This is a genomic window from Flavobacterium sp. 22659 (genome assembly GCF_052044235.1).
Taxonomy (GTDB): Bacteria; Bacteroidota; Bacteroidia; order Flavobacteriales; family Flavobacteriaceae; genus Flavobacterium; species Flavobacterium johnsoniae.
This window is the reverse complement of sequence record NZ_JBQEMU010000002.1, coordinates 317,302-374,972: the sequence shown is the minus strand read 5'-3', so window position 1 is coordinate 374,972 and position 57,671 is coordinate 317,302. Positions and strand designations below refer to the sequence as shown.

Below are 57,671 nucleotides of genomic sequence, written 5' to 3'. Positions count from 1 at the left end.
TTTTTATCTCCGTTTTTGTCTACACTTCTTTCCATGTTTCCGGTTGCAAAAACAATTTTTGGAGCAGGTACAACTACACGTTTTAAAGCCGCAGATATTTCTTTTTCCATCGGAACTTTAAACATATCATCATACATTCTTAAAAATGTTTTCTTTCCTTTGTATTCAATCGTTCTAACGACTCTGTTCTGCTCAGGTCTTAGATCAATAACTTTTTTAATTTCTTCGGGAGAATATAATTTTTTCAATTTTAAATCTTGCGTTTCAATCATTTTCTGCGCAAGTTGTTTATCATTCAAACCAGGGTTTTGAGCATACAAAGCTTCATTGTTTGAAGTGTCGTAGTAGTAAACATATTCCATTTCTATTTGTGGTAAAAAACGGGTATATTTTTCAAAACTGGCAATATCTGAATTTTGAGAATAGGGCATAGCCATATAATAGTTAATGTCTAACAAGTTAACATAAGTTGTTATTTTAACCGGACCGTCTATTTTTTTTACGATATTTAAACTGGTTTCTGTAAGTGTTCTGTCTTTTGTTCTGGTCATGTCATAATACATCGATAATGAAGCTCTTGATGTAATATAGCCAAGTGCAAGAATTGAACTTACTAAAGCTGTATATTTTAAAATTCTTTGAGAAACAGATTGTGCATCTCTTCCTGTTTGTAATTTATAAATGCTTAAACCAATAAAAAGACTGCTTACCAAAACGAAGTATAAGACATCTTTACTGATAATTAATCCTTCGAGCATTTCGTTAGCACGGCCGGCAATCGAAAGGAAATAGGTAATATCTTTTACATACTCTACATCCTGCCATAATTTTCCAATAAAATTTAATCCGGCCAAAACAACTAGTGTACTTATTGCAGCCACAACCTGATAAGAAGTAAGACAAGACATAAAAAGCCCGATCGCCGCGTAGGTGCATACTAGTAAATACAAGCCAATTAGTCCTGAAATGGCAAATTTTAAATCTAAATTATCAATAGAGAAATAAGCTATAACAACCTGTAAACCAAGTATACCAACAAATAATAAACAATAAGCTGCTATAGCTAGGTATTTCCCTAATACGATATCTTTTATTTTAATAGGTGAAGAAAGCAACAGTTTGATAGAGCCGCTGTTGATTTCACGGCTTACTAAACCCATTGTCAAGAGCGGGACATATAAATACAGGTAATTCTGCATTTCTGTATATAAGCCGCTGTAACCTGAAAATATAGTCTGAGTCAAGTTCCCCAGGCCTTCTCCAATTTTTTGTGCTTTTTCAAAACGTTCAATAGAGTTGAAAAATTTCCAGCTTGACTGGATCGAAAATATAACTAAAACAACCCACGCAACAGGCGAATAGAACATCGTGTTGAGTTCTGTTTTAGCAATTCTGTATATAGTTTTCATTTGTTTATTTTTTAAGAAATAATAGTGTTTTTAGAAGGCGCTTTTTTTGATAATTGGGCAAAAATCTCATCAAGAGAAACTTTTTCAAATTGAATCTCGCGTAATTTCCAGTTGTTGTAAACGCTTAGTGAAATGATTTTTTCAGCCACTTCCTGTGTTCCGGTAAAAGTGATCTGTATTTTTTTAGGTGAAAGAAATACGGCATTTGTTATTTCCGGAATATCGGTTAAGGCAGAAATAGCAGGCGGATTTTCAAAACTTGCCGTTAATTTATCTGCTTCGATATAATTATTGAAAGCGTCGAGTGTATCAGAAAAAACCATGTGTCCGTTTTCAATCATTCGGATATCCTGACAAGTTGCCTGAACTTCAGAAAGAATGTGTGAAGAAAATATCACGGCCTTATCTTTAGAGATTTTTTTTATTAAATTTCTAACTTCTAAAATCTGGTTAGGATCAAGTCCATTTGTAGGTTCATCTAAAACAACCAATTTTGGTTCGTGAATAATAGCCTGCGCAATTCCCACACGCTGGCGATATCCGCCGGAAAGATTGCGAATTAAACGATTGCTGAAATGCGAAATACCGCATTGTTCTTTGGCTTTTTCTACGGCGTTTTTTAAATCTTCTTTTTTTACAAGGCGCAATTGTGCGCAGTGAATCAAGTATTCATTTACTGTTAAATCTAAATGCAAAGGCGGTGTCTGCGGTAAAAAGCCAATAAGTTTTTTGGCTTCAACAGGATTTTCTTTCAGGTTAATTCCATCAATAAAAATGCTGCCTTTGGTTTGGTTTAAAACGCCGCAAAGAATATTCATTGTGGTCGATTTTCCGGCGCCGTTAGATCCTAAAAGACCTAAAATTCTATTTGTTTTAATTTCAAAACTAATATTTTGTATTGCCCAATCCTTACTGTATTGATGCGACAAGTCCTCAACTCTTACAATTGTTGTTTCCATAGTGTTTTTTAAAATCGCAAGAATGTATTTTTACTGAAAACACATTCTTGCATTACTTTTATAATTTAGTATCCTGAATTTTGGTTTAAGAAGGGATTAGAACGAATGGCAGGTTCTGGTATTGGGTATAAACTATCGGTAGTTTTCCAGATTTTATCAGATAAAACAGAGAGCGTTTCATCTAGTTTTCCAGTTCTTTTAAGATCCAGCCATCTATGGCCATTTTCGGCAAAAAATTCACGCTGTCTTTCAAGAGCAATTAAATCCAGAAGCTGGTTTGGATCTGTTAAAGTAGTATTGTCTAGTAAAGCTCTGTTTCTAATAGCATTAATGTCTTGCTGCGCTCCGGTAATGTCGTTTAATTTTACTCTGGCTTCAGCTCTTATTAAATACAATTCGGCCAGTCTAAATACAGTAGAACGTTCAATAGGCGATGATGTAAATCTGTTTTTATATTTAGTTGGAGCAATTCCTATAAATACACCCTGAGCATTTGTTATATTTCTGGTCCATTTTGTTTTTCTGTCATCACCGGTTTCAAAAAGTGCGTTTCCTTTTCTTAATAAAAAGGCTGCTGTATTAGCATCTATAAATACAGATGATCCTTCGTATGTATAGTTAACATTAAAATAAGGAATTTGCAGAATAGCTTCGTCATTATCTGAAATAAACGGACTATTTGTTGGCGATAAATCAGTAATTAATTCATAAGTTCCAGTCTGGCTTAATACAGCAGATGCATGAGCTGAGGCTTCACTCCATTTTCCTAAATAAAGATTTACTCTTGCCAGTAAGGTTTCGGCCGCCCATTTTGTTGCTCTGATTCTTTCTTCATCATAATTTTTATAATCTGTTGGAAGATCTTTTGAAGCTTCGGTTAAATCAGTAATAATTTGTGTATAAACAGCCTCTTGAGATGATTGTGGCAGCAAAGCAGAAACATCAATATTAGTAGTCAGTACCAAAGGCACATTTCCCCACAAATTAGTCAAATTAAAATGAGCATAAGCTCTTAGAAATTTAGCTTCGGCAATCCACTGTTTACTTTTAACTGCATTAAGCGTAGTACTTTTACTGACACCTTCTATAACATTGTTAGCGTTATAAATAGTTTTGTACAGTTCGCCCCACATTCCGTTAATAGAACTGTCCGTTTCCGGTATTTCATTAGTACCATAAATAGTTGGAATACCGTTTGTTCGTATTAATTCATCTGATGTCTGCCCAAGAATAGAATGTATCTGATTGTAATAAAATCCAGTCACCATGCTTTGGTAAATTCCGTTTACAGCAGCTTCGGCTGTAGGATCTGAAGCATAAACGGTATTCGATGACAACTGATTACTTGGAAGATCAACTTCAAGTGCAGCATCGCAGCTCGTAAATCCAATTAAAAGAAATAACGAAAATATAGAGATATATTTAGTAGAAATATTTTTCATGATGAGTAGAATTAAAATGTAAACTGAGTTCCAAAAGTTATTGTACGCAACGGAGGTAATGCTAAACCTTGTGTTTCCGGATCAAGTCCTTTGTATTTGGTAAACGTTACCAGATTTTGTCCCTGAATCGAAAGTCGAATTCCCTGCAAATATTTCTTAGTTGCTGTATCTAAAGGAATTTGGTATGAAGCACTTACATTTTTAAGTTTTATATAAGATGCATCGATTACAGAAGCATTTGATCCCATATAATTAAAGAAACTGTTTTGATAACCAGAGCTTAAAATATTTCCCTGAGCTAAATAATTGTTATACTCATCTACCTGAAAATTAGCTGTTGAATACGGATAACCTGGCTGTGCTCCGGTAGAAGTCATTAAAGTTGTTCCTTCTTGTTTTACAAACTGAAATAAAAAGTCAAGTGTGAAATCTTTATAACTTATTGTATTAGATATTCCTCCGTAGTATTTAGGATAAGTTGGTCCGGCATATTTTCTATCCCCTCTGCCAGTTTGGGCAAATCCGGTAGAGATTCTTCCGTCTCCGTTTAAATCTTCAAACTGAGCAATTCCAGCATCGTTTACACCGGTAAAATTGTACAAATATCTGCTGCTTAAAGGATTTCCAATTACATATTGCGAGTAATAGCTCGTAAACTCTATCCCCGGAAATGATACTAACTTATTTGAATTGGTTGAAATATTAAAGGAAGTAGACCAGTTAAAGTTTTTAGTACGAATATTAGTTGTTCCCAATGTAAACTCCCATCCTTTATTTTCAACTTCAGCTGGTAAATTTGCTGTATACGTTGTAAAACCTGCCTGAGCACTAAGTGTATAGTTTACTAACTGATTACTAGAAGTATTTTTATAATAAGCCGCAGTAAAAGAAATACGATCGTTAAGGAAACTTAAATCCAGAGCAGCTTCAAATTTCTTTGTTAGTCCCCATTTGATATTAGGATTTTGAATTCTGGCAGCTGTCATCGATGCATTTCCATTGCCGTAAGTACGAGTATCAAAAGTATCAGCGTATTGATAGTTGTCAATATCATCACTTCCTATTTCTCCATAACTAGAGCGAAGTTTTCCAAAACTTAACACCGGAATATTTTTCATGAAATTTTCCTGAGTAAATATCCACGCACCACCAACAGAACCAAAATTTCCAAAACGATTATTAGCTCCAAATTTAGACGAACCATCTCTTCTAAAATTGATATTTAAAATGTATTTATTGGCAATATTATAGTTTATCCTGCTAAAAAGAGAAATGTATTTATACTCTGTTGTACCATTGGTAGCAGTTACGTTTTCTGCGGTTGCCAGGTTTCCAATTAAATTATCAGAACTGTAACCATTTGAACTAACATAAGAAGGCATTTCTGATTTTCTATTCTGCCATGAACCTCCCACAAGAGCCGTAAAATTTCCTTTCCACAACTCAGTAGTATAATTTAATTGTGGTTCAACAGTAAAATTATTAGTGTTATTTGTTGAAACAGTATAAGATCTTTGAAAGTTCATTTCGCCGCCGCTGGCTTCAGTATAAACATGATTACTTGCAGATCCCGGCATGAATTGTTTGGTCTGCATTTGAGCTCTTCCGTATCCAAGATCTGTTTTAAAAGAAAAACCTTTTGCAATTTCATACTGTAGATTAAAACTTGTTATTAAGTTAAGCCCTTTGTCATCAACTCTTTTCTCTAAAGCAGCAAGCGGATTAATATCACTAAAGTAATCTGGAGACCAGTAATAACTGCCGTCTGCATTGTATAACGGACGGTTTGGAGCTGTTCCAACCGCATAAGTTGTAATATCGAAAAAAGGAAGTTTATTATTATCTGCAGCAAAAATTACAGAAGCTCCCACTTTTAATTTTTTATCTAATGTGCTGTGATTAATATTAAAATTAGTTGAGAATTTATCATAACTAAAATTTCCCGGTACAACAGTTGTTTCTTTGTGGTAAGCACCGCTTAAAAGAAAATTGGTTGTCTCATTTCCGCCTTTTAAAGAGGCTGAATAATTATTGAAATTTGCTGTGCCTCCTATTAATTTTTTCTGCCAATTTGTATATGCATTTGGATCCCAGTCTACAAGAGCAATACCGTTACTGTCATTTGATGCAGTATCGCCATTATTGTTTAATGCTGTTTGAAGCATATTTAAATATGCAGGCGTGTCTAATGTTTTGGTAAAATGTGCTACTTCAGAAACTCCAGAGTTGGTGGTTATGGTAAACTCTGTTTTCCCTGTTTTCCCTTTTTTAGTAGTAATAAGCACAACACCATTTGCTCCTCTGGAACCGTAAATTGCTGTTGCATCTGCATCTTTTAATATTTCAATGCTTTCTATATCATTTGGGTTGATAATATTTAGCGGACTTGTTGATTTTTGTGCTCCTCTAATAACATTTAGGTCCTGTACCTGCTGCTTGATATCATCTCCAATATACGGAACACCATCTAAGATATAAAGAGGAAGGTTACTGCCTTCAATAAAATTTCTTCCGCGAATACTAATGTTCATATCGCTTCCTGCATAGCCAGAAGTTTGCGTTACAAAAACTCCCGGCGCTCTTCCCTGCAGGGTTTGTAGAATATTAGTAACAGGTTGTTTTGCAATATCTTCTGAAGTAATTTTCACAACAGATCCTGTCGTAGTTCTTCTGGTAGTTGTACCATATCCAATAACTACGATTTCATCTAATTTAGCCAAATCGGGCTGCATTTTAATGGTAACAGTAGTTTGGTTTTCTACTGTAATCTGCTGTGTTTTATATCCTAAATAAGACAGCTTAAGGATGTGTTTTCCAGATGCCAGTTCTATATAAAACTGTCCGTCAAAATCTGAAATACCCTGTTTATTGCCTCCTACAACAGCAATAGATACACCAGGCAGCGGCTGACCGTTTTCGTCTATAACTTTTCCGTTAAGCATGTAGCTTGCTTCGCTGTCATTTGCTGTCTTTTCAGGAGTTTTTGCAATTTCTTTTTTGTAAATCACAACATTTTTATCTACTTGTTTATAGACTAAATTACTGCCTTGAAAAACAGTGTTTAAAATGTCGCTAACACTTCGGCGTCCTTTTTGTGTTGTTACTTTTGGAAAATCCTTTATGATTTGCGGCTGATAAGCGAACAGTAATCCCGTTCTATTTTCTATTGTTTTAAATAAAGTTTTAATATCCTGGTTATGAAGCTCAATGTCAACAGATATTGATTCTAAATTCTGACCGCTCATTTCGGTTGCAAAGACCATATGAGTACCACAGGTCAATAAGAAAATGTGGAATAAACTGATTCGCATGATCATAATTGTTTTTTTTGACAAACGGAAAAAAGAGGATTTCTTTTCCCTGTCAAACATGGTTGTTTTACAGCGTAATTTCATAAATTTGCATGTTTTTAATGGTTACTGGATTAATTATTAAGAATCTTGGCCATCTGGTGTAGGAGCTGGATGGCTTTTTTATTTTAGTTTTTGGTTAATTGTTTTTTTTAAGGTTAATATTCTATTTTTAAAAGCTTTCTAAGTAGGAGGTTAGATCGCTTTATATCTTCATTTATTTATTTATTTATTCACAGCCTTTGCCTTCAATAACAACTGCTCCGGCTTTGTTGTAACGATATTCAGTTTCAATAACACTGCATATTACTTTTAAAACATGATCAAGATCTTCTTCATTTAAGAAACTTGCCGTTATTCTGCATTTGTTAATTTTCTCATTTGAGATTAAAATCTGCACTTTATATTTTTGAGAAATTAATGAAACAGCTTCCTGCATATTAAGATCATCCAGAATCAGGTAATTGCTTTTCCATTCGGTTACAATGGCTGCGCTGATATTATTCTGTTCATAACTCAAAGTATTTTTGTCTACTTTAATCTGCTGATTTGGAGTAATTATGCCGTACACTTTCTCTGTGTCTCCAACCTGAACTTTACCTCTGGTAACCGTAACTTCAATGTTTTTAGAAGAATTTTTTGCATTGATGTTAAAAGCCGTACCTAAAACTCTGGTTTGTACTTTACCAGTATGTACGATAAAAGGTTTTTGTTCATTTCTTTTAATGTCAAAAAAAGCTTCTCCGGTAAGTGTAACTTCACGTGTTTTATTGTTAAAAGAATTTTGGTCGTATTTTAAACTGCTGTTTTCGTTTAAAAGAACCGTACTTCCATCCGGAAGGTGAACCAATTGTTTTCCGCTGAAATCAATCAAAGAGTTTTCGGCAATAATATTCTGTTCAACAACTGGAACCGGTAAAGTGTTTTTTTGCTGAAAAAGAAACTTGCTGCCAATAGCAATCAAAGCAATCATACTGGCTGCAGCGACGATAATGCGTACCATTTTTTTACGGCTTCGTTTTTGAGGTTCCAAAGTCACCACTTTTGGCTCGCTTACAGGTTTAGATAAAATATATTTCAGGATATAATCTCCCTGCTCTTTATCTAACACTTTAGAAGCATCATTATCTTTAAGCATCAAATGAATTTTTTCTTTTATAAAATCATCATGTGTGCCTTTTTCAATAATCTCCATTATTTTTTGCTGCTCGATTTCGGAGAGATTATTTTGCAGATAACTTTCAAATAATTCTTCAAATTTGTTTTGCTGCATTGTTTGTAAATTAAATTAGTACTTGTTTGTAAATGGTAAATTGGGGTCAGTTTTTTTTTTTTTTTTGAAGAACCCTGCAGTTTGTTGGGGTAAAACCAATTATTGCAATGATCTTTATTATAAAGACGATTGAAAAAGTGGGAGGGAGTAGTGGAAAGTAAAAAAAATGTAAAAAAAACGTAAAAAAATATCCAGACGCCTTTTTTTGAAAGAAAAAACTTTAGATTTTATATTTTAAAAAACAGAAGCAATGTCATGAACATATTCATGTAAGGGGAAATTTTGACACGTACAAACTTTAAAGCCTGAGACATATGTTTTTTTACGGTTTCTGTAGAAATGCCCAAATCTTCACCAATTTTTTGATGACTTAAGCCTTCCCATTTTGCCATTTTGTAGATTTTTTGCTGCTGCGGAGGAAGCTGCTCTACAATTTCATTTAAAAGAACAGCATACTGCTGTTCTTTTATTTCAGTATCAGTATCGTTTGCAGAAGCATTTTGGTATTTCATATCAGAGACTAAACTGGTGTCTCTTGCAATTTTTTTAAGTGTATCAAAAATATGATTGCGGGAAATAATAAAAAGATAATTTTCGAAATGGGTAATTTCAGCTAAATTTTTCTGATTCTGCCAGACTTTTAAAAAGACATCCTGTACAGCTTCTTCGGCTAAAATTTTTGATTTTGTTATTTTAAAGGCTGTACCAAAAACAACATTTTTATATTCATTATACAGCTTCGTAAAAGCCAGTTCACTTCCCTGAGACAACTCGTACAAGAGTCTGCTTTGATCGGAACTGAAATTTGATGACATGGCTTAGAATATTGTATTGCTTTTGACAATATTATTACTTTTTTGAATATATGTGTTATTTTAATGTAAAATAATTGAGAGAAATATGGTTTTGGTAATATTATGCAAGAAATATTTCATGATTTAAAAAAAAAGAATAAGCATTTTATAAATCAACGAAAAGTACTATTTTGTGTACAAAGAATTAGAAGCAGGGATATTCGAGATCGAATTTTATATAAAAAAGCCTTTAAAAAATCGATTTTTTAAAGGCTTTTCTAAACTCTTAAAAGGAAAATATTATTTAGCCGTTTTCACTTTATGACCATATAAACCAAACGATAAAATAATCACAAAACATAAAAGCGGAATAATATATCCAGCCTGAATATCGTCGTGTTTCATATCAATTAAAGTTCCCATTCCGTATGGAAGAATCGCTCCGCCCACAATTGACATTACCAGCCATGATGAACCCGTTTCAGTATTTGATTTTAAACCAACTAATCCTAAAGAAAAAATAGTTGGAAACATAATCGACATAAAAAATCCGATACCGCCTAAAGCATAAATAACTACAATTCCGGTTCCGTAAATCGCTAACAAACAAAGTATGATACTTGCAGCACAATAAATAGAAAGCAATGTGTAATCTTTTACAAACTTCAGGAAGAAAGTACCAATAAAACGTCCTGCCATAAACAAGAAGCCATAAATACCAAGATAATATCCAGCTGTTTTTTCGTCTAAATGTGCACCCTGCTGTGCAATTCTAATAAAAAAACTCGTAATGCAAACCTGTGCACCTACATAAAAGAACTGTGCCACAACTGCCCAGCTTAAATGACGAAACTTTAAAACAGAGAAAAATCCTGGTTTTACTTCGGCTTCAGTATGTTGTGGTTTCATCGAAGGTAAATGCATAAAGTAGAATATAATCGCAACTATAACCAATACACTTCCTAAAATGATATAAGGCATTTTTACAGCAGCAGCTTCGCCTAATAAATACGATGCTTTTTCAGCTTCAGGCATTGCTGCCATTTGCTCCGGAGTATGATTTTTTCCGGAAAGTATAAATAGAGAACCCACAATTGGAGCTACCATAGCTGCTAATCCGTTGAAAGAAGCCGCTAAATTCAGTCTTTTAGAAGAAGATTCAGCTGGGCCCAAAATTGCTGCATACGGATTGGCACTCGTTTCTAAAATCGTTAAGCCGCATCCAATTACAAATAAGGCGAATAGAAACAATTCATAGGTTCTGGTATTGGCTGCTGGAACGAATAAAAATGCTCCCGCTGCAAAAACTAATAATCCGGTAATAATACTGTTTTTATAACCAAATCGTTTAATGAGCATTCCCGCAGGAATCGCCATTATAAAATAGGCAAAAAACACCGAAGTATCAATTAATGTCGACTGGCGGTTGTTTAATTCACACGCCTTTTTTAAATGCGGAATTAAAATAGAATCCAGATTATGCGCCATTCCCCAAAGGAAAAATAAACTGGTAATTAAAATAAATGGCAGAAGATAGTTGGTTTTTCCGCCTTCGTTTGGCACTTCATGAAGATCGCCTGTTTGGTTTGTTACTTGCATTTGTTAGATAGTTTTTTTTAAAGGTTCTAAGGTTTTGAGGTACAAAGGCTTAAAGGTTTTTTCTGTAGAGACGTACTGTAGTGCGTCTTTTCTAAAGGTATTGAGAGGAAAACCTCTGTCCCTTTGCCACTTTGAACCTTTGTACCTCAAAAAGAATTATTTCTTTTTGACCAAAAGAAGATGGTCGCAGACCAAAACCACTTCACCTCTTTGGTTAATGATTTCTACATGTTCTGTTACTGTTCCCATTTCTGGATTTTTGGCTTCGCCTTTTTCAGAAATTGTAATTTCAGAATGGATTGTATCGCCAATATGAACCGGTTTTACAAAACGCATTTTGTCGTATCCTCTTGAAAATGCTTCAGGATTTATTTCTGATGCTGTCAAGCCGATACCAATGGCAAAAACCATAGTTCCGTGCGCAATACGCTGTCCGAATGGCTGTGTTTTGCACCATTCTTCATCCATGTGATGCGGGAAAAAATCTCCCGTATGTCCGGCATGAACCACAAAATCTGTTTCTGTAATGGTTCTGCCTAAAGTTACCCGCTTATCGTCAAGCTTATAATCTTCGAAAAATGTTGATTTGAAATACATATATTTTTTTAGTTTGAAAGTTGTAAAGTCGAAAGTCGAAAGTCGAAAGTCGAAAGTCGAAAGTCCAAAGTCGAAAGTCCAAAGTCGAAAGTCCAAAGTTGAAAGTCCAAAGTTGTAAAGTGTAATAAATTCAGAACTTTAAGACTTTCGACTTTTGACTTTTGACTTTAAGACTTAAATTAAAATTCCTCCGTTTGTGTTACTGATATAGCAGGCTTCAACGACCTTCATCGTATCTAAAACGTCCTGAACGCTTGCCAATAATTTAGAATCCGAGCCTTCTTTAAAACGCATTAAATTAGACATCGTTCCTATAAAAGCTTCTGGAAACCATGAACCTTCAAGGTTAACTTTTTTCCATTCGTATTGACCTTTTTCATCCTCAATTGCATATTCAAAAATGTCAGGAAGTCCGTCAGGATAATTCATTAATAATCCCATTTTTGCTTTAATAGCGCCTTTTGTGCCTTCCCATTTTATGTAGCTTTCTTCATGATTTGGTCCAAAATGATGATCGTGATTTGTATTGATCACCACATGTTTGTCTTCGCCATAATCTAAAATAATTGTAGAACGGCTCGATGACAATTTTTTAAGCGGATGTTTGGCTGTTTTTGCCATCACACTTTTAGGATTTCCCATAAACGAACGTATGCAATCGATATAGTGAACACTATGAAAAAGAATTTCCAATCTAGGATGTTCCTTAATCAGCGGAAACAATTCCCACGGCGTATTTACCGTTACTTTAAATTCAAAATCGTATAAATCACCAATCAATCCTTCGTTAATTAAATATCTCGCAGCGCTGACAAAAGGCGAAAAGCGAAGCTGAAAATTGATCGCTGCAACAAGGTTTTTTCTTTCGCAGACTTCTACAATTTCTCTGGCCTGAGCCAAATCATTTCCCATTGGTTTCTGGATCAAAACCGCAGCGCCATCTGGCAATTGCTCCAATATTTCGATATATTGATCCGGAAGAACCGTAATGTCGTAAACCGCATTTGAAGGCGCATTTTTTACGGCTTCTGCTACGTTTTCAAAAACATGTTCAATCTCAAAATTTTTAGCTAAATCATGTGCTTTTGCAATCGTTCTGTTTGTAATGCCAAAAACTGTAAAACCAGCCATTTTGTAAGCAGGCAGGTGCGCATCTTTTACAATACCGCTTGCGCCGATAATGATAATGGGCTGTTTGGTTTCGGGCAGTAAAGGTTTATATGGAATATTCATTTTTGTGCTATTTTAAGTTTATTGATCAGCTCTAATCAATTCGTTAGTTTTTCAATATTTTCCTGTGTTTGCTCTAAAAGTTTTTCCGACGAAATATCTGTTTCAATCGCTTTTAAAACCATTTGATCTATCAATTCTGCCACTTTTGGCCAAATTGGAGTTTGCGGCAAAGTCAAAGCGTTTTCATGCAGCATTTCCAGTTTATGATAATAGGGAATCGTTTTATTGATTTCGGCATCATTCCAGGTTGATTTTCTGCATCCAATTCCGCCTTCGGTTGTCAATAATTTATCGCTTTCGGCAGTTGTTGCAAATCGCAAAAAGTCAAAGGCGAGTGCTTTATTTTTACTTCCAATGCCAATGGTATAAAGCCAATACACATTTAATGAAGCCGTTTTGTGGTTTTCATCGTGCGGTAATTCAGTAATGTCAATTTTGCCTTTTACTTTCGACTCCTCAATTACTTCACACATAGAAGCAAATCCAAACCAGTTAATTGCCATTGCGGCCTGACCTTCGGCGAAAGCCATTCCAGCTTCAACAGAACCAAAATTCTTTGAACCGGGATGAACCGCATTTGTATTGTTAACGATTTTTCTATAATAATCTAAAGCTGCAGCTGCTTGATTATGATTGATTTTTATTTTGTTTTGATGATCTAAAAGAGAACTGCCGCGAGTCCATAACTGCAGACAAAAATCAAAAACCATATTATGACCGTCGGGATAATTGGCGAAAACACAGCCGAATAAATTACTTTCGGGCCTATTAAAAAATGAAGCAATTTGGGTGAATTGCTCCCAGTTTTTTGGAGGGAACAATTCGTAACCAAATTGTTTCTTGAAGTTTTCTTTTTCGGTTAAATCTTCAAATAAATCTTTTCTGTAAATAAGGCATTCCGGACCGTCGTGAAACGGAAGTCCGTAAATACTGCCGTTAATATGCTGCAGGTTTAACAGCGATTGATGCCAGCCTTCAGGATAATTCTGAGGCGGGTTTTGGTTAATAAAAGAAGTTAAATCCAGAACCGCTTTTTCATTTGCAGCATCAAAAATCCAATCGGTATTTAGGTGTGCGATATCCCATTTTCCGGTTTTTAAACCTTTATTGGTAATGGTTTCTTCATAAAGATCGTGCAATTCAAGCGGAACCATTTCAGCCTCAATCTGAATATTATTTTTCAGACAGAAGTTATCCCACAGCTTTTGCAGCGTGCTTTCAAAAGGAGAAAATTTTCTAACAGCGATTCTAAATTTTTCCATATCTATGCTATAAATTCTTTTATAATTCGCTCGTTATCCTGCCCTAATTTTGGAGAACCTTTAGTTGATGTAAAGTATTCACCGTCGATTTTTATAGGACATCTTGTTGTTTTATACGAATAGCCGTCGAGCATTTCGACTTGCTGTGTAAATTCTAAAACTTTAAAACCGTCTTCTTTGAAAAGCTGTTCATAGTTTAAAACTCCCGCACACCAAATGTCAGCAGGTTCTAAAATATCCAGCCAAAACTGGGTTTCCTGTGTCAATAGGTGAGAAGCCAGAATATTTTTGATTTCGTCTCTAAGCGTAAATTTATTTTCTGGGAATTGTAACAATTCATCGCATTTTAGCAATGAAGCTAAAACGGGAATTGATCCCATTGCCAGAGCCAGATAACCGTTTTTAGTTTCGTAAATTCCGTAAGGCGCACCCAAATAAGCATGTGCATTATTGGTTTTGGTACGAACAGGAAGTTCACCGCCGTCATTAAAGAAAGTCGTAATAGTTTCAAACTGAAAATCAAAAGCTGATTCGAGCATGCTTACCTGAACCGTTCCGCCTATATTTTGTGTTGCTTTTCGATATAAAGCCGCTAAAATTCCCTGCGCTAAATGTGCGCCCGCAAGCATATCAACAATTGACAATCCCATTGGTACTGGACCATCTTCTTGATTACCGCTCAGCCAGGTTAAAGCCGTTAAAGATTGTAATAACAAATCTTGTCCCGGTAAATCTTTAAGTTCAGGATGATTCCCGAAACCTGAAATCGAAGCGTAAACCACCGTAGGATTTATCGCTTTTACATCATCATAACTTAAACCAATGCGTTCCATAACGCCCGGTCTGAAATTGTGCATGACAACATCGGCTTTTGCCAGTAATTTTTTTAATTTTTGAAGCTCTTCCGGCTGTTTAAAATCTATGGCAAACGATTCTTTATTTCTGTTTATGGTATGAAAAACAGACGATTCGCCGTTCATGATTAAGTCAGAAGTATATAAGGTTCTGCAGATATCGCCAGTTCCCGGTTTTTCAATTTTTATAACGCGCGCGCCTAAATCGGCCAAGCGGAGACTCGCCGACGGACCCGAAAGAAACTGACTAAAATCTACTATTAAATAATCTTCTAAGGGTTTCATTTTTTTTGTTTAACCGTTTTTGTTGTTTATTCGTTTAATCGTTGTATTTGTTTAATCGTTAATTCGTTAATTCGTCGTTTTGTTCAACACGATTAAACGAATCAACTATTCAAAGATTCAACAGTTTACTGAATAAACTCTTTGTGTATTACTGCATTATCTTCGCCCACTTTTGGAGCTGCTTTTGTGCTGCTTAAAATTTTACCGTCAAGCTGAATGGGACTTCGGGTTGTAACCAAAGTTTCGCCGTCAGAATTTTTTACGGTTTGTTTTAAGTTCAATTCATTAACAAATGGCTGTTGGTCTAAAGTTTCATAATTGAGAACTTTTCCTGCCCAAATGCCTTGTTTTTGAAGCAATTCTAACCAATAATCTGCTTTTTGTTCTGCTAATTTATCGGCTAAAAGAATTCTGATTTCATCTCTTTTTTCAAACCAGAGATGTTTGGCAGCATATTGATTTAAATCAACTCCAAGCGTATTTCCTATAAAAAGTAAATCGCCCATTGCCAGTGAAATATAATCGTCTTGTGTTTTATAAACTCCGTAAGGCGCGCTTAAAAAAGCGTGTGCGCTTCCTTTAATATCGCCTCGTTCCGGCTGTTGTCCGCCATCATTTAAGAAAGAAGTAATTGCTTCAAACTGAACATCCAAAATAGATTCCAGTAAACTCACTTCAACCAAAACGCCTTTTCCGGTTTTGGCTCTTTTTAATAAAGCAGCTAAAATTCCCTGTACAAAATGATTGCCGCACATCAAATCGGCGACAGCCAGACCAAACGGAACGGGGCCCTGACTTTTTCGTCCGCTCAGCCAGCTTAAGCCAGAGAGTGACTGTAAAAGCAAATCTTGTCCCGGTTTTTTTGCCCAAGGGCCTTTATCGCCGTAACCTGTTATGGTTCCGTATATTATTTTTGGATTAATAGCATGTGTCGCAGTAAAATCTAAACCGATTTTTTCCATTACACCCGGTCTGAAATTATGCGTCATAATATCAGCCTTTTCGATTAGTTTCTTAATTAAAACCAAATCATCAGGATTTTTTAAATCGGCCGCAAAAGATTCTTTGTTTCTGTTAATTGTGTGAAACAAAAGACTGCTGTCATCCACAAAAAGATCTTTAATGCTTAATTGTCGGCAGGCTTCGCCTTTTACGGGACGCTCGATTTTAATAACTCTCGCGCCTAAATCGGCTAACTTTAATCCGGCAGAAGGACCCGCCAAAAACTGGCAGAACTCTAATACAATTAATCCTTCTAATGGTTTCATGAATTTTGAAGTTTTAAAGATTTAGCATAAAGTGCATTTAATGCATCTAAAACAAGTTCTTCGTCACCGCCATTCATTAGATAATCACGAACTACATCGCCCGCATGATCCTGAAAATACATGTGTCCGGAATATCTTGGTCGTAGAAAAGCTCTTTCTAAAGCTGGTAAAGTATTTTTAAAATAATTGTTGGTTATAGAATTGATTCGGTCATTTTTCCAGGCTTGTAAATGTCCCGGCTGACCTCCGTTATCAGCAAAAATATTCTGCTGTACTTGAGACGAACCTGTAAATTCAGCATAACGAATCGCTTCAGGAATATGTTTACTGAAAGATGAAACAGCCAATCCTGTTCCGCCAAGAGAACTTATCATAGGCGCATTATTCAGCTTAACCAAATCATAAAAATGAAGCAGGTTTTTGCTGTATCCGGCTCTTGAATAATTAGAATATCCGTAAGCAAAAGGGCAGTAGGCAATTTCATCTGTATTAACCATTGCTTCGTAAACGTGAATTGGATTTCGGTTAAAATTCTTCGGATCGATTAATTGAGCCAGTTCGCGAAACATCTGCAAAGCTTTTTTTCCTGTTTCTACAGAAATCACTTTTTCTTCAGACTGAAACGGAGCTTCGCTTAAACTGCAGCAAAACATATAAAAACTCATCAAAACATCAACAGGAATTCCTGCAAAGGCAACCAGTCCTTTTTTGGCTAAAGCCAATAAATCATCATAAGTTTGAGGAACTTCAAGCCCCTTTTTTTCTAAAATATCCAAACGTGCAGCAGCAACCGGAGTAGCAGCATCTATTGGCAGAGCCCATAATTTATTGCTAAAAACATAACTTCCGTATGATTTTCCTACTGTATTTATTTCCTGATCTTTAATATAGTCAGCCGGAAGATAATCAGATAAAGGAAGAATCGCTTTTGTGTGTGCGCCAAAACCTGTCCACGGGTGATCGATTACCAATAAATCGAATCTTTTTGCTAAGTCTTCGATAGAAGCGTCTGCAAATTCTTGTAAACTTCTTTTCTCCCAGGTAATTTCGATATCAGGATTTAATTCGGTAAAGCGTTGTGCCGTTGCAACCATTGGTAATAAACCTCTTGTATGATTCCACGTTATGCCTTTTAATACTGCCATTGGTATTGATTTATGTGTATGGAAAATAATAAATGTAAAAATTACAATTACAAAATTAGAAATAAGATTGAATTAGGCAAGAAAATGTAACTTTTTACATTGATTTTTTTGATAAAACTTTTAAACTAGGCTAGTTTTTTTACAAAGCGAATAAAAAATGTTATAAATTATTAAAGAATGATCATTTTATTATATTAGTATAAAAATAAAATGCAAATATTGTTTTAATCGATTACATTTGTAATTGTGCTTTTTACATTTATTATTCAAGAGAAAATGTTCGAAGCCTTAATTTGAATTCTATAATACTAAATACCATTTAAAATGTTTTCATTACAAAATAAAAAAGCAGTTATAACAGGAGGCGGAAGCGGGATTGGAAGAGCGATTGCGGTCTTGTTTGCAAAACAGGGAGCAGAAGTTCATATTATTGATTTATCTATTGAAAGTGCACAGGATGCTGTTGACGAAATTAAAAATGCAGGAGGAAACGTTTTTTCGTATGCCTGTAATGTTTCCAGTCAGGCTGATGTTAAGGCAACTTTCGAAAAAATTGGAAATATCAATATCTTAATCAATAACGCCGGAATAGCAAATGTTGGAAAAGTTGATACGACTTCTGAAGCTGATTTTGACCGCGTAATGGATGTAAACGTAAAAGGAGTTTACAACTGCTTGTTTGCAGCAATCCCACAATTCCGACTTTCGAATGGCGGTGTAATTTTAAACATGGCGTCAATTGCGGCATGGGTTGGAATCTCAGATCGTTTTGCGTATTCAACTGCAAAAGGCGCTGTTATGGCGATGACTTTGTCAGTAGCGAGAGATTATTTAAGTGAAAATATAAGATGTAATTCTATTTCTCCGGCAAGAGTTCACACGCCTTTTGTGGACGGATTTATTTCTAAAAATTACGCTGGAAAAGAAGAAGAAATGTTCGATAAACTTTCTAAATCACAGCCAATAGGCCGTATGGGAAAACCAGACGAAATTGCCGCTCTTGCTTTATACTTATGCAGTGAAGAAGCAGGATTCATTACCGGATGCGATTACCCAATCGACGGAGGATTTATTAAATTGAATAATTAAAGGTGCTAAGATACTAAGGTGCTAAGAAAAAGCTCAGCGACTTAGAATCTTAGCCACTTAGTACCTCTAAAAAAAAACTTAGAACCTTAGCCGCTCAGCACCTTAGAACCTAAAAAAATAATAATTAAAATATATAAGAAAATGAAATTAATACGTTTTGGAGAAATCGGAAAAGAAAAACCAGGAGTTTTAATTAATGAAAAAAGATATGATGTTTCTTCTATCGTTTCAGACTTTAACGAAAGCTTTTTTGAAGACAATGGTTTAGAAAAATTACAAAAAGCATTAGAAAGCAATCCTTCTTTACCAGAAGTTGATGCAAGTGTGCGTTTAGGATCGCCTGTTGCAAGACCTTCGAAAATAATCTGCATTGGATTAAATTATGTGGATCACTGTAAAGAAACAAATGCTCCAATCCCTACAGAACCAATTATTTTCTTTAAATCAACAACTTCTTTATGCGGACCGGATGATGATGTAATTATCCCAAAAAACAGTGTAAAAACCGACTGGGAAGTGGAACTGGCATTTGTAGTAGGCAAAAAAGCAAGTTATGTTGAAGAAGCAGAAGCTTTAGACTATGTTGCAGGTTATGCTTTATTGAATGATTACAGCGAAAGAGAATTTCAAATTGAGCGCGGCGGACAATGGGCAAAAGGAAAAGGATGCGATACATTTGCACCTCTTGGGCCATTTTTGGCTACGAAAGATGAAGTAAAAGATGTTGATAATTTATCGATGTGGTTAAGCGTAAACGGTAAAAAATACCAAGACAGTAATACTTTAAACCTTGTATTCAAAATTCCTTATTTAGTACATTATTTAAGTCAGTTTATGACTTTGCTTCCTGGCGATATCATTAGTACAGGAACGCCTCCGGGAGTTGGTTTAGGTATTAAACCAGATCCAATTTACTTAAAAGCAGGCGATGTTGTAGAACTTGGAATTGAAGGTTTGGGAACAAGCAAACAGACTGCAGTTGCGTATAAAAAGTAATTATTAAGTCGTTGGACATAATTTTTTAAACACATAGGAACATAGATTTTGTTTATCTAAAAAAGACGTTTCACTTGCATTAACAAACATAGCTATGTGTAAATGATGTATCATTTATTTTAGTTTTCTTGTTTAAAAAGGAAAAAATCTATGTTTCTAATGTGTTTAAAAAAAAACGAATTGTACCCTGCGAGTTAGTTTTAAAAAAATCAAAGATGAAATTTATTGTATGCGAAAAACCGCAGGAATTTAAATTAAAAGAAAAAGAAATTCCCGAACCAAAAGAAGGTGAGGTTCTTTTAAAAATAAAAAGAATTGGTATCTGCGGAACTGATATTCACGCTTTTGGCGGAACTCAGCCGTATTTTGAATATCCTCGAATTCTGGGTCACGAATTGGCAGCAGAATATGTAAAAGGAAATGCAGCAGGTTTTAAACCGGGCGATAAAGTAACTTTTATTCCGTATTTCAACTGCGGAAAGTGTGTTGCCTGCCGTAACGGATTAACAAACTGCTGTGTAAATATTAAGGTTTTTGGAGTTCATATTGACGGCGGAATGGCGGAATATGTTTCGATTCCGGAACAATATTTACTTCACGGTCAGGGATTAGATTATGATGAACTGGCATTGGTTGAACCATTGGCAATTGCAGCGCACGGAATACGAAGAGCGGCTGTTAAGTCAACTGATACGGTTTTGGTAATGGGAGCAGGGCCAATTGGAATTGGACTGATTCAGTTTGCTAAAATTGCAGGTGCAAAAGTGATCGTAATGGATATAAACGATTACAGATTAAATTTCTGTAAAACCGAATTGAATGCTGATGAAACCATCAATCCGTTAAACGATGATGTAGCCGCAAAACTGGCTGAATTAACAAACGGTGATATGGCAAATGTGGTAATTGATGCTACAGGAAACCAAAAAGTGATGAACAGTGCTTTCAATTATATTTCGCATGGCGGAAGATTTGTTCTAGTCGGGCTTCAAAAAGGTGAATTGAGTTTCAGTCATCCGGATTTCCATAAAAGAGAATCTACTTTAATGAGCAGTCGAAATGCCACTATTGAAGATTTTGAATATGTAATGAAATGTTTGAAAGAAGGTAAAATCGATCCTAAAAAATACATTACGCACAGAACAAGTTTCTCAGAAATGATTACTGATTTTGGACAATTAATTGATCCTAAAAACAATGTAATCAAAGCGTTAATTGAGATAGATTAAGAGTATATTGTAAAGTACTGTTTGTCATTTCGACGAAGGAGAAATCTTCGCAAGAAACTCTACAAAGATTGGCGAATTTCTAGATGGAGCTTCTCGCGGAGATCCTTCCTTCGTCAGGATGGCAAAAATGCTGCAAAAATTTTAAACACATAGAAACATAGATTTTTATTGTTTTTAAAAGAGAATAAAAAGAAACTAGTTTCTTAACACATAGCTATGTGTATTTATGCAAGTGAAACGTCTTTGAGCGATTTTAAAATCTATGTGTCTATGTGTTTAAAAAATCTAACTATTATTAAACTTTAATAACCACGAAAATGGATTTAAATTTAAAAAATAAAATTGTCGTTGTTTCCGGTTCAGCTGGAAAGGAAGGCAGTATTGGAGAAACAATTATTAATCGAATTGCAGACGAAGGTGCGATTCCGGTTTTGGTTGATAGAAATGCAAGAGGTTTCGCTTACGCGGAAGCTTTCCAAAAAAGAGGAATAGATTCTTTATTTGTGCAGACAGATGTAACTGATCCTGTAGAAATCGAAAATGCTGTAAAAACAATCGCGGCAAAATACGGAAGAATCGACGCTGTCATCAACAATGTTGGTGTAAACGACGGTGCAGGTTTGGATGCCTCTTACGAGGAATTTATGGATTCTTTAAAACTGAATGTAGTAAGTTACTTTTTGCTGGTTAAATACGCGCTTCCGTACTTAAAAGAGTCAAAAGGAAATATCTTAAATATTGGTTCAAAAGTGGCTTTAACAGGGCAGGGCGGAACTTCTGGTTATGCGGCAGCAAAAGGGGGCGTTTTAGGACTTACAAGAGAATGGGCGGTAGATTTAATCCAATTCGGAATTCGTTCTAATGCTATTATTATTGCTGAAAGTTATACTCCTGCATACGAAGACTGGATTAAAACTTTGGCAGATGGAGAAACCGTTCTAAAGAAAATCAACAAAAGTATTCCGTTTGAAGGCAGAATGACCAAAACAGAAGAAATTGCAGATACGGCTCTTTTTATTATTTCTGATCGTTCATCTCATACTACAGGACAATTTGTTTTTGTAGATGGCGGTTACGTGCATTTAGATCGTGCTTTAATCAACGATGTAAACTAATTCAGGATGAATAACCGAATTGATTCTCATCAGCATTTTTGGAAATTTGATCCCGTTAGAGACAGCTGGATTGATGAAAGTATGTCGAAAATTCAAAGAGATTTCCTTCCGGAAGATTTATTGCCTCTGCTTAAAGAAAACAAATTTTCGGGTTGTGTAGCAGTTCAGGCAAGTCAGTCTGAAGACGAAACCCATTTCCTTGCAGATCTGGCTTCAAAAAATGATTTTATAAAAGGAATCGTTGGCTGGGTTGATCTTCGAGCAGATAATATTTCAGATCGTTTACGTCATTTTTCTTCGAATAAAACCATTAAAGGATTCCGACACGTTGTACAAGGTGAAGCCGATGATTTTATGTTTAGAGAAGATTTCCGCAGCGGAATTTCGGCTTTAAAAGAGTTTGATTTTACGTATGATATTCTCATTTTTCATCGTCAGTTACCAGCTGCAATAAGTTTGGTAAAAGATTTTCCTAATCAAAAGTTTGTAATAGATCATATTGCAAAACCCGATATTAAATCAGGCAGTATAGATTCGTGGAAAAGCGGTATAGAAGAAATTGCAAAATACAATAATGTATGGTGTAAAGTCTCTGGAATGGTCACAGAAGCCGACTGGAAAAACTGGAAACCAGAAGATTTAAAACCGTATCTAGATGTAATTTTTGAAAATTTCCCAGCAGATAAAATGCTATACGGTTCAGATTGGCCGGTTCTCAATGTAGCTTCTGATTATAATGAGGTTGTAAAAACTCTAGAAGATTATATTTCGAAATTCTCTATCGAAGACCAGAATAAAATTTGGTTTGAAAATGCAAATTCATTTTATAGCTTAAAGTAGAATTTTATAGCCACAGATTAAAGGATTTTTACAGATTTTTTAAATCATTTTAATCCTTTAATCTGTGGCAAAATATATTTTACACGCAAACTTGTTAAATATAGGATAGAATTAAATTAGATGTCCTATGTCATTGCGAGGAACGAAGCAATCACATTTGCTATATCAAGCTTTGTCGAATATTTTAGTGAGATTGCTTCGTTCCTCGCAATGACAAAACTAATTCTTCAAAACATCATTTCCAGAATCCCATTTCTTCTGCCAGGCCGGATATTTTTTTAATGCTTTTTCCGGTTTATCCGTATACCATGCATAACCGCTTCTGCGCTCTCGGCTCACTTCTGCAAGAGAATACAAAAGTTCACTGTTTCTGTCTGAGAATAAAGGTTTATGAGTTCCTAATTCGTAATATCTCGTCCAGATTGGCGGTGCAGCAGTATCAGTTACCACACGAACATCATTAGTGATTTTTTTGTATTTAGATTCCATTTCAGGAGCCTGAAAACTTTCGACTCTGGTATTGTAAATTTTAGAATCCTGAAACCATTTTACAGCACCTTGCACCGAAGCAATAATTTTTTCATTCGGATTATCAATTGCCATTAAAAACAGCACAACATCAACACTTTCTGCATTACAGATACTTGGCGGTTCAAATTTTCGTGCCCACGCTGGTAAAAGTGTAATTTCATCATGCTGCTGACACCAGGCGGTTAATTTTCCGTCTTCTTTAATCTGCATTTTTAAAATACAGTCAATGCCTTTTTCATAAGACGCCGTTACTTTTTTTCGGGTTTTAGCATCTATAAATTCAAAATCAGGATCATTGTTTACAATCTTTTTCAAAAGATTCATGATACCCATATAAGCGCCGTCATTAAATGTAATATGTCGGCTGTAGCCTTTTTCCAGAGGAAAATATTGAGGCCAGCCTCCGTTGCCGTATTGCGCTTCCAGAATAAAACCAATTCCTTTTAATGCACCGTCTTTATATTTAGCCTCTTTGGTCAAAGTATACACCTGAGCCAGATAATTGACATGCGTATAAGTCGTTTCATTGTCAAAAGTTGTATGCAGAATCGGTTTAGTTTTAATAACCGTATCGATTTGCTTTGGAGTCAGAATTGCTTTCATATCGTAATTCTTTGGCCATCCGCCATTATTGCGCTGAAAAAGCAAAATATTATCAGCAATTTTAGCATAATCTGTCTCAGCATATTGAGGCTGATTCGGGATCGGATTTACGATATTGGTCTTGTCTTTAATATGGTACCAATGGTTGGTGCCGTCAGTAAAAACTTTGGTGCTGATTACTGATTTTTCTTCTTTGTTAGTCTGCGCATTCGAATGTAGAAACGAAAAAGCACAAAGACTTACAACAACTGCTTTTGAACTATTTATAAATTTCATATTGAAATTGTGATTAAAATTTTACAGCTCCTTTTGGAACATCATTTCCAAGAGTAGTCGTTTTTGAAAAATCTAATTTTTTAGAAGAAACCAGTTCTATATTTGCGTTTCCTTCACCATTTATATTTACTGCTTTTGCAGATGTAGAATTGAATTCAACATCTTTTAAAGACATATTTTTTACATTGTAAACTTCAAATACATTGCTGTTTTCGATATCCAGTTTCGCATTGGTGATTTTAATTCCGTTTGCATCAATAATAGAAAAACCTTTTTCAGCCGTAACTGTTAAGTTTGAAATTTCGATATTTTCAAGATTCATTTCAGGAAGACCTTGTAAAAATACTGCCTGCTGCGCACCTTTGATCGTAATGTTTTTGATTGAAATATTTTTAAACTGAGGCGTTTCAACCGTTACAGGCATTGCTTTATTAACGATTTTGTCTCCGCCTTCTTCTAAAGTTTCAGCAATAGATTTTCCTCCATAATACAAATTAAAAGAAATTGCCTGCGATGGAATATCAGTCATAAAAACATCTGAAATAAAGATATTTTCTACAACACCACCTCTTCCGCGTGCACTTTTAAAACGCAAACCAACATCAGTTCCCATAAAAGTACAATTTGAAACATGCAGGTTTTTTACACCTCCCGACATTTCACTTCCAACCGTTACGCCGCCGTGTCCGTGATATACTATATTGTTTCTCACAATGATATTTTCGCACGGAACACCTCTTTCACGTCCGTCTTTATCTTTTCCAGATTTAATACAGATGGCATCGTCACCAACATCAAAACTTGAATTTTCAACCAAAACATTTTTACAGCATTCTACATCAAGACCGTCACCATTTTGAGAATACCACGGATTACGAACCGTTACATTTCTCACAATTAAATCTTCAACCATAAAAGGGTGAATATTCCAGGCTGGTGAATTTTGAAAAACTGGACCGTCAAATAAAACTCTTTTGCTGTTTTGAATACTTACCATTACCGGACGCAGAAAATCGTGAATAGTTTCAAATTCTTCTTTTGTTTTTAAATCCGGACGTACGTTTTGATCAGCACCTTTAGAAGCGTTCATAAAAGTTTCAGATGGATACCAGCTTGTTTTGTCTTTGTTTAAAACCCCGCCTGAACTGACAAATTTTTTCCATTGGCTCTCTGTCAACTTACTTTTTTTAACCTGTCTCCAAACTTCTCCAGAACCATCCCAAACACCATTTCCGGTAAAAGCAATGTTCTCAAGATTTTTACCATAAATAGGAGAGATGCATCGCCAGGTATTTAGTCCTTCAAAATTAGTTTCGATAATAGGATATAAAGATTTGTCTGTAGAAAATTTTATTAAAGCGCCTCTTTCAGCGTGTAATTCGATATTACTTTTTAGAATGATTGGACCAGTAAGCCAGATTCCCGGAGGAATAATAACTTTTCCGCCGCCTTTTTTAGAAACAGCATCAATAGCATCGGCGAAAGCCTTCGTATTTAAAACATAACCACCGTTAACCGCACCAAAATCTTTTATGTTTACACTGTTTTTAGGAATAACCGGCTCTTTGATTTTGGTCATTTTAAATTCAATGTCTTTGTAAGTATCAGACGCTTTTTGTGCCAAAACCGGTACAGAAAAGCTTGCTGCCAGAATGGTCAGTGCTGTGCAGAAAAGGTTAGTTAGGTTAGTTTTCATTCGTATTGTATTATGATTAAAATTTACTTTTTGAGTATTTTTTGATGCTGAGTCGATTTTTTATTAGTTAATTTTTTGTTTCATGAATAAAAATATTCTGATAAAATGGATAATCTAATAATGTAATCGATTACACAAATCTATTAAAAAAATATTACGAAATGACATTTTTGATTTAATTATAACAGATTTTTTGTGAATTTGATTTTTTTAATGAGGAATGGTTTAAAATCATTATCTCTTTTTTTAGCTTAAAAAAGAATGCAAAGCTTACTGTTACAGGAGGGTACAGGATGCTTGTCATTTTATATTCTTTTAAATTGTCCCAGTTATTTGGTAAAAGTGTTAAAAATACATTTATTTGTAAAAATTATAGCGCTTTTAATTAATGCCTCGTAATTTTATCTCAAGAAAAAAATCAATACTATAAATAATGCATTTAATTTCCTTCAACAAATTACTGATTGTTTTTATACTGGTATTCACACTTTCGGCAAGTGGAGCTGAAATTTGGGTTTCGCCATCAGGAAAAGATTCAAACCTCGGAACAAAATCAAATCCGCTGGCAACGGTTCACATGGCAATGCGAAAAGCCAGAGAACTTCGTCGTTTAAAAGATCCATCTATTAAAGACGGAATTCGAATCATAGTAATGAACGGAATGTATTACCTAAATGAACCTTTATTTGTGCGTCCTGAAGATTCTGGAACAGCAGAAAGCCCGACAACAATTGAAGCCGATGTAAATGCAAGACCAATTATAAGCGGTGGAATCGAAATTAAAAATTGGATAAAATCGACAACCGTTATCAACGGACTGAAAAAAGGATCAGTTTGGGTGGCAGATGCACCTAAAAAAGCAGGAAGTCTGATTGATTACAGACAATTATGGGTAAATGGTAAAAAAGCAGTAAGAGCCAAAAATACCGCTGGAACTACAATGGAGCGTATTTTATCGTGGAATCATGAGGAGCAAACTTGCTGGATTCCGTTTAAGGATAAATCGGTAAAGTTTGAGCCGGGAATGGAAATGTTTATCGTACAATGGTGGTCAAACGCTAATCTTCGAATCAAAAATATCGAAGTTCAAAAAGACAGCGCAAAACTTTCGTTTGAAGAACCAGAAAGCCGTATTCAAAGCGAACATCCGTGGCCTGCTCCGTGGATTTCTAAAAACAACGGAAATTCGGCTTATTTCTTAAACAACGCTTTTTCGCTTTTAAACGAACCAGGAGAATGGTATTTAGACAAGAAAAATGCTAAAATCTATTATATTCCAAGAGCCGGAGAAGAAATTAATTCAGCAATTGTAACTGTGCCTGTTTTAGAAAATCTGGTTGAAGTAAAAGGAACAATCGATTCTCCTGTTCATCATTTTCAATTTAAAGGAATTTCGTTTCAATACAGCAACTGGCTTCGTCCTTCGCAGCAAGGTCATGTGCCGTTGCAGTCAGGTTTATATTTATTAGATGCATATAAATTGAAACAGCCAGGAACGCCAAATCAGGTGAATTTAGAAAATCAAGCTTGGGTGGGAAGACCTCGCGGAGCGGTTGAAGTAAATTATGCTAATAATATTCAGTTTGAATCCTGCCGTTTTGAACATTTGGCTTCGACTGGTTTAGATTTAAATAAAGGAACAAATCATAATACTGTAAAAGGAAATTTATTTAAAGATATTGGAGGAAGTGCCATCAATGTTGGAATTTTCTCCGAAGAAGCTTTTGAAGCGCATTTGCCTTTAATCATAAAAGATGAAAGAGAAATGTGTTCTGATGAAATAATTGCTGATAATTTAATCACCAACGTAACCAATGAAGATTGGGGAACCTTGGGAATCAGCGCAGGTTTTGTTCGAAATATTACGATTGAACACAATGAAATTTCGGATGTATCCTACTCTGGAATGGCAATGGGATGGGGCTGGACGCACACGCCAAACGTGATGCAGAACAATAAAATTCTAGGAAATAAAATTCATCATTATGCGAAACATTTACATGATGTTGCTGGAATTTATACGCTTTCGGCTCAACCAGGAAGCCGAATCGAAGAAAATTATATTGACAAAGTTTACAATAGTCCATACGCGCACGATCCGTTTTTATGGCTGTATTTATATACCGATGAAGGAAGCGAAGGTTTTACAATTAAAAACAACTGGATTGCCGAAAAGAAAATCCTAAAAAACCATAACGGTCCAAAAGGAAATATTTGGGAACATAATGATCCGTATGTAAGCACTAAAATAAAAGATGCTGCGGGAATCAGAGCACCTTATAAAGATTTAGAAAAAGAAGTCGTAATCGATGAAAAATGGGGATTGCAGGAAATGCCAAAACCATATGCGATTGAATTGATAGGTTCTGATTTTGATATCGAAAAAATCAAATCGACTTTAACCGGATTTAGAATTGTAGGTCAGGAATTGTACCAATGGAAAAATCATTTGGTGATTTACGGAAAAATGAATCAGCCCGAAAGAACGAAACGAAAACTGGCAGGTGCTTTTCCTTCTTTAGAAATTAAAATCTATGATGATTTGGTTTACGATTTCCAAAATTTCGAAAGATGTAAAGATTCAAAACCAGCATCAGATTGGGAAAATGTGGTTTTAACAGCGAATCTTCCAGCTGATGAAAAACTGCAAAAAGAATATGTAGAGTATCATAAAACACAATTCGAAAAATGGCCAGAAGTTGCCAAAGGTTTCTGTAATGCCGATTTCCAGCAATTGCAGGTTTTCAAAAAAGACAGACAATTGATCTTGGTAATCAGTATTCCGAAAGGAGAAAATCTGGATAAACTAAATCCAAAGACAACACAAAACAATCCTCGTGTAGACGATTGGAATGCCTTAATGAAAAAATACCAAAGCGGAATTGAAGGTGCAAAACCAGACGAAACTTGGATATTTTTAAATAAAGTATAGATTTAAGAATTAAGATTAACGATTGTTGATTTTAGATTTTTCTACATCAACAATCAAAAAAATATAGATTTTAAGATAAGTACAATAAATTAACGAATGTTATTCAAATCAGCAATCAAAAATCGTTAATCAACAATCAAAAATAATAAAATGCCATGTTAAAAATAGCCATTCTGGGACTTGGAGAAGGACGAAGCACAATGTCGGCTGCTATAGAAAGTTCAAAATTAGAACTCGTTAAAATATGCGACCGAAATGAAGAATTGTGTAAGCAACGTGCAAAAGAATTCGATTTTCATTCGTACACAACCAATTACGACGATTTATTAAACGATTCATCAATTGATATTATCGCGATTTATACGCCAGATCATCTTCACGGACAACATGTGAAACAAGCTTTACTGCACGGAAAACATGTCGTTTGTACAAAACCTTTTATAGACGATCTTTCTGATGCAAAAGAATTGCTAGAATTAAGCAAATCAACTGGAAAGAAAGTTTTCATTGGGCAAAGTTCCCGTTTTTTCGAACCAGCCAAAAGACAAAGAGCCGATTATGAAGCAGGTTTAATTGGAGATTTAATTACCATTGAGGCTCAATACCACGCCGATCACAGATGGTTTTTAAAGAAAGAATGGTCGCTTTTGCAATCGTTTAAATGGCTGTACGGAGGTTTGAGTCATCCGGTAGATTTCATCAGATGGTATTTGCCAAATATTCAGGAAGTAATGGGTTACGGAATGATCAGCAGTAACGGACAAAGTGCAGGATTGAAAAATGAAGATACGATGCATTTTATCTTCAAAGCAACTGATGGAAGAATTGCACGTGTAAGCGGTGTGTATACTTCGCCGACACAGCCAGCGCAACGTGACAGCGGAATGAGTACAATTTTGAGAGCAACAGAAGGAGCAAGCCAAGCCGATTATCATGAATTGCGTTATGCCGTTACAGACAAAACTGGCGAAGAAAAAGTAATTACTTGGGGCGATAGTACGATAAAATATTATTTCCGTTTTGAAGGACAAAGCCATCATGGCGGGGAATATCAGAATTATTTAGAATATTTTACAGATAGTATCGAGCAAGGTTTTGAAGCGTATCCAAACATGGAAGAAGGAATTGGAACTGTAGCTTTATTGCAGGCAATGGATAAATCTTTGCAAACTGGAATGCCGGTTAAAATCGCCGATATTCTTAACGAATACGGGCTATGAACAGTATCTACGATAAATTAACCACGCTCGATTTTGTTATTGTTGCGGGTTATTTAGTGGCTTTATTAGTCATTGGATATGTGGTAAGTATGAAGCAGAGAAAGAAAAACGAAACACTTTTTCTGGCCGGAAACTCCTTAAACTGGTATAGCATTGGGTTTAATATGTGGGGAACCAATGTTGGGCCTTCGTCATTATTGGCTTTTGCGAGTATTGGTTACGCTACGGGAATTGTAGCCGGAAATTTCGAATGGTACGCTTTTGTGTTTTTACTGCTTTTGGCAATGGTATTTGCGCCAAGATATATTGCGAGTAAAGTCAGCACGATGCCAGAATATATGGGAAAACGCTACGGTGACAGTACACAGAATATTTTGGCTTGGTACGCTTTGGTAAAAATATTAGTAAGTTGGCTGTCTTTAGGATTATTCAGCGGAGGCGTTTTAGTACGTCAGATTCTGGGAATTCCGATGTGGCAGAGCGTTACCGTTTTGGTGATTTTCTCTGGAATTTTTACGTTTGCTGGAGGATTAAAAGCAATTGCCAAAGTGAATGTTTTTCAGATGATTCTGCTGATTGTCGTTTCGCTGACACTTTCCTTTTTAGGTTTGCAAAAGTTAGGCGGAATCGATGTTTTAATTGCTAAAACACCTTCTAACTTTTGGAATTTAGTCCGTCCTTCAGATGATTCGCATTATCCGTGGCCTGCTATTTTGTTGGGATATCCTGTTGCTGCAGTTGCTTTTTTCTGTACCGATCAATCGATGGTGCAGAGTGTTTTAGGTGCGAAAAACCTAGAGCAGGGACAATTAGGAGTAAACTTTATAGGATGGTTAAAAGTGATGGCGTTGCCGTTGTTTATTCTTCCCGGAATTTTGTGTTATGCCTTATATCCAGAATTAGGAAGCAATTCTGATTTGGCTTATATGACAATGGTTACGAATCTTTTCCCAAGCGGAATGAACGGTTTGGTAATCTGTGTTATGATTGCGGTTTTGGTGGGAACAATTGGTTCTTCGTTAAACGCTTTGAGCACCGTTTTTACGAATGATATTTATGTAAAGAAAATAAACCCGACGGCGACGATTCAGGATCAGATTAAAATTGGACGCTTAACAATTGCTGCTGGATGCGTTTTTGCGATTTTAATCGCCGTTGCGATAGACAATATCAAAGGGCAGAATTTATTCAACATTTTTCAGGCAGTTTTAGGTTTCCTGGCGCCTTCGTTATCTGTTGTTTTCCTTTTGAGTGTTTTCTGGAAACGCACCACTAAAAAAGCCGTAAATGCAACGCTTTCTTGGGGTTCTGCATTTAGTTTGTTTGTTGGAGTTTTATATTTATGGATTTTCCCTGCCGATAAATATCCAGTTTGGCCTCACTTTTTATTGATTTCGTTTTACATTTTTGCGGTGCTTTTAATTACAGCCGTTATTATTTCTTTAACCGATAAAAACCCTGAAGTTAATGTTTCAGATGAAACGGATATTCCTAAAACTAGCAAAAAGGTGAAGCTTTTGTTTGGTTTGTTGGGACTGGTGATTTTGGTTTTGTATTTGGTTTTTAATGGGAATTAATAAAACCTAAGAATTTCAAATATAGCCCGTGGTTGAAACCACGAGCTATATTTGAAAAAGACTGTAAATTATAAGGCAAAGCTATTTTATAATTTGCCTCCAGTTTTAACTGGAGGTATATGTAACAAGAATAGAAAAAGGCTTTAGCCAAATTGTGGATATTTTGGCTAAAGCCTTTTGAGCTTTGTTTTTGTTTTCGTCCAGCTAAAGCTGGACGCAATTAAATCTTTATTTTAAAAGTAAAACTTCTTGGTTTTCATTGATTTAATGAAATATCTTTTAAACCACTTTTGCAATTTGTGTGTTTACACGAATATTGTTGGGAGCGTCCAAACCTGGTGTTTCATAAGTAGTGAAGTCTAGATTAACACCTGGTCTAAAAAGTAAACAATGTGTTGAGCCTCCAAAATGAAACATACCCAATTCGTCACCTTTTTTTACAATGTCACCGGCTTTTACTGTTATTTGACAGCTCGAAACCTCGGCCATACCCACAGGTATTACACACATAAGTCCAATGGCTGGATTATCAGCTTCAATAAATATAACAGCTCTGGTGGCAACTGCTGTTAAAAAGGGCTGTGAATTGTTGGGTGCACTTGAATCGGCTCCCTCTGGATTGTAGAAACCCTGATATAGATTTTCTAAATAATAAGAACCATTTATTACAGCCGTTTTTACAATCTTACCGTTTACAGGACTGTGCCAGCGGTGGTAACTCAAGGCACTCAAAAAAGCCTGATAAACTGTTCCTCCATCAAATTGAGGTGCAAGCTCATCAAAATTCATCATGTTTTCTAAAGAGTAAGGCTGTCCTTTTAACCAAAATTGATCTGATAATGCCACATTTTTAGCCACTTGTAAAGGTGCCGACTCACAGGCATTTACAATAATCGAATCATCATTAGGCGCAGTTACTGGACGTACATTTGGACAAAATAATCTCGTAAAAAAATCGTCCCAGCTTTTAAAGCCATAATATTCATCAGAAGGATCTGAAATAAAAACATCAGAAAATGTAGCATTAGGCGGAATAGGATTCGATTCTAAACCTAATGCTTCTTGGGCAACCTGCATCATTTCTGATTGTGCCACTTCGCTTAGCCAGGCAATTACGTTTTCTGAAGGATCATTTTCTATTAAAACATATCTGGAATCTTCTGTAACCAAAAATTTAGACCAGTAGTTTAATATTTTTTTTAGCTGCTGATTAACCAGAGCGTTTGAAAAAACATCATAACCAAAATTGGTCGCCATTGGCCAAGCCAAAAGAGCATTAATTGGAAAACCAATCATACCTGCAGGCGTTTGATTTCCGGGAGCTCCAGTTTGATAAGCTTCGGGAGCGGTTTGCATGATTCCGTTAAGTAAAACAAGGAAATCCTCAAAAGTCATAGGTTCTGGTTCCCAAAGTAAAGGAGTTCTTTGTTTTAAGAAATGAGCTTCGGCAAACATTCCCTGTACATTTGCGTATAAAACAGGATCTGAATACACTAGATTTTGAAATTCGGCAATTTCAGGAATAAGTGGTGTTGGATTTTTTTTAGTCAGTTTTTTGATTTTTACAATCCAATCTTCTACAATTTGTGGGTTTTGTGGCAACCAGCCTCCCAATAATTGTTTTGCTGTTATAAATTGTGTTGTTTCCATGGTCTTTTGGGTTAAATTTATAACTAAGGTATTTTAGAAAATAATTCAAAAACTTTAATTAGTTATAGAAGGCCTTTTTTGTGTTATGAAGCTCTCATATCATTGACAGGAAACTGAATATTTTGTAATAAAAAACACATAACATTTCAACAGAACGCTATGTGTTTTTTATGAATTGCCTCCAGTTTTAACTGGAGGTATTTATAGTAAGAATAGAAAAAAGGCTTTAGCCAAATTGTATATATTTTGGCTAAAGCCTGTAAGCTTTATATTTTTTTTCATCCAGCTAAAGCTGGACGCAATTAAATTTAATAAAACTTTGCGTCTAGCGACTTTGCGAAATTAAAAATTACTCAACCTTCTTTTTCTTCTCCAAATTAGGCAAGAACCCAGTAATTACCCCAATTAAAGGCAGAAATGCACAAATCTTAAATACATATTCAATACTTGTAGCATCGGCAATTTTACCTAAAATAGCAGAACCTAAACCGCCCATTCCAAAAGCAAATCCGAAGAAAAGACCCGCAACAAGTCCGACTTTTCCGGGCATTAATTCAGTTGCATAAACCAAAATTGCTGAGAATGCCGAAGAAAGAATTAATCCGATGATTACAGATAAAGTTCCAACCCAAAACAAAGAAACGTAAGGCAACATTAAAGTAAACGGAGCAACACCTAAAATAGAAACCCAGATTACATATTTTCTGCCGTATCGATCTCCAATTGGCCCTCCAATTAAAGTTCCTGCTGCAACAGCGCCAGAGAACAAGAATAAATATACTTGCGATTGCTGAATAGTAATATGGAATTTATCTATAAGGAAGAAAGTATAATAACTTGTAATACTGCTCATGTAGAAATACTTAGAGAAAATCAGAACCAATAAAATAATCAACGAAGCAATTACTCGGTTTTTAGACAAATGATGCGTTTCGATTTGGTGAGAAGCTTTATTCGCATTTCTTTCCGATAAATGTGCCGTGTACCAAATCGCAATTTTATACAAAGCAAAAACACCAACTAACGCAATAATACAAAACCAAGCGATATAAGATTGTCCGTGCGGAATTACAATAAATGCTGCTAATAAAGGTCCGATCGCACTTCCTGCATTTCCTCCCAATTGAAAAATAGACTGCGCCAAACCTCTTTTTCCGCCCGAAGCCAAATGCGCCACACGTGAAGATTCAGGATGAAAAATGGAAGATCCAATTCCGATTAAACTTACTGATAATAATAAGTTGATAAAACTCGAAGCGATCGAAACAAAGAAAAGTCCAACCATTGTAAAACACATTCCAATAATCAGCGAGTATGGTTTTGAGTTTTTATCGGTATACATTCCTACAAACGGCTGTAAAATAGACGCTACCATTTGGTAAGTCAAAGTAATAATACCAATTTGAGTAAAACTTAAACTGAAATTGTCTTTTAAAAGCGGATAAATTGAAGGAACAACAGCTTGTAAAAGATCATTAATTAAATGAGAAAAACTAATGATAAATAAGATCGAATAAGTGGTTTTTTTAACTATGTCAGGATTTGCTTTAATAGTGTCCATGAGATATTTTTTGATTTTTAAATTAGGTTAAAAAACAACAGCTGTATTATTTTTTGCAAAGATTAAAAGAATACTAATGTCAGAATTGCTATATTTGGACAATGAATAGTCAATATCGGACATATAGAGTAGCAACGGATTTTGGATATCAAGTAGATTCCTCAATTCCAGTTATAGGTTATACTGAAACAGTTAACAACGAAATGTGTATCTCCCACTCGCATCCAAGAGCTCAATTAATCTATGCAACTCGTGGTGTAATGAATGTTGTGGTCGGCAATAACATTTGGGTTGTAAATCCGTTGCAAGGCCTTTGGATTCCAAGCGGAGTAGAGCATCAGGTTACTTTTCAGAAAGACGTTAACTATTACAGTGTTTTTATTGATCCTTCTGCAATTGGAGGATTGCCAGAAAAGAGTTTTTCGTTTGATATTCCGATGTTTTTAAAGCAATTGGTTTTCAAAATCATTTCTTTTGGAACAAGTGGCAACTTAACAGAATCACAATTAAGAATCATTTATGTTTTTTTAGATGAATTGGCCTTAATAGTGCCAAGCGCCACTTTTTTGCCTACTACAAATGATGAAAGACTGCAGAAAGTGGTAGAACTTTTAATGAGTGATGTTTCGAGTAAACAAACAATTGATTATTATGCCGAACTTTCTTTTATGAGTAGCCGAACTTTATCACGATTATTCATAAAAGAATTGGGAATGAATTTCAGTGATTGGCGCACCAGAATGAAATTACTGGAAGCCATTAAAAGATTGGGCGAAAAACAATCCATAAAAGAAATCGCTTTAGATTTAGGTTACGAAACAGCGAGTGCTTTTATTTATATGTTCAAAAAGCATTTGGGCAAAACGCCTTCTAACTATATTTTAGAAGATGAAAATGAATCTGAAAAGATGATTGCTTAGATTGTTAGCCTAAATTAGAACGCGGATAAAACGGATTTACTTCGTAAAGACGCGGATTTAGACGGATTTTTTCTTTTAGTTATCCAAAATAACACAATCTTTGTCATTTCGACGAAGGAGAAATCGCACTAGTAATTCTACAAAGATTGGCGACAAACTTTGCGGAATCCCGCGTGTGATTTCTCCTTCGTCGAAATGACAATAAAAAAGAAAAATAATTAAAATCCGTTTCATCCGCGTCTTCGCGATAGCGAATCCGTCTCATCTGTGTCCCATAAAATTCTAACATCATTTTTTTTAGTACTAAAAAAGTGATAAGTCATAATTTTTCCCTTAAAAATTTATCAAGAATCATAGTTTTTTATGAAATAACAGGATACTACAGGTTGTGAAATGTAAAAATAACACTTATCTTTAGTCCCAAAATAAACTAACTATGCTAAACCGCTTTTCCATTTTTAAGACTTTACTTCATTTTGTTGCCCTTTTTTCTTGTTCGCTGTCATTTGCACAAGAAAAACAAAAAGAAGCGACATGGATCTGGTATCCAGGTGATTTTGAAGTTTGGTTAAGCAATAAAATGCAGGTTAGACGTACAGAACGCGAAGCGGTATTTCCTCCGCTTTGGCAATATTACAGTCCGTATGCTTTGGTCACTTTTCAGACAGAAGTAGATATTCCACAACCAGACGAAGTGAAAATCTTTTCAGAAGGACCTTTTCAATTACTTTTAGATGGTGTTCAAATTTACGGACAGCCAAAATCGATTACAGTTCCTGCCGGTAAACACAAAATTTCTTTTAAAGTTTACAATCAGGAAGTATTGCCAGCTATTTATATTTCGGGTCAATATGTGAAATCTGATGCTTCTTGGAAAGTAACCAATGAAGATAAACTTTGGATTGATGAAACCGGAAAAGCACAACAATCTGGTACGCCTTGGGTTCCTGTTGGTTCTTGGAATTTTAATTCGCCAGAAAACAAACCTTCGGGTTTTAAACTAACAACTAAACCTTTGAGCGCTACAAAAACAGAAAAAATAGGAGCGGGTCAGTTAGTTGATTTTGGAAAAGAAACTTTTGGTTACATTAAAATACATGGTTTAAAAGGAAAAGGCAAATTAGCGCTTTATTATGGTGAATCTCGTGAAGAAGCGTTAGATTCTGCCAAATGCGAAACCTTAGATCACTTATCTTTTGATGGAAAACAATCTGAAACGTACACACATGATGGTTCGAAAGCATTCCGCTATGTTCAGGTGCAGGCAGATGCTGGTGTAAAATATGATTCAATTTCGATGTTGTATGAATATCTGCCATTAGACTATCGTGGCGCATTCAAATCTTCGGATGAACAATTGAATAAAATTTGGGATGTGTCGGCTTACACCATGCATTTAACGTCTCGTGAATTTTTTATCGACGGAATCAAGCGCGACCGTTGGGTTTGGTCTGGCGACGCTTATCAGAGTTATTTAATGAATTATTATTTATTCTTTGATTCGGCTTCGGTAGAAAGAACTTTGTTAGCGCTTCGCGGAAAAGATCCTGTAACGGCTCATGTAAACATTATAATGGATTATTCTTTGTATTGGTTTGTGGGTGTTTACGATTATTATTTGCATACGGGCGATACAAAATTCATTAAAACTTTTTATCCAAGAATGAAATCACTGATGGATTTCTGTTTAGAAAGAAGAAATAAAAACGGATTTTTGGAACCTTTAGAAGGCGACTGGGTTTTTATTGATTGGGCAGACGGACTTCCAAAAACGGGTGAAGTTAGTTTTGAGCAAATGCTTTTAGCGAGAAGTTTAGAAGCGATGGCAGTAAGTGCTGAAATTGCTGGTAAAACTGAAGACCAAAAACAATATCAGAAATTGGGAACTGATTTAAAAACTAAATTATTTGATGTCTTTTGGGATAAAAAAGAAAACGTAATGAAACATCAGCGTATCGATGGAAAAATTCAAAATATTGTAACCAGATACGCTAATATGTTCGGTATTTTCTTCAATTATTTTACTGAAGAACAAAAACAAAGCGTAAAAAATAAAGTGCTACTGAATAAAGATGTTCTTCAAATCACAACTCCATACATGCGTTTTTATGAGTTGGAAGCATTATGCGCAATGGGGGAACAAAACTACGTTTTAAAAGAAATGAAAGATTATTGGGGTGGAATGCTAAATGAAGGTGCAACCTCTTTCTGGGAAGAATACAATCCGAACAAAAAGGGAACGGAACATTTAACGATGTATGGTCGTCCTTACGGGAAAAGCCTTTGTCATGCTTGGGGAGCAAGTCCGATTTACTTATTAGGAAAATATTATTTAGGTGTAAAACCAACTGCTCCAGGTTATTCAGAATACGAAATCAAGCCTAGTTTAGGCGGTTTAAAATGGATGGAAGGAAAAGTACCAACACCGAATGGAGAAGTTACCGTGTATTGCAGTACCAAAGAAATCAAAGTAAAAGCAGGAGAAGGAGAAGGAAAATTGATTTTTGAGAGTTTATCAAAGCCAAAAACAAACTCCGGAGTAATTACAGAATTAGCAAAAAATAAATATCAATTGATTGTAAAACCTAATGTGGAGTATAAAGTGAGTTATAAGGCTTTGTGAGTTATGAGTTATGAGTAATTAGTAATTAGTGATTAGTGATTAGTGATTAGTGATTAGTAATTAGTAATTAGTAATTAGTAATTAGTAATTAGTGATTAACCGATAGTTTATAACGCCCATTTTGTCATTCCGACTGAAAGGAGGAATCACGCTCGTAACCATAAAGATTGTCACGTTCAGTTTGTCATTTCGACGTAAGGAGAAATCTTCGCAAGTAGCTCCGCAAAGATTGATCTGCAAAGCGTGCTCAGTAAACGAAGATTTGCTTCGCCTATTCGCTATCGCTCGGGTCTCCTTCGTCGAAATGACAAGATCGAGGGAAATGCATAAGAAAGAATAAAAGCCAATAAAAAAATAAAAAACCAATGTTTTCAAAAAACACAAAATACAACTTCAAATTAAGTACAGTTTTCCTAATGCTGTTTGTAATCTGCATCCAAGCCACAGCACAAACAACAGCATGGAAACCGGCATCATTTGAGATTGTAAAATCCAATTATAAAACTTTCAAAACCGCACAATATGCGCATGTGTTTTCAGGAAGCAAACACAATATCGTTCGTTTAGCTCCAGAATTGCAAGGTTTAACAGGGATTGAACTTCCTTTAGAATCCTATAAAAATGGAACTAATACTTCATTACAATTAAAATTTAAAGAACCTGTGACAGTTTTAATAGGTATTTTTCAGGATAAAAATGCTGAATATCTTCAAGCTGATAAACTTCAAAATGGCAAATTAGTTTTAGAAAACGGATTAACGATAACAGGTTTACCGCTAGTAAATGTTTATGCGATTTCATTTCCAAAAGGAACACAAACATTAAATTTTGGAAAAGGATTATTTGCAGTTTTAGGAGTTGTAAAAGCTTCTGAAAAACTAGAACCAAGAAATGCCAATTTCCAAGACGGAAAACTTTGGAATCCAACTTTTATTGTAGAAGGATTTTCAGATGAGAAACCACTTTTCGAAGTTATCGGCGGAGAAAATAAACCCGTTATAGATGAAGGAATGTCTGGAACAGAAGGCATTCAAGGCGGTTTTGAAGGCGGACGTGTGGTTAAAGTTGGTGATACGTACCATATGTTTCCAACCGAAAGAGCGGGAGAAAAAGGAGTAGATTACTATTATGATCGTGTAAAAACAAAAATCGGACACTGGACAAGTAAAGATGCCATTCACTGGAAAAGAGAATCAACCATTTATCAAGCAAGCGGAACTTACGCCGTTACAGAAGACGATAATCCAATGAATGATCGTCGTGCAGCAATTTGGTCTTATATGCCTATTTTCAATGAAAAGGCAAACAAATGGTACGGCTATTATTTGGCGTATACGGTAAGTAAAGAAATTGAACCAAATCATTCATTCGGAAGAATTTGGCGTTGTGAATCAACTGTAGACGGAATCAATGGAATTGGCGGTCCTTATAAAGATATGGGAATTATTATGGAACCCGGATTGGATTCTCAACCTTGGGAAGGTCGTCAGGGTGTTGCTTCCTTTTTTCCATATCAGGTTGGTGACAAATACTTCGGATTTTACAGCGGTGCTTATCCATTTAATTCATGGGCAGATTATCCAAAGAAATCTGGTAAAGGTTGGTTTGTTGCTTTAGCTGAATCTAAAAGTTTAGAAGGTCCTTGGTTGAGAATGAACAAAGGTTTGGAACCCATTAAAACGATACATCCGTTATTCGTAGAAAACCCAATTGTAAGTCAATTACCAAACGGTCTGTACATTGCAATTTTCGACGGAGGTCCAGACGGCTGGGGACATCATTTACCAAACATGATTGCGTATTCATTATCAGCAGATGGGATTAATTGGGCAGAAGCACATTATCTTCCAATAGAAACTAAAGTCGATAAATGGTGGGATATTATGAGAACGCCTTTGTGTCTAATCCCAGAAGGAAATGACGTTTACACTATAGTCTATAATGCAATTGATCTGAAAAGAAGATTTCATCCAACAGGAATGGTAAAAGTCAAACTGAATAAAGACGTAATGGAATCTAAATTAAAAGAATTGAAGAAATAAATTAAAGTTTCCCGCAGATTTTGCAGATCAGGCAGATAAAATAAATCAGCAAAATCTGCAAAATCTGCGAGAGAAACAAAATAAATCCGCATCATCGGCGGACCAAAATATAACCAAAAAATGAAAATTAAATATCTACTAATTGCCATTTCAGCACTTTTCATAACGAGCTGTGCAACTAAATACAAAAAAAGAGAAATTACCGAAAGCGTAATGCAGGAGATTTACGAAGAAATCAAAACGCCTTATAAATACGGTTTGGTGATGGTTCCTACCGATAACTCATACAAAATGGATTGTCCAAGTGTATTTAGAAAAGATGGCAAATGGTATATGACGTATTTAATTTACGATGGAAGAGGTTACGAAACCTGGCTTGCGGAAAGCAACAATCTTTTAGATTGGAAACATCTAGGAAAAGTAATGTCATTCTCAGAAAATGAAAAACATTGGGACGTCAACCAAAAAGCAGGCTATATTTCGTTGCAAGATCTAACTTGGGGCGGAAGCTACGAATGGGAAAAATACGATGACAAATACTGGATGAGTTATTTTGGTGGAGATAGTAAAGGTTACGAAGCAGGTGTTTTATCAATCGGAATGGCTTATACCAAGGAAGCACCAACAAAACCACACGAATTTCAGAGATTAGAAAATCCGGTTTTGACGCCAAAAGATAAAGACGCCAAATGGTGGGATAATAGCACGATGTACAAAAACAGCGTAATTCGTGATAAAGATAAAGTTACAGGACACAATTTTATCATGTATTACAATGCCCGTGGTGATAGTATCAATCCTGCAAAAGGTGCTGAACGTATTGCAATGGCAGTATCTAACGACATGAAAACATGGAAGCGTTATGGCGATAAACCTTTAATCAATCATCATAAAGGAATTTCGGGAGATGCTTATATTCAGCGTATTAATGATACTTGGGTAATGTTTTATTTTGGAGCTTTCTGGACGGGTTGGAATCAAGGTGCATTTAACCGTTTCGCCGTTTCAAATGATTTGGTAAACTGGACCGATTGGAAAGGAGACGATTTAGTTAAATCATCACAACCTTATGATGATATGTTTGCGCATAAGTCATTTGTTGTAAAACACGACGGAATTGTGTATCATTTTTATTGCGCTGTGAACAAAGCAGAACAAAGAGGAATTGCAATCGCAACATCTAAAGATTTAGGAAAAAGCAAATTGAATTTTGTAGCACCGCCGGAGAAAAAGGCAAAGAAGAATTAAGTATATAGAATTAAGTATTAAGATAACGAGTTTAAACCTGACAGGTTTAATTACGCAAAAGTAAATAAAGACACAGTTTTGTCATTTCGACGAAGGAGAAATCTCCACAAGTAGCTCCACACAGAAAGGCTACCAATCTTTGTAGAATATCGCACGGAGATTCCTCCTTCGTCGGAATGACAAAAAAACTAAAAATAAAATAATGTTTAAAACCAATCATATTCAGCAATTTTTCAACTTTCGACTTTCGACTTTCGACTTTTTGACTGTAATTTTACTATTCACAACTTACACGCAAGCCCAATCCGTAACAGGAGAGCCAGCGGGAGTTCCGGAATTGCATAAAAAATACGAATTTGCTCCTTGGGAAGATCCAACAATTACAAGTATTAACAGACAGCCATCAAGAGCAACTGCTTATTCATATGCAAGTGTAGAAGACGCTCTAAAAGGCGACAGAACCAAAAGCCGAATCCAAATGCTAAACGGCGATTGGGATTTTAAATATGCTGTAAACCTAAAAGAAGCTTCTAAAGATTTCTATAAAAATACCGTCTCAGGTTGGGATAAAATTGAAGTCCCTTCCAATTGGGAAATGAAAGGATACGATAACCCAATTTATAAAAGTGCCGTTTATCCGTTTAGACCTATAAATCCGCCTTATATTCCTAAAGATTATAACGGAGTTGGTTCGTACCAAAGAAGTTTTACTGTTCCGGAAAACTGGAAAGATATGACTGTGACGTTACATTTTGGAGCTGTAAGTTCAGGTTTTGAAGTTTGGCTAAACGGAGAATTTTTAGGTTATGGCGAAGACAGTTTTCTGCCATCAGAATTTGACATTACACCCTATTTAAAAGCGGGAGAAAATGTAGTTTCAGTTCGTGTAATTCGTTGGACCGATGGTTCTTATTTAGAAGATCAGGATCATTGGCGCATGAGCGGCATCCAGCGTGAAGTTTTCATTATGGCTGAGCCAAAATTGCGTATTCAGGATTTCTTTGTTCAAACCAAATTAGACAAACAATACACAGATGCGATTTTTAAATTGCGTCCAAAAGTGGAGAACTTGACTGGAGCAAAAATCAAAGATTATACAATGAATGTTCAGTTGTACGATGCCAATAATACGGCAATGTTCAAAGAACCGCTTCAAAGACCTGTAATTGATTTAATTAACGAAAGTTATCCTCGTTTGGATAATGTACGTTTTGGATTCTTTCAGGAAACGATCAAAAATCCAAAAAAATGGAGTTCAGAAGAGCCGAATTTATATACAATGGTTATTTCGATAAAAGATAAAAACGGAAACGTTACCGAAGCCAAAAGCTGTAAAGTAGGTTTCCGTTCTATTGAATTCTCCAAGGAGAACGGAAAAATGCTCATCAACGGAAAAGAAACTTATGTATATGGCGTAAACCGTCACGATCATCATCCAACAAGAGGAAAAGCCGTTACCAGAGAAGATATCAAACAAGATATTACCACGATTAAAAAGTTCAATTTCAATTTTATACGTACAAGCCATTACCCAAACGATCCTTATTTCTACGAATTATGCGATCAATACGGAATCATGGTTATGGACGAAGCCAATCAGGAAACACATGGAATAGGCGGTAAATTAAGCAACGATCCGCTTTGGACAAATGCTTATATGGAAAGAATGATTCGTATGGTCGAAAGAGATAAAAACCATCCGTCTGTCGTAATGTGGAGTTTAGGAAATGAGGGAGGAAAAGGACCGAACCATTCGGCAATGTCAGGCTGGGTTCACGATTTTGATATTACACGTCCGGTTCATTACGAACCAGCACAGGGAAATGCCAAATTAGATGGATATATTGATCCGCTTGATCCGGGATATCCAAAAACAATCGATCACGCGTATCGATTTGAAAATCCGCAGGATGATTCATATGTTGATATGGTCAGCCGTTTTTATCCGGGCGTTTTCACACCAAAGTTTTTAGTAGATCAAAAGAAAGATACTCGTCCGATTATTTTCGTTGAATACTCTCATGCAATGGGGAATTCAGTTGGAAATTTAAAAGAATTATGGGATGAATTCCGTTCGCTTCCAAGAGTGATCGGAGGCTGTATTTGGGAATTTAAAGATCAGGGAATCGTGAAATTTGATTCCAGATCAGGTCAGAATTATTTTGCTCACGGAGGAGATTTTGGCGAAAAATACCACGATGGAAACTTCAATACCAAAGGAATTGTAGATTCTAACGGAAAACCAAAAGGATCAATTTTTGAGAATAAATGGGTGTATCAGCCAGCGATTTCGACTTTAAACGGAAATCAATTAGAAATTAAAAATCGTCAGGCCGTTAAATCTTTAGAAGGATATATTCCGGTTTTAAAAGTGTTGGAAAACGGAAACGTAATCAAAACTCAGATTTTAAAACCATTTAAAGTTGAAGCAGGACAATCAACAAAATTAGATATAAGTTCTTATATTCCAAAAATGAAAGCCGATGCGGAATATATTTTAAATATAGAATTCCAGCTTTCAAAAGATGAACTTTGGGCTTCAAAAGGTTACGCTGTCGCGGAAGATCAGTTTATATTGAAAAAGAAAGAAGCCGTTTCTCCAGAATCTAAAAAAGAAACTTTAAACGTTTCAGAATCTGATTCTGATTTCAAAATCAAAGGAAAAGCTTTTGATATTACAATTGGAAAAACAAACGGAGCTTTGAGTTCTTATATTTTCAATGGAGAAGAACAAGTTTTCGCACCTTTATTGCCAAACTTTGTAAGACCGCTTACAGACAACGACAAACGCGGATGGAAATCGCAAAAGTTGTTGAAACAATGGTATAAAGCAAAACCAAAATTGGTTAACATTTCAATTGATAAATCAGCTTCAGAAATCAAAATTACAAGCGATTACGAAATTATAAAAGACAGTGCGAACGTAAAAGTAGTTTACAACATTTTACCAAACGGATTAATAAAAGTAGATTACAGCTTAAAAGCATCAAACAAATTACCAAACATTCCAAAAATCGGAATGCAGATGGGAGTTCAGAGAAAATTCGACCAAATTTCATGGTACGGAAAAGGAGAATTAGAAAATTACAGCGACAGAAGTTTTGGTTCGTTTGTTGGGAAATATTCGCTTCCAATAAATCATTTTATCGAACATTATCCAAAACCGCAAGAAAACGGAAACAGATGTGATGTAAGATGGATGGCATTAAGCACTCCGCAGAAAAACAACGGATTTTTAGTAGTAAACGATACCAAAGTTTTAAGCATGAGCGCATGGCCATATACACAGGAAAACTTAAGTTCATCTGGTCATACATACGATTTGAAAGATCCGGGATTTTTAACTATAAATATCGATCTAATCCAAATGGGAGTTGGAGGAAATGATAGCTGGACGATTGTAGCGCAGCCATTAGAACAATATCAGATTAAATCTGGAAATTACGAGTACAGTTTCTATTTGACGCCTTTCAGCGGTTCAAAAAATCAATTGGAAAGTAGTTTGAAGAAGTTTAAGTATTGATAATTGATAATTGATAATTGATAATTTTAAAATTAAGAACTATAAATTAAAGATACAGTTTGTCATTTCGAGGAACGAGAAATCACACAAGAAATTCGACAAAGATTATGAACATAGCCCGAGGTTTCAACCTCGGGAAACGTATGTTGAAATCCCGTTACGTCCCAATGGTTGAAACCATTGGCTATGTTTATAATAACAAATAATATATCAAACCCGACAGGTTTCAAAAACCTGTCGGGTTTACAAACGAAATAAAACAAAGAATAATGTTTCAAAAAAAACACCTCTTTTTTATTCTTCTCTTAGCGAGTTTCGTCTCTGCACAGGAAGTCCATAAAAAAGAAACCAACTTTCAGCCAACATTAGAATCCTCAAGACCTTGGGTATATTGGTATTGGATGAAATCGGCGTATTCTAAACCCGGAATCACAGCCGATTTGGAAGCCATGAAACAAGCCGGAATTGCGGGTGCATATTTAATGACCATTAAAGGGCCAGCAAATCCGCCTTTGATAGATCCGCCAGTTTTACAGTTGACGCCAGAATTTTGGGATATGATTCATTGGGCTTTTAAAGAAGCAGATCGTTTAGGATTGAAACTAGCTTTTCACGGAGCTGACGGATTTGCGGTTGCAGGCGGTCCGTGGATTACACCAGAAATGTCGATGCAGAAAGTTGTCTGGTCAACGACTGAAATTTTAGGTGGAAAAAAAGTGGCGCTGAAATTGCCAGTTCCAGCACATTACAAAGACTATTATAAAGACATTGCCACTTTTGCTATTCCGATTAAAGAATACCAAATTACTTCGCAGATACAACTGCCAAAAGTAACCACATCAAACAATACAGATGCATCGTTTTTGGCTGATCCTAAAAAAGACGAAAACTTCAAGTTTGCTGATGCAGGTTGGATTCAGTACGAATTTGCTCAGCCTTTTACGTGCAAATCTATTGTCATTGAAACCAAAGGAAGAGATTTTCAGGCACAGCGTCTGATTGTCGAAGTAAGCGATGACGGAATCAATTTTAGATTTCACGAAAGAATGATTGCGCCACGTCACGGCTGGCAGGATATGGATTTCCCAAATACACATACTATTACGCCAGTTACAGCAAAATATTTCCGATTTGTTTATGATCCAAAAGGAACAGAACCCGGAGCAGAAGATTTGGATTTTGCGAAATGGAAACAAAACCTGAAAGTAAGTAAAATTACGCTTTCAAATCAGTCGTTGATTAATAATTACGAAGGAAAATCAGGAGCAATTTGGCGCTTGACTCCGCAGACTACTGAAAAAGAAATTCCAAATTCTGATGCATTCAAAAAATCAGAAATTATCAATATCTCCAATTTTGTTGATGCCAATGGAAATCTCAATTGGAAAGCTCCAAAAGGAAAGTGGAAAATTATCCGAATGGGACATACTTCTACAGGGCATGAAAATGCCACTGGCGGAGCAGGAAAAGGATTGGAAGTAGATAAATTTAACCCCGAATTAATTCGTTTTCAGTTGGATCATTGGTTTGGAGAAGCCGTTCGCTCTGCTGGGCCAGAATTGGCTTCGAAAGTTCTTGAAATCCTTCATTTTGACAGTTGGGAATGTGGAAGTCAAAATTGGTCTTCGGTTTTTCAAGCTGAATTTAAAAAGAGACGTGGTTATGATATTATAGAATATCTGCCAGTTATGGCTGGAATTCCAGTAGAAAGTGCCGATTTTTCAGAGAAAGTTTTATACGATATTAGAAAAACAATTGCCGATTTAGTTGCCGATAATTTCTACGGAACTGTAGCGCAAATCGCCAAAGAAAACAACATAAAATTAAGCGCCGAGAATGTAGCGCCAGTTGTAACAAGCGATGCATTGCTTCATTATAAATATGTCGATTATCCAAGCGGGGAATTTTGGTTGAAAAGCCCAACGCACGATAAACCTTTTGATATGGTCGATGCCATTTCTGGCGGACATATTTACGGAAAAGATATTATTCAGGCAGAATCTTTTACGGCTCTGCGAATGGATTGGGACGAACATCCGGGAAATCTAAAAACAACCGCAGACCGCAATTATGCTTTGGGAATTAACCGTTTATTCTATCACGTTTTTGTCCACAATCCGTGGACGGACAGAAAACCGGGAATGACTTTAGACGATATCGGAACTTTTTTCCAAAGAGACCAAACTTGGTGGAAACCTGGGCAAGCGTGGTTTGATTATTGCCAAAGAGTACAGTTTCAATTGCAAAAAGGAAAACCTGTAATTGATCTGGCAGTTTTTATCGGCGAAGATTTTCCTTCCCGTTCTTTTGTACCTGATCGTTTGGTGCCGTTTATTCCGAATGTTTTCGGAAAAGAAAGATTGGAAAGCGAGAAAATCCGTTTAGAAAATGAAGGTCAGCCAACGGCCAAAATGCCAAAAGAAGTGACGTATTCTAAAAATATAACCGATTTATCACAATGGATTAACTCGCTAAATGGTTATCAATATGATTCATTTAATGCCGATGTTTTGATTAACCGTGCGAAAGTTCAGAACGGTAAAGTAACATTTGATGGTGGAATTGAATATGGAGCTTTATTCTTCCCTGGAAGTCATAAAATGGCACCGAATAAAATTTTGTCTTTGGCTTCCGCCGAAAAAATACTGAAATTGATTAAAGACGGAGCAACGATTTTTGTAGATGAAAAACCGAATCTTCAGCCAGGAATTCAATCAGAAACCGATCAAAAGAAATGGCAAAATGTAATTGATGAAATTTGGAATAACAACAATTCTTCAACATGGAAAATAGGAAAAGGAACAGTTGTTAAATTACCGTATTTAGGAAGTGATTTTGCTTCAATCGGAATTACACAAGACGTTTATTTTCCAAATTTAAACCGAGCTGATTCAGAAACATTGGCTTGGGCGCATCGTAAATCGGATACCGAAGATATTTATTTCATTTCTAATCAAAAAGGAGAAAAAAGAACATTTGATGCTTCTTTCAGAATAGCTGGAAAAGCTCCTAAATGGTATAATCCTGTAACAGATCAAACTTCGGCTTTATCCAATTGGAAAATAGAAAACGGAAGATCAATTGTTTCGATAAGTTTAGATGCGAACGAATCTGGTTTTGTGATTTTTAAAGAAGTAACAAAAGAAGTTTTAGCTCAAGGAAAATCATCTGAGTTTGAAAAAGTTCAGACTTTAGATGAAAACTGGGAATTGCAGTTTGATCCTGAGTTTAAAGGCCCAAAAGAAGTGGTAAAAACAAACAAACTTTTTGATTGGAGTGCTTCAAATAATGATCAGATTAAGTATTATTCAGGAACTGTTATTTACAAAAAAGAGTTCGTTTGGAAAGGAAAAGACACCAGTAAAATTTGGTTAGATTTAGGTGAAATCTCAAATATAGCTGAAATCAAAATCAATGGAAAAGACTGCGGAACGCTTTGGACTTTTCCTTTCAAAACAGATATTTCAAAAGCTTTGCAAAAAGGAAAAAATACAATAGAAATTAAAATCACAAATACCTGGAGAAACAGATTAATTGGCGATCAAAAATTGCCAAAAGAAGAAAGGTTAACGTGGACAACAGCGCCGTTTCGATTAGAAGGAGAACCTTTGTTGAAAGCTGGATTATTGGGGCAGGTTACAGTTTTACAGGAAAAATAAATGTTAGCCACAGATTAAAATGATTATTTGGATTGTCACCCTGAGCGAAGTCGAAGGGCATTTCAATTGGAATCGGGCTTCGACTTCGCTCAGCCTGACATAACTAAAACTAATAATCCTTTTTAATCTTTTAATCTATGGCAAAAAATAAATAAAAAATGAAAAAATCAATTATTGCATTATTAACGATTTTAGCAACTCTTCAAATCAATGCCAAAATCAAATTGCCAGCATTGTTTTCTGATAACATGATGTTACAGCAAAAATCTAACGCACCAATTTGGGGCTGGGCGGAAAAGAACGCTAACATCGTAATCAAAACTTCTTGGGATTCTAAAACCTACAAGGTAAAAACAGATGCTTCAGGTAAATGGAAAACAGAATTAAAAACGGTTTCCTTTGGTGGCCCATATACCATTGAAGTTTCAGAAGGAAACGAAAAAGTAACCATCAAAAATGTTTTATTGGGTGAAGTTTGGCTTTGTTCAGGGCAGTCCAATATGGAAATGCCTTTGAAAGGATTTCAAGGTCAGCCCGTTAAAAATGGAAACGAAATTATCGTAAGATCAACCAATAAAAACATTCGATTGATTACGATTCCAAGAGCGACAGTTTTAGAACCTTTGCAGGATTTTGAAGGAAAATGGGAAGAAGCATCTCCAAAATCAACATCCAATTTTAGTGCAACGGCTTGGTATTTTGGATCGCTTTTACAGGAAGTTTTAAATGTTCCTGTTGGATTGATTCATGTTTCTTACGGAGGTTCGAGCATGGAAGCGTGGATGAATCAGGAAATGCTGAAAGATTTTACAAGTGCTAAAATTCCGACCACAAAAGAAGAATTGGCAAAAGACCCAAACCGTGTTCCGACGACTTTGTTTAACGGAATGCTTTCGCCTGTAATTGGTTACGGAATCAAAGGTTGTATTTGGTACCAAGGAGAATCGAATTACGAAAGAGCAAATGAATATAAGGCTTTAATGAAAAAAATGGTAAGTAGTTGGAGAACGTTGTGGAATCAAGGAGATTTTCCGTTTTACTATGCGCAGATCGCACCGTTTAATTATGCTTCTTTTCATCCAAAAGATTATTTGGAAAAATACAATTCAGCTTATTTGAGAGAAGCGCAGTTTAAGGCTTCGAAGGAAATTCCGAATTCAGCAATGGCAGTTTTAATTGATGTTGGAGAAGAAAACAATATTCATCCAATGGATAAAGAAAAAGGCGGAAACCGTTTGGCTTTTCAGGCTTTGGCAAGAACTTACGGAATTGAAGGTTTCGAATTCGAAAGTCCGAAATACAAATCAATGGAAATAAAAGATGGCGCTGTAACGGTTTCTTTTGATGATGTTGCAAACGGAATTACATCTTATGATAAAGAAGTAACTGGTTTTGAAATAGCAGGAGAAGACAAAGTTTTTTATCCAGCTAAAACTGTGGTCAGAAGAAAATCAGTGGTTTTGACTTCTGATAAAGTGAAAAATCCAGTTGCTGTTCGCTATTTATGGAAAGACTTTGTAAAAGCGGAATTGTTTAGTGCAGGTGGTTTGCCAGTTTCTTCGTTTAGAACAGACGAATGGTAATTGTGAATTGTTAATTGTGAATGATTAATGATGAGTTTAACGACTAGTTTGTCATTTCGACGAAGGAGAAATCTTCGCAAGTAGTTTCGAAATCTTTGTCGATCATGCAACGAAGATTTCTCCTTCGTCGAAATGACAAAAAAACTTTAAAAAGAGTAAAATTGAAATACATCAAATACATACTTCTCTTCACAACGCTTTGCATTAAAGCGCAAATTCCTATGCTTGATAATTACAATCAGGTTTGGACAACTCAAAGCAATAATTCATCAGAATCTATGCCTTTGGGAGGCGGAGATATTGGTATGAATGTTTGGGTAGAGAAAGGGGATTTGTATTTCTATTTTTCGCGAAGCGGAACTTTTGATGAGCATAATACTTTATTGAAATTAGGAAGAGTAAAAGTGACTTTAAGTCCGAATCCTTTTGAAGGAAAAGAAGGGTTTCATCAGGAATTGAAACTGAAAGATGGTTATGTTTTAGTTGGGCAAAACAACACAAAAATAAAACTTTGGGTTGATGTTTTTAAACCGATAATTCATGTTGATTTAGAAAGTAAAAATCCGTTGAAAATGACTGCTTCTTACGAAAGCTGGCGTTATCAAAACCGCTATCCGAAAGGAAAAGAAAACAACGCGAATTCCTATAAATGGGCGCCTCAGGGGGAACTTATTACGTATAAAGATTCTATTTCGTTTGAAAATAATGGTATCAAATTTTATCACAGAAACAGAGAAAATACGGTTTTTGATGTAGCAGTAAAACAGCAAAAAATGGAATCGGTTAAAGACCAAATGCTAAACCCGATTGCGAATTTGACTTTCGGCGGATTTATGAAAGGCGATAATCTAAAACCAGACGGAACATATCTTGGAAAATATCAGGATACCGATTTTAAAGGTTTTAATTTAACAAGCATTAAACCATCCAAAAAACATTCTTTAGAAATTTATTTAAACACCAATCAATCTGATTTTTCTACTTGGGATAATGGATTGAAAAGTTTCATTTCGGCAAATAAAAATACAGCAAAACAAGCAGAAAAAAACACTCAAAAATGGTGGAATAATTTCTGGAATCGCAGTTTTATTTTCACTCAAAAAAATCAGTCAACTGCCAAAGATTCGGTGTATCAGATCGGGCAGAATTATCAATTGTTTCGATATATGTTGGGATGCAATGCGTATGGAAAATATCCAACCAAATTCAACGGCGGACTTTTTACAGTTGATCCTGTTCATACTAATAAAGACCTGAATTTTACGCCTGATTTTAGAAATTGGGGAGGAGGAACGATGACGGCTCAAAACCAAAGATTGGTTTATTTCCCGATGGTAAAAAGTGGTGATTTTGATATGATGAAATCACAATTGGATTATTATTTGAGTTTGCAGAAAAATGCTGAATTACGATCTAAAGTATATTGGAAACATAATGGAGCATCATTCACCGAGCAACTAGAAAACTTCGGCTTGCCAAATCCAGCTGAATACGAATGGAAGCGTCCTGCAGATTACGATCCGGGAATGGAGTACAATGCTTGGCTCGAATACGAATGGGATACTGTTTTGGAATTCTGTCAAATGATGCTGCAGCAGAAAGATTATGCAGGAGAAGACATTCAAAAATACAATCAATTCATCATCAGCTGTCTTCGTTTTTTCGATGAACATTATCAATACTTAGCAAAACAACGAGGCAGAAAAGCTTTAGATGGAAACGGAAAATTAGTTCTTTTTCCAGGTTCAGGGGCTGAAACTTATAAAATGGCGAATAATGCCAACAGCACAATTTCAGCTTTGCAAGTTATTACAGAAAACCTTTTAAACCTTTCAGGAAATCAATTGTCAAAAGAAGACGTTGAATATTTAAAAGCATTTCAAACCAGAATTCCGCCTTTAAATTTCGGGCAGATTGAAAATCATAAAGTTTTACTTCCTGCTAAAACTTGGGAAAGAGTCAATAATTCAGAAGTTCCACAATTGTATCCTGTTTATCCGTGGGGAATTTATGGTGTTGGAAAACCTGATTTGGAAACGGCTTTAAATACATGGAAATACGATCCAGATGCTTTAAAATTTAGAAGTCATGTAAGTTGGAAACAAGATAATATTTTCTCCGCTCGTTTGGGGTTAACCGAAGAAGCGATGAAATACAATACACTTAAAATGGCCAATTCAGAAAGACGTTTTCCAGCTTTTTGGGGACCTGGTTTTGATTGGGTTCCAGATCATAATTGGGGCGGATCGGGAATGATTGGCATGCAGGAAATGCTTTTGCAGGAAGCAGACGGGAAAATCTATCTTTTCCCAGCGTGGCCAAAAGATTGGAACGTTCATTTTAAATTACACGCCAAACAAAATACAACAATTGAAGCCGAACTCGTGAATGGAGAATTGAAGGTTTTAAAAGTAATTCCAGAAGAAAGAAAAAAAGACATTATAAATCTGCTAGGAAAATCTGAAGCAGAGAAAACAAAATTAAACTAACTATTGCTAATTAAAATGATAAAGAAATTAATAAGTGGTGCTGTTTTGTCCATGCTTTTAACCACAAATGGACAAGCACAATCAGTTCAAAATACTGATAAACAAATCGTAAAAGTTGACTTTGATTTTTTTCAAAGAAGACTAGAAGAAGTTCATGATCCAAGTTATGATTCGTGGGTAATTAACGAAGGAAAAGAAGCCGAAAAATCATTTAATAATGTATCTTTTAAGTTAAAAGGAAACTTTACTTCAAAATGGTACAAAGTCGGAATGAGTGCTCCACATTACAATAGATTAGGAAGTGATGGATTGGTTACGGCTGAAAATTTAGAATTGAAAATCAGCGGACTGAAAGCTGGGAAACATACGCTTTTGACATTTCATAACGCTTTTGATGTCATTACAGGAAAAACTTTTTCTCCGATAAAAATCTACGTAAACGGAAAACTTCAGGAAACCGTAAATGCAAGTCAGAGAGCCAATGCTAAAATTGATGCTTCTATGGCATATATTACTTTTAATGCTGAAAAAGGAAAAGATGTAATTGTTCGTTTTGAAATTGATCCAACTTCAAACCCAGATATTATAAAACAGATTGTAATCAACGGTTTTGAAATTGATACGCCAAATTTAATGAATCAGGCCAGAACTCCAGAACCAAAAAACAGAGACGAACATGTTGAAGTGGGTAAAACTTTAACTCTAAAATGGGATGCTGTAAAAAACGTAGCATCGCATAAAATTTATTTTGGTGAAGATAAAAATGCGGTAGAAAACGCAACAGAATCTTCAAAAGAATTTAAAGGAAAACTAACTGAGAAATCGTATTCAGTTTCTGATTTATACAGCGGGACAACGTATTACTGGAGAGTAGATGAAGTCGATGCTAAAGGTGAAGTTACTCAAGGTAATGTTTGGTCGTTTAAACCGGCACAATTAGCATTTCCGGGAGCTGAAGGTTACGGACGTTATGCAGTTGGAGGACGGGGCGGAAAAGTAATTGAAGTGACTAATCTAAATGATGACGGACCAGGAAGTTTACGTGATGCGATCAATCAGGAAATTGGACCAAGAACGATTGTTTTTACTGTTTCGGGAAATATTAAACTAGAATCGAGATTAGTGGCAAATCAGCCCTATATCACTATTGCGGGACAAACTGCTCCTGGTGAAGGAATTACGATTAGCAGAGCTCCAATAGGTTTGACAGGAAATGATGGTGTCATGAGATTTTTAAAAGTTCGTATCGGTGGAGGCAGAACATTCGACGGAATGGGATTAACGGGTGCAGATCACAGTATTATTGATCACTGCTCTATAAGCTGGACAATTGATGAATCGTTTAGTTCACGTGGAGCGCATCACATTACATTACAGAGAACTTTAATTTCTGAAGCGTTAAATGTTGCCGGACATGGTAAATATGAAGCTGGAAAAATGCACGGTTACGCTGCTACAATTGGCGGCGATATCGGAAGTTTTCATCATAACTTATTAGCTCACAATTATGGACGTAACTGGAGTATTGGCGGTGGTTTAAGTGGTGACGGATTCTACACTGGAAGATTGGATATTACAAATAATGTAGTGTACAATTGGGGAAAAAGAGCAACAGACGGTGGTGCAAACGAAGTTAATTTTGTAAATAATTACTATAAACCAGGTGCTTCAACTGCAATTTTTGTGGCGCTAAATGCACAGCATGAAGGGGTTGGAAAAGGTATGCAGCGTTATTATTTTGACGGAAATGTTATGCCGGGTTACTTCGATGAGAAATCTCAGGATAAAGGTAGAAAATCGACTATAAGTCATAACGAAAAGGTAGAATATGAAACTTTTGTAGACAAACCATTTTTTCCTTCTTATGTAGAAACGCAATCAGCTAAAGCAGCTTATAAAAATGTGCTTTCAGATGTTGGTGCTAATCAGCCGTTTTTTGATAAACATGATAATAGAATTGTAGAGGAAACTTTAAAGGGAACTTTCACTTACAAAGGAAGCAAAAGCGGTTTAGGCGGTATGATCGATAACGAACAAGATGCAGGCGGATGGCCAAATTTTGCTTCAGAAACTCGTCCGACAGATTGGGATACAGATCATGACGGTTTGCCAAACTGGTGGGAAAAAGCTTTTGGCTTAAACGAAAATTCGAAAGCTGGAGATTTCTCAGATGCGAATCAAGATACAGATAAAGACGGATTTACGCAGTTGGATAATTATTTAGACTGGCTGGCTCAACCTCATTATTTTGTGAATTCAGGAGAGAAAAAGACTTTAAGTGCTGCAGATTATTTCAAAGGATACGAAAACAAACCAGCGTATACTTTCTCTGATCTTAAAAATGGAAAAGTGGTTTTAAAAGGAAAAGAAATTCAGTTTACAGCTGTTGAAAAAAGATTTGCTTCTTTCGTTCTAACGGTAAAAGATGCAGATGGAGATTCAATGAGCAGAACCATTAATTTCTTTATTAAATAAAAAAATGGGTTTGCCACGAATTACACGAATTGCACTAATTTTTTCTTTTTCTTGCCACAGATTAAAAGGATTAAATTGATTTTATACTAAATAATCTGTGCTAATTCTTTTAATCTGTGGCAAAAAACTAATTCGTGGAAATTAGTGTAATTCGTGGCAAACAAAAAATAAATTCAAAATGAAAAAGAACATCATCATATCCTCTTTATTTCTTTCAACCGTAATCTTTGCGCAGAACAAAGGTTTGGTTGCCAATTCAGAAAGTCCTTATTCGAAATTACAGAGTGTTGGTTTGCAAGATGTAAAATGGACAAACGGTTTTTGGAAAGAACAATTTGATGTAGAAACCAAAAATACTTTGCCATATATGTGGGATTTGTATCATAACGATGAGATTTCGCATGCTTACAAAAACTTCGAAATTGCGGCAGGTTTAAGCAAAGGAACTTTCAAAGGGCCTTCGTTTCATGATGGTGATTTCTATAAGATTTTTGAGGGAATGGCAGCGACTTATGCTGTCACAAAAGATAAAAAACTCGATGCTGAAATGGATAAAGCCATTACGCTTTTCGCGAAAGTACAGCGCAAAGACGGTTATATTCATACGCCAGTTTTAATCGACGAACGTTGGGGAACTTTAGGGCCAGAAGAAGTGAAAAAACAATTGGGTTTTGAGAAATACAATATGGGACATTTAATGACTGCAGCCTGTATTCATTATCGTGCGACAGGAAAAACAAATTTCCTAAATATTGCAAAAGGTGTTGCCGATTTCTTGTATGATTTCTACAAAAAAGCTTCACCAGAATTGGCTCGAAATGCCATTTGTCCGTCTCATTATATGGGAATTGTCGAAATGTACAGAACGACCAAAAATCCGAAATACTTAGAATTGGCTAATAATCTAATTGATATTAAAGGAACTACAAATGACGGAACCGATGATAATCAAGATAGAGTTCCGTTTAGACAGCAGACAACTGCAATGGGGCATGCTGTAAGAGCGAATTATCTTTACGCTGGAGTTGCCGATTTGTATGCCGAAACAGGAGAAAAGAAATTATTAGACAATTTAGAATCGATTTGGGATGATGTAACCTATCGTAAAATGTACATTACTGGCGGTTGTGGATCTTTATATGATGGCGTTTCGCCAGACGGAACTTCTTATGATCCAACTGTAGTTCAGAAAATTCATCAGGCTTACGGAAGACCTTTTCAACTGCCAAATGCAACAGCTCATACTGAAACCTGTGCTAATATTGGAAATGTTTTATGGAATTGGAGAATGCTTCAAATTACGGGAGATGCCAAATATGCTGATATTATAGAATTAGCTCTTTATAACAGTGTACTTTCTGGAATGGATTTAGAAGGAGAAAAATTCTTGTATAACAATCCGCTGAATGTTTCTAATGATTTGCCATTTCATCAACGTTGGGGGAATGAGCGTGAAGGATATATTGCCTTATCCAACTGTTGTGCACCAAACGTAACGAGAACAATTGCTGAAGTTGGAAATTATGCTTACAATATTTCGAAAGAAGGTTTGTATGTGAATTTATATGGAAGTAATCAATTGAAAACAAAATCTTTAAACGGAGAAGAAATCGAAATTGAACAGCAAACCAATTATCCGTGGGACGGAAAAATAACTTTGAAAATTGTGAAAGCTCCAAAAGATTTACAAAATTTCTTTTTAAGAATTCCGGGTTGGAGTCAGAATGCTGAAATTTTGATAAACAATTCAAAAATTAATGATAAAATTGTTTCAGGAACTTATTTGAAATTAAATCAGAAATGGAAAAAAGGAGATGTAATCGAATTGAATTTTCCAATGCCGGTTGAGTTAATGGAAGCGAATCCGTTGGTTGAAGAAGTTAAAAATCAGGTCGCTGTAAAAAGAGGACCTTTGGTATATTGCTTAGAATCTGATCAGCTTCCTGCGAAAGTAAGTGTAAATGATGTGGCTTTAAATTTGAAATCGAATTTCGCAACAAACAATTTCATATTGAATAATAGAAATTTAGTAAGCATTGATGCTGAAGCCGTTATAAATTCAAATAATTCATGGAATAAAACGTTGTACAAACCGCTTTCTTCTAAAAATGCAGATGCTGTACAAGTAAAATTGATTCCGTATTTTGCATGGGGAAATAAAGGAAAAGGGGAGATGACGGTTTGGATGTCGCACTAAATTTTGGACGCGGATGAAACGGATTGCCCTTGGCAAAACGCGGATTTAAACGGATTTTTAATTTTTGTCAAAGATATTAATCGCTCAGTTTGTCATTTCGACGAAGGAGAAATCTTCGCAAGTAGCT

The 57,671-nt window shown here is 35.6% G+C and carries 35 protein-coding genes (1 of these 35 running past the window's edge); 18 read left to right on the top strand and 17 right to left on the bottom strand.

From position 1 onward, the window contains the following. The 13 genes from ACTJIW_RS03580 to ACTJIW_RS03520 all read right to left on the bottom strand — a co-directional run. A protein-coding gene (locus ACTJIW_RS03580) for a Gldg family protein (protein WP_440715486.1) crosses the window boundary here: on the bottom strand, positions 1-1,409 show its 5' portion. Its footprint begins 859 nt before the window's first position; 1,409 of the gene's 2,268 nt are visible here — the first part of the coding sequence; its start codon is at positions 1,407-1,409; its stop codon lies beyond the left edge, outside the window. An 11-nt stretch (positions 1,410-1,420) separates the two neighbouring features. After that, complete coding sequence (locus tag ACTJIW_RS03575) at positions 1,421-2,368, bottom strand: ABC transporter ATP-binding protein (protein ID WP_121360832.1); 948 nt, start codon at positions 2,366-2,368, stop codon at positions 1,421-1,423. 65 nt (positions 2,369-2,433) lie between these two features. Continuing rightward, positions 2,434-3,810, bottom strand: coding sequence for a RagB/SusD family nutrient uptake outer membrane protein (locus ACTJIW_RS03570; protein WP_440715487.1), 1,377 nt, complete (start codon positions 3,808-3,810; stop codon positions 2,434-2,436). An 11-nt stretch (positions 3,811-3,821) separates the two neighbouring features. Beyond that, positions 3,822-7,205 (bottom strand): SusC/RagA family TonB-linked outer membrane protein, encoded by a 3,384-nt coding sequence (locus ACTJIW_RS03565; RefSeq protein ID WP_440715488.1) that lies wholly within the window; start codon positions 7,203-7,205, stop codon positions 3,822-3,824. A 184-nt stretch (positions 7,206-7,389) separates the two neighbouring features. Then, the gene (locus ACTJIW_RS03560) at positions 7,390-8,433 is read right to left on the bottom strand and encodes a FecR family protein (protein ID WP_440715489.1); all 1,044 of its coding nucleotides are present in this window, start codon (positions 8,431-8,433) and stop codon (positions 7,390-7,392) included. 227 nt (positions 8,434-8,660) lie between these two features. After that, complete coding sequence (locus ACTJIW_RS03555) at positions 8,661-9,248, bottom strand: RNA polymerase sigma factor (protein WP_440715490.1); 588 nt, start codon at positions 9,246-9,248, stop codon at positions 8,661-8,663. A 279-nt stretch (positions 9,249-9,527) separates the two neighbouring features. Beyond that, positions 9,528-10,826, bottom strand: coding sequence for an L-fucose:H+ symporter permease (gene fucP, locus ACTJIW_RS03550; protein ID WP_121360837.1), 1,299 nt, complete (start codon positions 10,824-10,826; stop codon positions 9,528-9,530). A 156-nt stretch (positions 10,827-10,982) separates the two neighbouring features. Continuing rightward, positions 10,983-11,519, bottom strand: coding sequence for a MaoC/PaaZ C-terminal domain-containing protein (locus tag ACTJIW_RS03545; protein WP_440718438.1), 537 nt, complete (start codon positions 11,517-11,519; stop codon positions 10,983-10,985). Between the two features lie 78 nt (positions 11,520-11,597). Continuing rightward, a complete protein-coding gene (locus tag ACTJIW_RS03540; protein ID WP_440715491.1) occupies positions 11,598-12,656 on the bottom strand; it encodes a Gfo/Idh/MocA family protein in 1,059 nt (352 codons plus the stop codon). A gap of 35 nt (positions 12,657-12,691) precedes the next feature. Further along, positions 12,692-13,918: an extracellular solute-binding protein gene (locus ACTJIW_RS03535; RefSeq protein WP_440715492.1), complete on the bottom strand. Its 1,227-nt coding sequence runs from the start codon at positions 13,916-13,918 to the stop codon at positions 12,692-12,694. Between the two features lie 2 nt (positions 13,919-13,920). Next, positions 13,921-15,057 carry a CaiB/BaiF CoA transferase family protein gene (locus ACTJIW_RS03530; RefSeq protein WP_440715493.1) on the bottom strand — a complete coding sequence of 379 codons (1,137 nt, stop codon included), beginning with the start codon at positions 15,055-15,057 and terminating at the stop codon, positions 13,921-13,923. Between the two features lie 125 nt (positions 15,058-15,182). Then, positions 15,183-16,325, bottom strand: a complete 1,143-nt coding sequence (locus tag ACTJIW_RS03525) for a CaiB/BaiF CoA transferase family protein (RefSeq protein WP_440715494.1) — start codon at positions 16,323-16,325, stop codon at positions 15,183-15,185. Next, a complete protein-coding gene (locus ACTJIW_RS03520; protein ID WP_440715495.1) occupies positions 16,322-17,470 on the bottom strand; it encodes an ABC transporter substrate-binding protein in 1,149 nt (382 codons plus the stop codon). The genes ACTJIW_RS03525 and ACTJIW_RS03520 overlap by 4 nt, the downstream gene beginning before the upstream one ends. Before the next feature lie 324 nt (positions 17,471-17,794). Between ACTJIW_RS03520 and ACTJIW_RS03515 the strand changes: the two genes are divergently transcribed. The 5 genes from ACTJIW_RS03515 to ACTJIW_RS03495 all read left to right on the top strand — a co-directional run bounded on the left by ACTJIW_RS03515 (position 17,795) and on the right by ACTJIW_RS03495 (position 22,739). Continuing rightward, complete coding sequence (locus ACTJIW_RS03515; RefSeq protein WP_440715496.1) at positions 17,795-18,559, top strand: SDR family NAD(P)-dependent oxidoreductase; 765 nt, start codon at positions 17,795-17,797, stop codon at positions 18,557-18,559. Positions 18,560-18,700: 141 nt separating this feature from the next. Continuing rightward, positions 18,701-19,555, top strand: a complete 855-nt coding sequence (locus tag ACTJIW_RS03510) for a fumarylacetoacetate hydrolase family protein (protein WP_121360845.1) — start codon at positions 18,701-18,703, stop codon at positions 19,553-19,555. 215 nt (positions 19,556-19,770) lie between these two features. Further along, positions 19,771-20,784, top strand: a complete 1,014-nt coding sequence (locus ACTJIW_RS03505; RefSeq protein WP_440715497.1) for a zinc-binding alcohol dehydrogenase family protein — start codon at positions 19,771-19,773, stop codon at positions 20,782-20,784. 317 nt (positions 20,785-21,101) lie between these two features. Beyond that, positions 21,102-21,899: an SDR family oxidoreductase gene (locus tag ACTJIW_RS03500; protein WP_440715498.1), complete on the top strand. Its 798-nt coding sequence runs from the start codon at positions 21,102-21,104 to the stop codon at positions 21,897-21,899. Between the two features lie 6 nt (positions 21,900-21,905). Then, complete coding sequence (locus ACTJIW_RS03495; RefSeq protein WP_440715499.1) at positions 21,906-22,739, top strand: amidohydrolase family protein; 834 nt, start codon at positions 21,906-21,908, stop codon at positions 22,737-22,739. Between the two features lie 219 nt (positions 22,740-22,958). On the opposite strand, the gene pelA is transcribed toward ACTJIW_RS03495, so the two are convergent. Together pelA and ACTJIW_RS03485 are read right to left on the bottom strand one after the other, a co-directional pair. Beyond that, positions 22,959-24,149: a pectate lyase gene (gene pelA / locus ACTJIW_RS03490; RefSeq protein WP_440715500.1), complete on the bottom strand. Its 1,191-nt coding sequence runs from the start codon at positions 24,147-24,149 to the stop codon at positions 22,959-22,961. Between the two features lie 13 nt (positions 24,150-24,162). Continuing rightward, positions 24,163-25,845, bottom strand: a complete 1,683-nt coding sequence (locus tag ACTJIW_RS03485; RefSeq protein WP_121360850.1) for a glycoside hydrolase family 28 protein — start codon at positions 25,843-25,845, stop codon at positions 24,163-24,165. A 433-nt stretch (positions 25,846-26,278) separates the two neighbouring features. On the opposite strand from ACTJIW_RS03485, the gene ACTJIW_RS03480 reads away from it, so the two are divergent. The 3 genes from ACTJIW_RS03480 (at position 26,279) to ACTJIW_RS03470 (ending at position 31,574) form a co-directional block, all read left to right on the top strand. Then, positions 26,279-28,777: an L-rhamnose mutarotase gene (locus ACTJIW_RS03480; protein WP_440715501.1), complete on the top strand. Its 2,499-nt coding sequence runs from the start codon at positions 26,279-26,281 to the stop codon at positions 28,775-28,777. A gap of 155 nt (positions 28,778-28,932) precedes the next feature. Continuing rightward, positions 28,933-29,997, top strand: coding sequence for a Gfo/Idh/MocA family protein (locus tag ACTJIW_RS03475; RefSeq protein ID WP_440715502.1), 1,065 nt, complete (start codon positions 28,933-28,935; stop codon positions 29,995-29,997). After that, entirely contained in the window at positions 29,994-31,574 is a 1,581-nt protein-coding gene (locus ACTJIW_RS03470) for a sodium:solute symporter (RefSeq protein WP_440715503.1), read from the top strand. The genes ACTJIW_RS03475 and ACTJIW_RS03470 overlap by 4 nt, the downstream gene beginning before the upstream one ends. 279 nt (positions 31,575-31,853) lie before the next feature. Here the strand turns inward: ACTJIW_RS03470 and ACTJIW_RS03465 are convergent, their stop codons facing one another. Beyond that, complete coding sequence (locus tag ACTJIW_RS03465) at positions 31,854-33,224, bottom strand: phophatidylserine decarboxylase associated domain-containing protein (RefSeq protein ID WP_440715504.1); 1,371 nt, start codon at positions 33,222-33,224, stop codon at positions 31,854-31,856. A 349-nt stretch (positions 33,225-33,573) separates the two neighbouring features. After that, positions 33,574-34,785 carry an MFS transporter gene (locus tag ACTJIW_RS03460; protein WP_440715505.1) on the bottom strand — a complete coding sequence of 404 codons (1,212 nt, stop codon included), beginning with the start codon at positions 34,783-34,785 and terminating at the stop codon, positions 33,574-33,576. Between the two features lie 101 nt (positions 34,786-34,886). Between ACTJIW_RS03460 and ACTJIW_RS03455 the strand changes: the two genes are divergently transcribed. From ACTJIW_RS03455 to ACTJIW_RS03410, 10 genes are all read left to right on the top strand, one after another. Continuing rightward, positions 34,887-35,705, top strand: coding sequence for an AraC family transcriptional regulator (locus ACTJIW_RS03455; protein ID WP_012026080.1), 819 nt, complete (start codon positions 34,887-34,889; stop codon positions 35,703-35,705). Between the two features lie 436 nt (positions 35,706-36,141). Then, complete coding sequence (locus ACTJIW_RS03450) at positions 36,142-38,328, top strand: alpha-L-rhamnosidase-related protein (RefSeq protein ID WP_440715506.1); 2,187 nt, start codon at positions 36,142-36,144, stop codon at positions 38,326-38,328. A 365-nt stretch (positions 38,329-38,693) separates the two neighbouring features. Continuing rightward, on the top strand, positions 38,694-40,370 hold the full coding sequence (locus tag ACTJIW_RS03445; RefSeq protein WP_440715507.1) for a hypothetical protein: 1,677 nt from the start codon (positions 38,694-38,696) through the stop codon (positions 40,368-40,370). A gap of 120 nt (positions 40,371-40,490) precedes the next feature. Then, complete coding sequence (locus ACTJIW_RS03440) at positions 40,491-41,618, top strand: glycosylase (RefSeq protein WP_440715508.1); 1,128 nt, start codon at positions 40,491-40,493, stop codon at positions 41,616-41,618. Between the two features lie 202 nt (positions 41,619-41,820). Beyond that, the gene (locus tag ACTJIW_RS03435) at positions 41,821-45,141 is read left to right on the top strand and encodes a glycoside hydrolase family 2 TIM barrel-domain containing protein (protein ID WP_440715509.1); all 3,321 of its coding nucleotides are present in this window, start codon (positions 41,821-41,823) and stop codon (positions 45,139-45,141) included. Between the two features lie 269 nt (positions 45,142-45,410). Further along, positions 45,411-48,800 (top strand): glycosyl hydrolase, encoded by a 3,390-nt coding sequence (locus ACTJIW_RS03430; protein ID WP_440715510.1) that lies wholly within the window; start codon positions 45,411-45,413, stop codon positions 48,798-48,800. A 158-nt stretch (positions 48,801-48,958) separates the two neighbouring features. Next, positions 48,959-50,383: a sialate O-acetylesterase gene (locus ACTJIW_RS03425; protein ID WP_440715511.1), complete on the top strand. Its 1,425-nt coding sequence runs from the start codon at positions 48,959-48,961 to the stop codon at positions 50,381-50,383. A 161-nt stretch (positions 50,384-50,544) separates the two neighbouring features. After that, entirely contained in the window at positions 50,545-52,872 is a 2,328-nt protein-coding gene (locus ACTJIW_RS03420) for a DUF5703 domain-containing protein (RefSeq protein ID WP_440715512.1), read from the top strand. Between the two features lie 15 nt (positions 52,873-52,887). Continuing rightward, complete coding sequence (locus tag ACTJIW_RS03415; RefSeq protein ID WP_440715513.1) at positions 52,888-55,347, top strand: pectate lyase family protein; 2,460 nt, start codon at positions 52,888-52,890, stop codon at positions 55,345-55,347. 178 nt (positions 55,348-55,525) lie between these two features. Beyond that, positions 55,526-57,544: an aceric acid hydrolase gene (locus tag ACTJIW_RS03410; protein WP_440715514.1), complete on the top strand. Its 2,019-nt coding sequence runs from the start codon at positions 55,526-55,528 to the stop codon at positions 57,542-57,544. The last annotated feature ends 127 nt before the right edge of the window (positions 57,545-57,671 follow it).

Excerpts from the sequence above, each read along its gene's own strand:
- ACTJIW_RS03565 (WP_440715488.1), bottom strand. The coding sequence starts at position 7,205 with ATGAAATTACGCTGTAAAACAACCATGTTTGACAGGGAAAAGAAATCC.
- ACTJIW_RS03540 (WP_440715491.1), bottom strand. The coding sequence starts at position 12,656 with ATGAATATTCCATATAAACCTTTACTGCCCGAAACCAAACAGCCCATT.
- ACTJIW_RS03570 (WP_440715487.1), bottom strand. The coding sequence starts at position 3,810 with ATGAAAAATATTTCTACTAAATATATCTCTATATTTTCGTTATTTCTT.
- ACTJIW_RS03410 (WP_440715514.1), top strand. The coding sequence starts at position 55,526 with ATGAAAAAGAACATCATCATATCCTCTTTATTTCTTTCAACCGTAATC.
- ACTJIW_RS03515 (WP_440715496.1), top strand. The coding sequence starts at position 17,795 with ATGTTTTCATTACAAAATAAAAAAGCAGTTATAACAGGAGGCGGAAGC.
- ACTJIW_RS03480 (WP_440715501.1), top strand. The coding sequence starts at position 26,279 with ATGCATTTAATTTCCTTCAACAAATTACTGATTGTTTTTATACTGGTA.
- pelA (WP_440715500.1), bottom strand. The coding sequence starts at position 24,149 with ATGAAATTTATAAATAGTTCAAAAGCAGTTGTTGTAAGTCTTTGTGCT.
- ACTJIW_RS03555 (WP_440715490.1), bottom strand. The coding sequence starts at position 9,248 with ATGTCATCAAATTTCAGTTCCGATCAAAGCAGACTCTTGTACGAGTTG.
- ACTJIW_RS03525 (WP_440715494.1), bottom strand. The coding sequence starts at position 16,325 with ATGAAACCATTAGAAGGATTAATTGTATTAGAGTTCTGCCAGTTTTTG.
- ACTJIW_RS03460 (WP_440715505.1), bottom strand. The coding sequence starts at position 34,785 with ATGGACACTATTAAAGCAAATCCTGACATAGTTAAAAAAACCACTTAT.
- ACTJIW_RS03560 (WP_440715489.1), bottom strand. The coding sequence starts at position 8,433 with ATGCAGCAAAACAAATTTGAAGAATTATTTGAAAGTTATCTGCAAAAT.
- ACTJIW_RS03530 (WP_440715493.1), bottom strand. The coding sequence starts at position 15,057 with ATGAAACCCTTAGAAGATTATTTAATAGTAGATTTTAGTCAGTTTCTT.
- ACTJIW_RS03445 (WP_440715507.1), top strand. The coding sequence starts at position 38,694 with ATGTTTTCAAAAAACACAAAATACAACTTCAAATTAAGTACAGTTTTC.
- ACTJIW_RS03505 (WP_440715497.1), top strand. The coding sequence starts at position 19,771 with ATGAAATTTATTGTATGCGAAAAACCGCAGGAATTTAAATTAAAAGAA.
- ACTJIW_RS03465 (WP_440715504.1), bottom strand. The coding sequence starts at position 33,224 with ATGGAAACAACACAATTTATAACAGCAAAACAATTATTGGGAGGCTGG.
- ACTJIW_RS03495 (WP_440715499.1), top strand. The coding sequence starts at position 21,906 with ATGAATAACCGAATTGATTCTCATCAGCATTTTTGGAAATTTGATCCC.
- ACTJIW_RS03415 (WP_440715513.1), top strand. The coding sequence starts at position 52,888 with ATGATAAAGAAATTAATAAGTGGTGCTGTTTTGTCCATGCTTTTAACC.
- ACTJIW_RS03440 (WP_440715508.1), top strand. The coding sequence starts at position 40,491 with ATGAAAATTAAATATCTACTAATTGCCATTTCAGCACTTTTCATAACG.
- fucP (WP_121360837.1), bottom strand. The coding sequence starts at position 10,826 with ATGCAAGTAACAAACCAAACAGGCGATCTTCATGAAGTGCCAAACGAA.
- ACTJIW_RS03435 (WP_440715509.1), top strand. The coding sequence starts at position 41,821 with ATGTTTAAAACCAATCATATTCAGCAATTTTTCAACTTTCGACTTTCG.
- ACTJIW_RS03485 (WP_121360850.1), bottom strand. The coding sequence starts at position 25,845 with ATGAAAACTAACCTAACTAACCTTTTCTGCACAGCACTGACCATTCTG.
- ACTJIW_RS03510 (WP_121360845.1), top strand. The coding sequence starts at position 18,701 with ATGAAATTAATACGTTTTGGAGAAATCGGAAAAGAAAAACCAGGAGTT.
- ACTJIW_RS03470 (WP_440715503.1), top strand. The coding sequence starts at position 29,994 with ATGAACAGTATCTACGATAAATTAACCACGCTCGATTTTGTTATTGTT.
- ACTJIW_RS03575 (WP_121360832.1), bottom strand. The coding sequence starts at position 2,368 with ATGGAAACAACAATTGTAAGAGTTGAGGACTTGTCGCATCAATACAGT.
- ACTJIW_RS03425 (WP_440715511.1), top strand. The coding sequence starts at position 48,959 with ATGAAAAAATCAATTATTGCATTATTAACGATTTTAGCAACTCTTCAA.
- ACTJIW_RS03450 (WP_440715506.1), top strand. The coding sequence starts at position 36,142 with ATGCTAAACCGCTTTTCCATTTTTAAGACTTTACTTCATTTTGTTGCC.
- ACTJIW_RS03455 (WP_012026080.1), top strand. The coding sequence starts at position 34,887 with ATGAATAGTCAATATCGGACATATAGAGTAGCAACGGATTTTGGATAT.
- ACTJIW_RS03430 (WP_440715510.1), top strand. The coding sequence starts at position 45,411 with ATGTTTCAAAAAAAACACCTCTTTTTTATTCTTCTCTTAGCGAGTTTC.
- ACTJIW_RS03500 (WP_440715498.1), top strand. The coding sequence starts at position 21,102 with ATGGATTTAAATTTAAAAAATAAAATTGTCGTTGTTTCCGGTTCAGCT.
- ACTJIW_RS03475 (WP_440715502.1), top strand. The coding sequence starts at position 28,933 with ATGTTAAAAATAGCCATTCTGGGACTTGGAGAAGGACGAAGCACAATG.
- ACTJIW_RS03535 (WP_440715492.1), bottom strand. The coding sequence starts at position 13,918 with ATGGAAAAATTTAGAATCGCTGTTAGAAAATTTTCTCCTTTTGAAAGC.
- ACTJIW_RS03520 (WP_440715495.1), bottom strand. The coding sequence starts at position 17,470 with ATGGCAGTATTAAAAGGCATAACGTGGAATCATACAAGAGGTTTATTA.